Here is a 57,430-nt window from a genome sequence, read left to right on the forward strand (position 1 = left end):
GGTTACCAAAGCCTGCACACTGTGGTGCAGGACGAAACCGGTAAAACACTCGAGGTGCAAATTCGCACTGAGGCCATGCATCAGTTCGCTGAATATGGTGTGGCTGCGCATTGGCGCTACAAAGAATCGGGCAAAGACGGTTACACCGGCGAAAGTCGCGCTGAGGGTCAGTTTGAGGAACGCATTGCCTTGTTGCGCCAACTGCTGGCGTGGCAAAAAGATGTGACCGACACCATGGGCGAGGCCAGCGACTGGGCGCAGGAAATGAAAACCAGCGCCCTGAACGATCGGGTGTACGTGTTCACTCCGCAAGCCAAAGTGGTGGAATTGCCCACTGGCAGCACACCACTCGATTTTGCCTACCATGTACACACCGAGCTGGGTCACCGCTGCCGGGGTGCCAAGGTAAACGGGCAAATGGTGCAATTAAACACCCCGCTGGACAACGGCCAAACTGTGGAAATTGTGAGCGCGCGGGGCGACGCGGCCACCGGGCCTTCCCGCGACTGGCTAAACCCGACCCAAAAATATTTGATCAGCCACCGCGCACGCCAAAAGGTAAAGCAGTGGTTTGCGCAACAAGAACGCAAGGAAACGCTTGAACGCGGCCGTGCTATTGCCGAGCGCGAACTTCAACGCATTGGGCAAACCGCACAAAACCTGGAGTTGTTGGCCCAGAAGCTGGGATACGAGAAACCCGATGACTTGTATGTTGCGCTGGCCCGTGAAGAAATACGACCCCGCGCGATCGAAAATGCATTGCGGGCCGACCTGCAACCCTCGGGCCCCTTGTCCGACGAAGAACAGATTGAAATTCTCAACAAGCGCAAAGCCGGCTCATTGGGCAACTCAACGGGCAAAGAATCGGGCGTGTTGGTGGTGGGTGTCAGCACACTGATGACCAACCTGGCCCGGTGCTGTCGCCCTGCTCCACCCGATCCCATTATCGGTTTTGTAACCCGTGGCAAAGGTGTATCCATTCACCGCCTGGGCTGCTCCAACCTGGCCGAGGTCATGCGTCGCCAACCCGAGCGCCTGATTGAAACCACCTGGGGAGAATCCTCGGGCCTTCATTACCCGGTCGACATTGCAGTGACCGCGAATGACAGGCAAGGTTTGTTGCGCGATATCACTGAAGTGTTTTCAAAAGACAAAATCAACGTGATTGGCGTGCAAACTGAAACACAACGCGGGGTTGCCAAAATGCAATTCACCGCTGAAGTCAACAGCGGTGAACAATTGCGAGGCGCACTGACACACCTGCTCGAAGTCAACGGGGTGTTTGAAGTGCGGCGACGCTAATAATTCAATTTGATTCCGGTGGGCTGACAGGCTCCCTGTGTTCCACAAAACTGGCCGCCAATGTTGTTAACAAATAATTCTGCGAGTTCATGCGGCGCGCTCCCGTGGGCTTCTTGCGGGTGTAATTCCCCTGAGAATCCATGGTCCACGCCAGAATGTTGTCAGCCAGCAAAGCTTTCAATCCTTCGTCAATCACGCGCTTTTTCAGTTTCTTGTCGGTAACCGGTACGGCCAGCTCCACACGTCTGAAGAAATTTCTGTCCATCCAGTCTGCACTGGAAATAAAGACTTCTTCATCGCCATCATTGCTGAAGTAAAACACTCGGCTGTGTTCCAGCAAACGACCCACCACAGAGCGAACGGTGATGTTCTCGCTTAGGTTCGGAACTCCGGGACGCAGTGCACACACCCCCCGAACGATCAAATCAATTTTTACACCGGCTTGCGAGGCCGCATACAACTCATTGATCAAATTCGGCTCGAGCAAGGCATTCATGCGCGCCATAATTCGACATTTTTTACCGGCTTTGGCCAGCTCAGCCTCTTTTCGTACTGCAATCACCACATTGCTGTGCAAATTAAAGGGCGAATTCCATATTTTGTTTAACTTGCGGGCACGGCCCAAACCAGTCAAATGGTTAAACACCTCGTGCACATCGTGCCCCAACGATTCATCGCAGGAAAACAAACCAAAATCGGTGTACAAACGCGCAGTTTTTGGGTGGTAGTTACCGGTACCCAAATGCACATAGCGGCGCAATATCACCTTGCCGGTCTCGGTTTTTTCACGGCGAACCACCATCACCATTTTGGCGTGGGTTTTCTGCCCCACCACCCCGTACACCACATGAGCACCCACGCGCTCAAGCTTGGATGCCCAGTTAATATTGGCTTCTTCATCAAAACGGGCCATCAACTCCAGCACCACCGTCACTTCCTTGCCACTGCGGGCTGCAGCCAACAAGCTGTCCATCAACACCGATTCAGTGCCCGTGCGGTATATGGTCTGCTTGATAGCCACCACATCGGGGTCGGTCGCAGCCTTCTTGATGAATTCCAGCACAGGGCTAAAACTTTGATAAGGGTGATGAAGCAATACATCGCCCTTTTGAATCGCCTTAAAGATATCAGGCTGCTTCACCAGTGCTTCAGGTCGCCCTGGCGCGAAAGGCGCAAACTTTAAATCAGGGCGATCCACCCAGTCTGGCAACTGCATCAAGCGCACCAAATTCACGGGGCCGTTCACGCGATACAGGGCCTGTTCCGATAGCCCGAACTCCTTCAACAGACGTGAAGTCATGTCGGCTGACGTTTGATCGCTTACCTCAAGACGCACAGCATCGCCAAAATGTCGCTGCGACAACTCGCCCTGCAAAGCCACACGCAGATTGGTGATTTCTTCTTCATCCACATAAAGGTCACTGTTGCGGGTTACGCGAAACTGGTACACACCGTGCACTTCCATGCCCGGGAAAAGTTCGGGAATAAAGGCCTGCAAAATCGAGGTCAACATCACAAAACCATGTTCGTAACCCGACAAATTGGACGGCATGCGAACAAGGCGTGGCAAAGCGCGTGGGGCCTGCACAATGGCCACATTCGATGCTCGACCAAACGCATCATGGCCAGTCAATTCAACAGCAAAATTCAAGGATTTGTTCAGCACACGTGGAAACGGGTGTGCGGGGTCGAGTCCAATCGGCGTTAAAACAGGCAACACCTCGTGCCGGAAGTATTGGCGAGCCCAGTGTGCCTGCTCCTCATTCCAGGTCGCCAGTGTCATCAAGGCAATGCTTTCCTCCCGAAGGGCGGGCAACACCGATTCATTGAGCAAACGGTACTGCTGCCCAACAATTTCTTGCGAGGCCACAGAAACCCGGTGCAATGTTTCCAGTGCGCTCAAGCCGTCTTTGTCGGTGAATTCCGGATTTTGCCGGATTTGTTCTTGCAACCCCGACACCCGGATCTCGAAGAACTCGTCCATGTTGCTGGACACGATGCACAGGTATTTCAAACGCTCCAGCAAAGGCACGCTCTCGTCTTCGGCCATGGCCAAAACCCGACGATTGAAGGCCAATACACCCAACTCGCGGTTCAAATACAATTCTTTATTGGGTGCTACGTCCGTGACGGTTGCTACTTTCAAGCAATACTCCAAGTGTCGATGCGTTACCCTTGATGGTATTTCAAAAATGTGACAAACATTTGAAAGTGGTCAAATGGCCACAAACAAAACCAGGGTGCTTCATTTGTGGCATCCTAGCGCCTGACCCGAATCACAGACCACACAATGTCCAAGCCACGCCAGTTGATTGCCGCCGTTGACATGGGTTCCAGCAGCTTTCGAATGATTGTTGCCCGAGTGGAAGAGCTCAACGGGCAATCCCAAATTTACATCATTGATACCCTTCGAGAACCCGTTCGTTTGGGTGCAGGCCTGAACGCTCAGAAGTGCCTGGACGAAGACTCCCAAGAGCGCGCTCTTGGCGCGTTGAGCCGTTTTGGCGAACGTTTGCGCTCGTTCAAGCCGGGCGAGGTACGTGCCGTCGCCACGAACGCAGTGCGGGTGGCGCGCAATGCTGCCGAATTTATTGCCAAGGCTGAAGCCGCGCTGGGATTCCCGATCGATGTAATTTCGGGTGTTGAGGAGGCTCGCCTGGTGTACTGCGGTGTTGCCCACCAATTGCCGATTGGACAAGGCAAGCGCCTGGTGGTCGACATTGGTGGGGGCTCCACTGAATTCATTATTGGCGAAGACTACGAGCCCGAAGCCATGGAAAGTTTGTACATTGGTTGCGTGAGCACCGCCCAGCAATACTTTACCGATGGCAGCATCAGCCCCCGCGCCATGAAAAACGCCATCATGGCGGCACGCAAAGAAGTTGCGGTACTGCGCCGCCAGATGCTGGACATGGGTTGGACTCACGCCATTGGATCTTCAGGCACAGCAAGGGCTTTGGCTGAAATATGCATTTCAAACGGGTTTACCCAACATGGCATGTCTGCTGAAGGCCTGAGGCTGATTCGAGAACATGTCACGGCAGCCGGGCACCTGGACAACATTACCCTTGAGGGGCTGAAGCTTGATCGCTTGCCCATGATGCCTGGCGGCCTTGCAGTGATGAGTGCCGTGTTTGAAGAGCTTGAAATTGAACAAATGGATGTGACCGATGGTGCGTTACGCCAAGGTTTGCTCTATGACATGCTGGGCCGCCAGCACAACGAAGACATGCGCGAAATTACAGTTGCGCAGTTTTTACACCGCTACAAAATTGACAGCAAACATGCGGGCAAGGTCAAAGTACTGGCCGAACTGTTGTTCAAGCAACTCATGAAACAACTGCCCGAATTAAAAGAGCAGCTACCGATGCTGCATTGGGCTGCCATGTTGCACGAGATTGGTTTGTCGATTGGTCACAATGGTCACCACAAGCATGCTGCCTACATTCTCAGTAACGCAGACATGCCCGGGTTTTCAAAACGCGAACAACAATTGTTGTCGACTTGGGTGCTGGCTCACAACGGAAAACTGGGCAAGGTCAGCGACATCGCCAACACCGCCATTCACTGGGCAGCGCCCATGTGCTTGCGCCTTGCAGCCCTGTTTTTGCGCCGCAGGGAGGTAGAGGCCTTGCCCGAACTCAAGGTGAAGCTGCTTGAACAAGGCATTCAAATAAGTGTGCCTAAAAACTGGCTGATCACCCACCCCTTGACCCAATACAGCCTTGAAACAGAGGTTGAACAGTGGCAACGAATCGGGCTTGAACTGGAGTTGCTGACCCGGCGCTGAACCGGGCTTATTCAAACCCGATCAGATAAAACCGAAGTGCCTTGCGTAACGTGGGCTCATCTTGTCGATTGACAACAGCATCATGAAGTCTGCGGTGTTGAAATCGGGATCCCATGCGGGCTCGCCACACACCACCGCGCCAAGGCGCAAATAACCTTTTACCAAGGGTGGCGGCTCAATTTCCACGTCGCAACGCAAGCGCTCAACCGGTAAACGGTTCTTAGGAAATACCTGGCAGCTGGCTTCGGCCAGGTGCGGCTCAAGCTGTTTGAACAGGCTGGCAGCCTGGTGGCCTCCATCGCGCAGGCTGACGCTTGCGCAACCAATCAGGTGCTTGTAGCCACCCAGCTTCATGTATTGCGCAATACCACTCCACAGCAGCATGATGGCCGCGCCATTGCGGTAATCCGGGTGTACGCAAGACCTGCCTACCTCAACGGTGGTTTTGCGCAACCTTTCAATGCGGTTCATGAAGAACTCGGTTTCTGAATACCAGCATTTCAGGCGTGCCGCATTCTCTGGCGCGAGAATGCGGTAAGTACCCACCACTTCGCCAGTTTGGCTGTTTCTTACAAGAAGGTGATCACAGTAGGCATCAAACACATCATGATCAATCCCGTTACTACCCAGATCTGCACCATATTCTTCGGAGAAAATATTAAAACGTAGTTTTTGGGCCTCAAGCACCTCAGCGGCTGTTCTGGCCAGACAAACCTCCAGCGAAGGGGCCTGTGCGCGCGCAGGAGTACTCAGGTACAAGGCATTTCTCAAGGCATCTTGCTTGGTGACATCGTGCTTGATCGCTTCCATCCAAGGGTCCATTTGTCATTTCGATGACACGAAATGTACGGATTGCATGTGACAGTGCGATAAAAGAAATGTGAAGAAAAGGTGACTGAACTGAAAATGTTGCTTGACAAGCTTCAGGAAAAGCCTAAACTGGCTTCAGCAAAAAAAATTTGGCGCTACTTCAGGTCAGTTCAATTCAGGCAAACCGCTTAAGCAATAGTTCTGTTTCTCGAATTTCACCCAGTTTTTTAGCTATTTTGTTCAATTCAGAAATCCAGGATATTGCTATGTCTGATACCGTAACCGGTCAAGTTAAATTTTTCAACGAATCCAAAGGCTTTGGCTTCATTTCCCGTGAAAACGGTCCTGACGTGTTCGTACACTTCAGCGCCATTCAGGGCAACGGCTTCAAAACCTTGGCTGAAGGCCAGAAAGTGTCTTTCACTGTGACTCAAGGTCAGAAAGGCCCACAAGCTGAAAACGTAACAGCGCTGTAATTCTCGCGTCTACGTGAAAAAGCCGCCCTTGGGCGGCTTTTTTTATGCCTGTCGTGTCAAGCCCAGGCCACAGGTTTTCTTTTGCTACCCGCCAGTTCCAGTGGCCTCGCCACGTTGCCATTCCAACCCTCGAGATGACAAGCGCCTTTGGCAGCCCCCATCAAAATGGCGGCTGGTATGGCAACCAAGAGCATTTGCGCAGCAGTGCTGATGATTGAAATTCCCAAGCCAATGGCACCAAAAGGTACATTCAAGGGGAATTTGACCTTGGTCAATGCCTCGGGCCCACCCAAACCCACACCATTGCCCGCCGCCAGAGAAAGAAAAAGAAACGCATCAACTGCGGCCCAGATAGAGCTGGCCACTGCGCGGCCTATGCTGAAACTCGCCGTGCGGGAATTGGGTATTTTCAGTGCCGACTCGGTAATGTATCCCGCCAACTTGGCGATTGGACGAGTTAACTGATAATTCAGAGACATCAGAATGCCGTGATTAAACACCCTCAGCCCCTCGGACATCCGGGCCAAACTGCGCGTCACCGGCCCATATTGATGCGAGTTGTTCAGCATACTTTCCGCGCTGTAACGCAAGCTGGCTGCGGTTGGCCTAACCTGCGCCTGCACGCCCTCTTTCCTGACAAAACCAAGAACATGCACAAGACTTTTAGACACACCCTTGCGCAACGTCTCTGCGCCCTTCTCAACACAGTGGCGAAGATCCATGAAATTTTCGTGTGGATCAGAATGAACGGCAGAATGTTCGATCAAGTTGGTCAAAGCCAAAAAGTGATTTTCACGGGCCAACAGTTCGGCTTTGGCTGACCTGGCATCGAGAAAGTTGCCTGGTGTACTGCCAGTCGGGCTTAACTCCGTAAGATAAGACCCAATCGTTTTTTCAATGGCCTGCTTGATCTGTGCTTCGTTGTGGTAATTGTTGGCGTTCTCAAGCAGCCGATTCAACAACAAAGGCAAACTATTTGCAGCACAGTATTTTTCGCCGATCTTGTATCGCAAGGCTTTCGCCAGCAAGGTGATGGCGCCCGGCTTGTTTTTGACGTCATTTAACAACAAAAAAATACGGTGAAGGTGCTTGTCCTTGTTGAACTGGATCAGGCCCGTCACTGCGCCACTCAAACTGGATTTTGAAGCGACCATGCAGCTGCTTGCACCAAGTGCCAGAGACACCATGGCAGAGACCGCCGAAATTGCACTAAAGCTGCATGCCAGGGCGCGCATGTCAGCAAGCAATGCCTGCGACACATTGTTGAAAGCCCGGCCCAAACTCTCTGTGAATACACCTCGGGAAAACAGTGCTACGGCGCCCGCGACCAAGGGGAGAGCAGCAAGAACACGCAGCTGGCTGGTGAAGGACTTGTCATCCCGATTGGGCGTTATTGCGATCTTGCTGAGTTTCAACAGCAAGCCAGTGGGCGCTGCACCCAACTCAGTGACACCGTTTGCGCAGTGGGCCCAGCGAGAAAGCTTGACCGCACGCTGATCTGGTTTGGACAAACCAAACCGGGGCTCACTTAATTCGGGGTTAAACCTTAAATTGTCTTGTCGGTAAAACCGTGCCTTGAGCAAGGCACTGTCAAAGACATTAACTTGTTTGCCGTCAACAGCATTTTTGTACTGCTCCGCAAACAATGCAGCGGATACCCGCTGGCTGCTTTCGTAAGCCGCCCGGTGATAACGCGCGTCTGCATTGTTACCCTCGATCCAGGCCCGAAGCCTGGATTGCCAGCCTTTGCGAACCAGCTGCCCATGGCTCAGCGATTTGTAATTCGCTTTGCGAATGGTGTGAGCCCGACAGGCAGGCAAAGAAAAATCATCTTTCCTGGGCGAAAACCTTGATTCAACAGGCACAACCGCGCCTGAATGCGTTGAAACCAATGGTGGGGAGCCAGCCATTACTACTTCCTTTTCTTGAACTCAAGACAAGGATCGACAGTATTTTTTTTATTACGGTGCCACGAATCAACATGGCTGGCAAAATCTTGGACTCTTGCTCCCTCAGATGAGGGACAACACGTCGTTTAAATTGCGGCCAGTCGCCATGGGTTCTACATCCAGCCTTTCCAGAGGCAAACCAGCGCGGTTCACCCAGAGTGTGGGCAGACCAAACCAGGAGGCGCCGCATGCATCCCAGCAGTTGCTGGAAACAAACAAGGCCTCAGACGCTTGTAGCCCAAAGTGATTCAAACCCATTTGATACACAGCGCTGTGAATTTTGAAGGTTTGCAGCGAATCGACGGACAGTACGGCATCGAGCAGGTCCTGAAAGTTCGCCCCACGCACTGCCACGTTCAGCATTTCTGTGTTGCCGTTGGACAAAATTGCAGTTTTGATGCCCCGACTTTTCAACGCTTGCAACACCGCTCTGTTCTCGGGATAAGCCGCAAGACTTGAATACACATTGAGCAAACGGCGCTGGCGTTCTTCGCTTAAATCAAGCTTGAGTGCCTCGCAGGCATAACGCAGCGCATCAATGGTGATGTCCCAAAAGGGCTTGTAGCGCCCAGCCATGGCACGCAGGCGCGTGTATTCAATTTGTTTATCGCGCCACAGCACGGATAGCGCTGCGCCCTGCCCGGGAAATATTTGCTCTGCAGTGCTAGAGACTGAATACACATCAAACAAGGTGCCATACGCATCAAAAAGTACCAATTTCGGAGTTGCCATTCATTACACCTTTCATTGCGAATTGATTAATCTCTAGTTTATTGAATTAAACCAGCATACTCTTTCAATTAATTGAAGACATTTTTACCTTTTACGCAAAAGCATGGATCACTTTAAACAAATTACCACCTTTGCAGCAGTGGCCACAAAAGGCAGCCTTTCGGCAGCGGCCAGGGATGAAGGCGTGGCACCGGCTGTGATCAGCAGACGCCTTGATGCACTCGAGGAACGCTTGGGCGTGAAACTTCTGATTCGCACCACCCGCACCTTGAACCTGACCTATGAGGGCTCAGCCTTTCTAGAGGACTGTCAGCGAATATTGAACGACCTGTCCAATGCCGAAGCCAGTGTAAGCCTGGGTGGCATCAAGGCCAGCGGTCACCTTCGCGTATCAGCACCGGGTGGTTTTGGAAGGCAGCACGTGGCGCCGTTGGTGCATGATTTCGTGCGCGAGCATCCAGAAGTCACTGTGTCGCTGGATTTGTCAGACCGGGTTGTGGATTTGTTGAATGAAAGCATGGACTGTGCAGTCCGCATTGGTGTGTTGCCTGACTCCAGCCTGGTCGGTGTGAAACTGGCAGACAACCAACGGCTGGTGGTTGCCACCCCAACCTACCTGCAACGGCACGGTTGTCCGCAGCACCCCAATGATTTGGCCCAACACAATTGCTTGAATCTGGTGAGCTCGGGCGCCCCAAGTGGCTGGCTGTTCACAATCAATGGCGAAGCCACACAAATCAGGGTAAGCGGCAGCCTGGCTTGCAATGACGGCTCATCGATTCTGGATTGGGCACTGGACGATGCCGGGCTGGCTTGGCGCAGCCGCTGGGAGGTGCAACAGCACCTTCGCCACGGCAACCTGGTCACCGTTCTGGACGATTTCATTGCGCCACCCAATGCAATTTACGTTGTATTCCCTCAAAGGAAACACCTCCCCCTGCGCGTTCGCTTGTGGATCGATTTCCTGAAACACCGCTACAGCATTGACTCGTACTGGAACGCCTGAAACTTGAGGGCGATAAACCGTGAAAAGCCCCCTTTAATCTTTGAATTGATGTACAGGCAGGTGTAACAGAATCGCTATGGGGTGATTTGCCCCCAACACACAGCACTCTTTTTCCACTTGCCACAGGCCTTCTTCGGTGACTACACGCAAAATCCGATATCAATGGATTCTGGCCGCAGCCATGCTATGCGTGCTTGGCTTGGCGTTGCTTGCGATGGCGGCGGCTGATCTTCGTCGTATCAATGATTCAGCCGAACAAAACACACGAACACAGCTCCGATTACTTCACGATATCTTGCATGACGAATTCAGTGCCATTGTGCGATCGTTTGATGAAACCACACACCAGTTGTCTGATCAGATTGGACTGAACAACACCAACAATATTCAGACACGACTGGAGTTGCTCAAGAGCGCACTTCCAGCAATGCAAGCCATTGTAGTCAGGGATGCTGCAGGCAATATTTTGGGTCAGACCGGTGAAGACGCTGAGTTGATGAGTAACAAGGCGACGTTTACACCGAATGCAAAACTGCTGCACAACGAACGGCTGGTGTCATTTTCCGAATCATTCACTGCAAACAAGCAACTTGTATTAATCATTAACTATCAGATCAAAACTGCAAGCGGTGAAACGCTGGGGATCATTCAAGGCAGACTTGATGTCCGATACCTTGAACGCAAGGTGACATCGCTTCAACTCGGCGAGCACATGCGCAGTGGGCTGGCCTACAAAGACGGTACCGTACTTCTCATCCAACCCGAATTCACCAAAATCCTGGGCAAACAACTGCCCTATTTCGAATCCTTTCGTGCACAAGCAAATTCTGCAGACGTGACGGGCAATTTGATTGAACACGGGCTGTTCAAGGATCACTACTTCGCTAGCCTGTCGCTTGCAAACTCGGAAGAATTAAATACACCAATTCCCCTTTACCTGATTACCTGGGCGGACGCGGCGCACATGAAAGCCCAGTGGCGAGAGCAAACCATCAGCTTGTTTTTGGGTTACCTGGCTTTTTGCATACTTGCCGTACTCATGATCAAAGCCAGCATGAACCACCAGGCTCAACGAATTCTGGCAAATGAAAAAGTCAAAGCAGACCAACAATTCAATGATGAACGTTTTCAATTGGCCACCGAAAGCGCAGGGATCGGTGTTTGGGAATACAACATTCAGGAAAAGTTTATTCGCTGGGACAGCGCTATGCGCAAAATTTATGGCGTGCAAGACAGCCAGGAATTGGTGTCCTACCGAGAGTGGTTGAATTACGTGGTGCCTGAAGACGTCAACACACTGGGAACAGTCTTGCTTGAGGCGTCCAGGAATCAAGATACGTTTCAATTCAACTTCAATATTCGACGCGCCAGCGATGGCCGGATTCGCCACATTCAGGCCCGTGCAAAAACCCATCGAAACGCCAAAGGCATTCCGTTCAGAATGATTGGAGTGAACGTGGATGTGACCGTGCAACGCCAATTTGAAGATGCATTGCGCGAGGCCGAAGCCCGATTCCGCGCCTCGTTTGAATGGGCGGCAATTGGCATGGCCATGCTGGACTTCAAAGGCCAGTTTTTGCAGGTTAACAAAGCATTGTCAGAAATTCTTGGATACAGCATGGAAGAATTGCTGGGGTTCAATTTTGATGCGATCACACATCCACAGGACACCAGGCAACACACCCATCTGGTGCGTGATGTGCTGAAGGGTCGGCGACACAATTATCAACTGGAGAAACGGTACATCCACAAAGACGGACATGTCGTGTGGGTTCACCTTTCGGTGTCGGCCGTTCGCAATGACAACGGGCGGGTGATTTACTTCATTTCCCAAATTCAAGATATTTCAGAGCGCAAGCGCAATGAAGCCACCTTGATTGAACGTGAACACTTTTTGCGCACCTTGTCGGAGTGCTTGCCAGGACTGGTCTCTTACTGGAGCACAGACTTGCGCTGTCATTTTGCCAACCGCAACCATGAAAAATGGTCAGACATTCCTGCTGACAAAATGCGCGGGCAGCACATGCGCAAAGTGCTTGGTGAAGAATTGTTCTTGCATGACCACCACTATGTATTGGGTGTGCTCAAAGGTGAAAAACAGCGGTTCGAGCGCAGAAAGGCCCTGCCCTCGGGTGGCCATGCCGACATGCTGGTGCATTTGATTCCCGATGTGCTGTACGGGAAGGTCGAAGGTTTCTTCTCGATTTCCACCAACATCACCGACTTCAAGGCTCAACAACGCGAGCTTGAACGAATCAACCATGTATTAACCGACCGTACCCAACAAGCAGAAGCCGCAAGCAAGGCCAAGGGCGCATTCCTGGCCAACATGAGTCACGAAATTCGTACGCCGATGAATGCGATCATTGGTTTGCTGCAATTGCTCGAGGACACAGACCTGCAAGCACGGCAACGCGACTACCTCAGCAAAATCGGTTCCGCTGCCGATGTGTTGCTGAATGTGCTGAACGATATTCTGGACATTTCAAGGGTTGAAGCCAACAAGCTGGAACTAAGCCGCAACCGTTTTCTGCTGGACCAGCTACTTACAAAAACCACCGACCTGTTTGCGTACAGGGCCGAGGAAAAAGCAATTCAACTGTATTGCACCAAAGACGCCAACTGCCCGGTCAGCCTGAAAGGCGATCGACTGCGTTTGGCTCAGATATTGAACAACCTGTTATCCAATGCACTGAAATTCACCGAGAAGGGGCGAATTCATTTGCAGGTACAAAGCGTGGCGGACGGCAAACAGTTGCAGTTCAGCGTAAAGGACAGCGGCATAGGCATGAACGAGGGGCAATGCGCAGCCCTGTTCCAACCCTTCAGTCAGGTCGATGACAGCTCATCGCGCCGCTACGGCGGTGCTGGATTGGGCCTGTCGATCTGTAAAAACCTGGTTGAGCTGATGGGCGGACGTATTTGGGTAGAAAGCAAGCCAGGGCTGGGCACAACCTTTCACTTCACAGTGGACTGTATTGAGCCCGAATTCAAAGTAAGGGCTGAGGACCAACAAGCCTTGAAATTGCAAACTCAGGACGCACCCGCTGACACTGGACCGGCCATTCCGCCGATGTTGAACAAGCTTGTATTGGTCGTCGATGACCACAAACTGAACCGCATGGTGGCCTCGGAAATGCTGAAGAAATGGGGGGCACAAGTGCACCTGGCAGAAAATGGCAAGGAAGCCGTGCAAGCCTGTATCACTGCACGCTACGACATGGTGTTGATGGACTTGCAAATGCCGGAAATGGACGGCTATGAAGCCACCGCCAGAATTCTCGAAGAGTTGGGCAATGCAGCACCACCCATCGTAGCCGTAACCGCATCGGCCAGTGAGCAGGACCGCATGGACATTCTGAACGCCGGCATGTGCGAACACGTTATTAAACCATTCAAGAAAGAGACCCTGATTCGGATACTGCTGGATATTCAAGGGCAGCAATCCACAGAATCGCTTTAGTTTCAAAGCACTCAAAAGGGGAATCCCCCAAAACTAGAGATACTTCACTTTGTAAACATTGGCGATACTTGCTCGACTACAACAAATAAACCACCACTAAGGAAGTGCCATGTTTAATACCATACGTGCCAAACTGGGATTTGGCTTTGCTATCGTGATTGCTCTGGGCCTGTTGACGGGCGCACTTGGGCTTTTGAATGCCAAGAAAATCATGGAAGGAGCCCAGGCCAATGAGCACACCCATGAGGTGCTGCGGGAAGTTAGTTTGATACGGGAAAACATGACCAACATTGAAACCGGCCAACGCGGCTTTCTGGTCACGGGATACCCCACTTACCTTGAGCCCTACACCGAAGGCAAAAAGGAAATTGACACGCACTTTGCGGCGGCGATCAAACTCACCTCAGACAACCCCGCACAAACCGAACGATTTAACAGCCTGCGAGAAATGTATTCGAACTGGTTGAAGTTTTCAATCGAGAAAACCATTGAACTGCGCCAATCACTCAACAATCAGGAAATTGATCAAACCGAGTTCATGAACCGATTCGTCTCCTTGTCGGGCAAGCCCATCATGGACAAAATGCGCGAGCTGATTGGACAGGTTGAACAAGAAGAATTGAATTTGCTGAAAGTTCGTACCCAAGCGGCCGAGACGACTTATCAAACAGCACTGTGGTCGGTGGCTGCCGCCCTGATTGCCAGCTTTTTGGTGGGTGTGTTTGCAACCATCAGTTTGGTCAAGCTGCTTCAAAACAAATTAGGCACTGCAGGCAAGCACATTAATGCTTTGGCCAATGGTGAGCTGAACAGCCCCATTAACCACCAGAACAAGGATGAAGTAGACCAGCTCTTGGCTGCACTGGCTACCGCACAAGGTAACTTGAGAAAGTTAATCGATGGCATTCGCCAATCTGCACTTGAGTTGAGCAGCAACGCGACACAGGTGAAAGAGTCTTCATCAACCATGGCCAATGCGGGTGTAGAACAGGCTGATGCCACCTCATCAATGGCAGCCGCCGTAGAGGAATTGACTGTCAGCATTTCACAAATTTCAGAGAATTCAAATGACGCCACCACCACTGCCAACGCAGCGCGTGAATCGGCCGACAATGGCATGGTGACTTTGGGTGAGGTGGTTGAGGGTATACAGCGGATTGCAGCATCAGTTCAAACCAGTGCGCAAGCAGTACAAACACTGGAAAAACAATCTGCAGATATTTCAGAGATTGTTTCGACCATTACCGAGATTGCAGACCGCACCAATTTGCTGGCCTTGAACGCCGCCATTGAAGCCGCCCGCGCTGGGGAACAAGGCCGAGGTTTTGCTGTGGTCGCCGATGAAGTTCGCAAATTGGCCGAGCAAACCAAAGGATCTACCGACCGAATTTCCAGCATGGTGTTTGAAATTCAGAACATCACGCAAGGTGCAGTCAAATCGATGGACACCTCGGTGCAATTGGTACAGGAAGGGATCGATCAAGCCGAAGTGGTGAACACAACCATACAGAAAATCAAGTCTGACTCTGACCGGGTTTCTGAGGCGATTGCCGCCATTGCGGTGTCCATGAAAGAACAATCGAATGTCAGCATCGAAATCAGCCGCAACGTGGAACGTGTTGCACAGATGACTGAAGAGAATACAGCTGCTGCCCAGCAAAACACTCAAGTGGCAACGCACTTGTCTGGCGTGTCGCTATCAATGATGAATGCAATCAAGGTATTTAAAACAGAATAAGACGCTTCTTGTTCGCAACTTCAGGGGGAAGTCCTTGTCTATGAGGTGAGTGCATTCTATATGTACTTGCTATCATTAGAACAATACCATTAGGACTGCCCCCAACATGCCCCATGACGTTTCCCTGATTGCCACATTGGCATTTGGCTTTGGCCTTGCGCTCATCTTCGGCTTTATCGCAGAAAAACTGAAAACGCCTGCCTTGCTGGGTTACCTGGTTGCCGGGTTCCTGATTGGCCCGGCCACACCCGGCTTTGTGGCAGACCCTGCGCTCACCAACCAGTTGGCTGAAGTGGGCGTGATGCTGCTGATGTTTGGTGTGGGCATGCACTTCTCCCTGAAAGACCTGTTGGCCGTCAAGAATATCGCCGTGCCTGGCGCCATTGTTCAAATGACGGCAGCCACGCTATTGGGCATGGGTGTGGCCCATTACTGGGATTGGCCCATGGGTCAAGGTCTGGTTTTTGGTCTTGCCTTGTCAGTGGCCAGCACGGTGGTGTTGCTGAAGGCATTGGAAGCCCGCGGCATGTTGACCAGTGCAAATGGGCAAATTGCAGTGGGCTGGCTTGTGGTTGAAGACCTGGCCATGGTGCTGATTCTGGTGCTGCTTCCCCCGCTGGCTGGTTTGTTGAAGGGCGGCTCGCTGGATCCAGAGACCAACCTGGTGTTTGAAATCGGATTCACTTTGGTGAAAGTCGCCCTGTTTGTTGGCTTGATGCTGGTGGTGGGCAAGCGGGTCATTCCGTGGATGCTATGGCACATCGCAAAAACAGGTTCTCGCGAATTGTTCACACTGTCAGTCATCGCTCTGGCCATCAGCCTGGCCTTCGTGGCGGCGGGCTTGTTCGATGTATCTTTTGCGCTGGGTGCCTTCTTTGCCGGCATGGTCATGCGCGAATCTGAATTAAGCCACCGCGCAGCCGAGGAATCCCTGCCCTTGCGTGATGCATTCGCCGTGCTGTTTTTCGTGTCGGTGGGCATGCTTTTCCAGGTCGACGTGTTATTTGAATACCCGCTGCGCGTGCTGGCTGTGGTGGCCATTATCGTGCTGGGTAAATCACTGGCTGCGGGTGCCTTGGTGCTGCTGTTTAAATACCCGCTCAAAAGCGCATTGGTGATTGCTGCCAGCCTTGCACAAATTGGCGAATTTTCTTTCATTTTGATTGGGTTGGGTTTGTACCTGGGCCTGGTCGACTTGCAGGTACAAAGCCTGGTGGTCTCGGGTGCAATCTTGTCGATTGCCTTGAACCCGGTCATCTTCTCACTCATCCCGAAATTGAACAGTGGCATGGTCAAACACTTTCAATGGGTTCGTAATTTGAATGCCCGTGGCCACACCATGGAAGAACTGCCACAGCAAACTGATGGCAAGTACCTGGGGGGTCATGTGGTTCTGGTTGGCCACACTGAACTGAGTAAACGAATCGCCAAATCACTGAAAAAGAAAAATGTAGCGCATGTGATCGTCGACACCAGCCGTGAGGTAGTGGCCAAGCTGAGAAAGAATGGCCTTGCAGCGGTTTCTGGCGAATATGCGGATCCTGTCACTTTGGTGCAAGCGCACACGACGAATGCCAACAGCCTTGTGATAGCCACTGGCGATACACCGGGACTGACCCAAATGATTGAGAACGCGAAAATGTTGAACCCCAGCATTCGAATATTTGTACAGGCGTACTCGAAAGATGAAAAAGAATTATTGGGTGCGCTTCAGGATGTTCATGTTTACCGCTGGGAAGACACGCTTTGCGACGCCATTGTTCACGACATGCTCAAGCACAAATAAAAAGCCCGGCAAGTTTCTTACCGGGCTTCAGCACTCGCTGTTGGGCCTTTTGTAAAGGCCCAGCAAGGGGAAAAATACTCTTGAATTGGTTTTTTGAGCTTGTCTCCTCTCCCCCCCTTAGTCGGTCAACCTATCCACCCCTCTTGGGGTGGGAGACTGCCAAGATTGCCGACAAATTCAGTTCAACCAGCAGATCAGTGGAACTGTTCTTCTTCTGTAGAGCCTTTCAAGGCTGTTACTGAAGAAGCACCACCCTGGATCACAGTCGTTACGTCATCGAAGTAACCTGCGCCAACTTCTTGCTGGTGAGATACGAAAGTATAACCTTGTTCGCGCGCTGCGAACTCAGGTTCTTGAACCATATTGACATAATGCTTCATGCCTTCGCCGTTGGCGTATGCATTGGCAAACTTGAATGTGTTGTACCAGTTAACGTGAATACCGGCCAATGTAATGAACTGGTACTTGTAACCCAAGGCTGACAGGTCTTCCTGGAAGGAAGCGATCTGGCTGTCGTTCAGGTTTTTCTTCCAGTTAAATGATGGTGAGCAGTTGTAGCTCAACAGCTTGCCTGGGTTCTTTTCCAGAACGGCTTGGGCAAATTCACGGGCAAAACCGATGTCGGGTGTACCTGTTTCACACCATACCAGGTCAGCGTAAGGTGCGTAGGCGATACCACGGCTGATGGCTTGTTCCAGACCATTCTTCACGCGGTAGAAACCTTCAGGAGTGCGCTCGCCAGTCAAGAATGGCTTGTCGTTTTCATCGAAGTCAGAAGTCAGCAGGTTAGCAGCTTCGGCATCAGTACGGGCCAGAACGATTGAGGGAACACCCATTACGTCGGCGGCCAAACGTGCAGAAATCAGTTTTTGAATGGCTTCAGCAGTTGGAACCAAAACCTTGCCACCCATGTGACCACACTTCTTCACAGCGGCCAATTGGTCTTCGAAGTGAACACCAGCAGCACCTGCAGCGATCATGTTCTTCATCAGTTCGTAGGCGTTCAAAACACCACCGAAACCGGCTTCACCGTCGGCCACGATAGGCAGGAAGTAATCGATTGCGTCGTCGGACTTCATTTTGCCGTCGCAAATGTTCTTCCACTGAATTTCGTCAGCGCGCTGGAATGTGTTGTTGATACGACGAACCATTTTTGGCACTGAGTCGTAAGCGTACAGAGACTGGTCGGGGTACATGGTTTCAGAGCTGTTACCGTCAGCAGCAACTTGCCAGCCTGACAGGTACACGGCTTCCAAACCAGCTTTGGCTTGCTGCATGGCCTGGCCAGCAGTGATCGCGCCGAACGCATTCACGTAGCCTTTCTTGGCTGTACCGTTTACTTTTTCCCACAGCTTTTCAGCACCGCGCTTGGCCAGTGTGTACTCTGGCTGCAGTGAACCGCGCAGACGTACCACGTCTTCAGCTTTGTAGCCGCGCTTTACCAGCTTCCAGCGGGGGTTGGTTTCCCAGTCTTTGTTGAGTTCTTGAACCTGTTGGTCAAAAGATTTCATGGTGATTTCCTTAGAGGCGATAGAGAAAAAAGAAAACGGTTCGCTTGATGGCCTACTTGCGGTGCCCTGCGTGTACAGCTTCGCGGGTATCACTTGGGCAAGTGGTGTCGATCAGGTGATGAGCCGTATCTTACAGATCATTTCGCAGAGCAACAAGAGTTATATCTTATACAAGACTTTTTTTCGTATCGTTTAAAATCAATCACTTAACTCTAATTAATCACGATGTGAAATACTTTTTCTCTAAATGAAAAAGAGGATGCACTCTAAATCATGCGGCGCAACCTTCTAAAAATGGTTCTTGTGAACATTTTGACCTTGCCGAACCACTCAATAAAAACATCAAACGGAAATGACGATGACTCGCTTGCTTGCCGCCCACATGATCGGTCAGAACCAATATGGCTTAATCTCGCCTACCTCGAGCCATGGCGATTCCATTCGGATCGGCACTACAGGGTGCGCGCTGTGCGTAGGCTTGGCTTTGTGGCGCGAATCGGATGGGAAAGCATTGGTGGCCCACATACAACCGGATCATCTCAGCAAAATTGAGGAGTCAGTCGACCGAATCTATCAACTGATCCCGAATCCCGGCAAATTCTTATGCGTCACTGCCGGCGTAGATCAAAGCACAGACAAAATCATTGCCTCATTGCTTAAAACGTATGGTGTGGAACCTGTCGTGAAAAAAGGCTACGATGAAATATCAATAGTTTCTAGCACCGGCGCAATACGGGTAAGTCGAACTTCGCTGATTCAAACCGATGAAACGAGGCCCCCGAATTTTTTCACCAGAGACCTGTCCTGAAACTGTCAGAGCAAAAATCAAACCAAAGCTGCATCTGAGATCAAAACGCCGTCTTCATCCGCATACACCCAATTGCCGGGGCGCACGGTGGTGAAGCTGAGCGCAACATCAATGTTCTCATGGCCAATACCCCGCTTCTGACTTTTCATGGGGTGTGTGGCCAATGCGCGAATGCCCACATCGCACTCATCCAGCTCCAGTGTGTCACGCACGCAGCCGTACACAAGAATACCTGCCCAGTTGTTCTTCTCGGCCAGCATCCCAAGGTTGCCACCGACCAGGGCACAACGCATGCTGCCGCCGCCATCGACCACCAATACTTTGCCTTGCCCGTCTTTCTCCAGGGCGCTGCGCACCAGCGAGTTGTCTTCGAACACTTTCAGGGTATGCGCCTGGCCCATAAAACTGCTTTTCAGGCCCCAGCTTTGAAACATGGGTTCAACAACACGCAATGTGCCCGCGGCAATTTTGTCTTCGTTTGCATCACAAAGGTCGGTGGTGGGGGTCATGGGAAGCTCCAAAATTAAATGCGATTATTGACAGCCAAAATTTAAACATGAAATACGGGCAGTAAACATGGTCGAAAGGTTTCAGTGCTGATTTCTGAACTCTCTGGGAGAGATACCCTGCCACTTGACAAAGGCACTGGTAAAGCTTCGCCGGTCTGAGTATCCAAGGTTTGCAGCAATGGTTTCGATGTCAAGCACCGAGCCTTTCAACATTTCGCAGGCCAGTTCATGACGCACAGCCCCTAGAATTTCAGCATACGACTTGCCCTCGCTTTTAAGCCTGCGCTGCAAGGTTCGTGGGTGAATGTGTAGCTCCTCGCCTATCACCTGTATTGGCTCACTCAGCATACTCAAGCGAGACTTCAACAGTCGCTTGATTTGTATTTCCAGCGTTTGCTCCTGCACATCAGGCAATAATCGGTCCAAAATTACGGCTTGCGCTTTGTGGTGCGCCGAAGGTATTCCGCCAGGCAAAGGCAAATCGAGTGCAGAGGAATGCACCACAAGGCGGTTGTTGGCCTGCTGAAACAGGACTGTGGTTTTAAGCACCTCTTGATAGGCGGATTCTTGGGTCAAAGGTGCATGGCGAAATTCAATTCGCTTGATCAAGTGTGATCCAGGGCTGAGAAGGTGAATGAACTTCAACACGGCCGACATGGCAGCCTCTACAAAACCGGGCAGGTCTTCGTTAACCCCAGTGTGGTCGGATACTTTGACTTCCAGCGCTGCCTCATCACCCAGATTCAGGGTTTTGAAATGCAAATTGGGATGCAGCAACTTGGGCGACCAATCCAGCACGCGCATGGCCTCTTGGGGGGTCGAGGCGCTGGTTACAAAAGTTGCTAATTCAGGCAAACCATCAAAATTGAATGAATCGCCAAACACCAAGGGAAAGTGGTGACTTGGTTTGCGTGCATCCACTGCCCCAAACAAGGAGTGAAAGCACTGCAACGACATTCGCCGCCGTGGATCGCCACTCATGTCGATTTCAAGTTTCAGCTCTTGCATGACACTGTTCAAATCAATGTCGCAGCGCCGCGCTGCGTTGGCAAGGCTTGCAAGCATTTGAAAATTGATGGTTTCCACCCTGTCTCCAGTATGTTAAATAATTCAGTTTGTCGTGAATTCTTCCTTATTTGTCATTTCAAATCATATCGTGTGCCGTGGTGATTCTGTAATCTTTATTCAAACGAAGCAGCAGGAGGCGGCAATGACAACCACATCGTTCAAAGAAGACATCGTAGTTCGCAAAGATCTGGACTTTGGGATTACCGACAACGACATCCCCAGATACTGGATGGACGGAGACGCATTCAAAACCCGCGTGATTGATGGCGTACAAATGAGTTTTCCGGACGGGGAACGTTACTTCATCTCTAGCGTGCGAAACTTCAAAGACAAAATCACCGATCCCGAATTGCTGAAAGCGGTCAAGGACTTTTCTTTTCAGGAAGGCCAGCATGGCAAGGTGCACACCGACTACAACAAACGCTTGAAAGAACAAGGCGTGCCGGTGGACAAAATGCTGCACGTGATCACCAAAATCATGAATCGCCGCCTGCAGGTGCTTTCCCCTGAATACAACCTGGCCATGACAGCTGCGCTTGAACATTTCACAGCGATGATGGCTGAAATGTTCTTTGCCCGCAAAGAAGTGATGGCCGGTGCAGACCCCCGCGTGCGCGCCATGCTGGCATGGCATGCTGTTGAGGAAATGGAACACAAAGCAGTGGCATTTGACGTGATGCAAAAAGTTGCCAAGGTAGGCTACTTCAAACGCAGCCTGGCAATGGCTCACGCCATGTTCAATTTCACGCTGCACACCTTGGTGTTCACCTGGATCATTTTGGGAACCGATGGATTCAAAGGCTGGACCCGGTTCAAAATGTACGCCAAGGGCCTGGTGTGGCTGCTGGGTCCCAAGGGCTTGTACAGCAGTTTGCTGCCCAAGTTGCTGAACTATTTCAAGCCAGGATTTCACCCCTGGCAAGACCCCACTGTGCACAACTACGGCGTGTGGCTGGAAACATTCAACAAGACCGGCAACCCGGTTGAGGCTGGCGAGGCGATGTACGCGGCCGCACACTAAGGCTTCGACCCAAGGCAATCATTCAGGGCAGAACTTTCTCGGCCCTGAATGACACCGACAGGTATTGAAGCTGCCAGGTAAATGCCAAGTGATATCCAATACGCCCAACGTCAATTCAAATTCCTCCTCCCCGGTAAACACTCAAAGTCAGCTCACAGGCAAGGCAATTTCGATTTCAGCAAAAGCCATTGCCAGTCAATTACAGCAAGATCAATCCGCCCAAACACTGCAAGAAGTCGACAGCGGAGGAATGCTCGCCATGCTGTCAAAATTTGGCAACTTCAAAGCCTTGCCAAGACTGCTGACAGCCATTGCATGCCCGGCCCGGGTAAAGCGTCACAACACCTCTGCCTGGATTACCGGAAAAATAAGCAACACGGATTACACCCTGGTACACGTTCCAATTGCAGCAATTCGGTCACAGCACAGCATTGATGGGGAAGCGATTGAAAAAACAGCGCAACGGGCAAGCCGCATTCTGGCTTGGATGAAAACCAACCCAACAGACAAAACAATTCATCTGGATGCCATGAACTTTCTGGCAGGCTCAACAGGCGCTTTGAAAATTGGTTGCGCAAGCGCCGATCGATTGATCACGCTCGACGGCGTTGGACGCCTTGAGGCCGTTCGACAAGCCAAGGTGGAATATTTAAAAGAAACTGGCCGGCCACACCCGCTGGAAAAAATTGAGTGCTACGCAGCCCGACTAAAAGAAGACGAGTACGAGAGCCTGTACAGAACCAGCAGCTACTTTCGCGATGAAGCAGGAAATCAACTCGACAAACCCGAGCACGACTTGGTGCCGTACTCTGGCCTGCCAAGGCTGGTTGCAGGCCAGGCACTTAACCTGGCCCGCCACTCGATTGAATCAAGCCTGCCGAGTTTTTCGGATAACTTCAGCAGGCAGATTCCCGACGATTACTTCAGTGCACCACACGTTCAAACGTAAATGCACCGTCCTTGAAATCCACGGGCACCACATCATTTGGACCGAACCGGCCTTCCAGAATCATCTTCGAAACGGGGTTCTCGATGATCTGCTGAATCGCCCGCTTCAAAGGCCTTGCACCATACAGTGGATCAAAGCCAGCCTTCACTACTTCAGCCAATGCTGCTTCGCTTACCTCTAGGCGCATGTCGCGGCTTGCCAAACGCTGTTGCAAACGATGCAACTGAATGCGTGCAATGTTGGCAATGTGCGCATTGTCCAGGGCATGAAACACCACCAATTCATCAACCCGGTTAATGAATTCCGGGCGGAAATGTTGCTTCACTTCTTCCATCACCGCGGCTTTGATCAACTCGCCGTCTTGCCCGGCCAAACGTTGAATTTCATGCGAACCCAGGTTGGATGTCATCACGATTACCGTATTTTTAAAGTCCACAGTGCGGCCTTGCCCATCGGTCAAACGACCATCGTCGAGCACCTGCAACAGCACGTTAAATACATCGGGGTGGGCCTTTTCCACCTCGTCCAGCAGAATGACGCTGTAAGGTTTGCGGCGCACAGCCTCGGTCAGATAACCGCCTTCGTCGTAACCCACGTACCCTGGAGGCGCCCCCACCAAGCGGCTCACCGTGTGCTTTTCCATGAACTCACTCATGTCAATGCGAACAAGGTGGTCTTCTGAGTCGAACAGGAAGCCCGCCAAGGCTTTGCACAATTCGGTTTTACCCACACCCGTGGGGCCTAAAAACAGGAATGAACCCAAAGGCTTGTTGGGGTCGGAAAGCCCGGCACGCGAGCGGCGAATGGCATCCGATACCAAGGTAACCGCTTCGTCTTGCCCCACCACACGCATGTGCAAGGCCGCTTCCATTTGCAGCAACTTGTCGCGTTCACCCTGCAACATTTTGCTGACCGGAATGCCCGTGGCTCGGCTCACCACTTCAGCAATTTCCTCGGTGCCAACTTGCGTGCGCAACAACCTGTTGGGTTTCTTCTCGCCACCCTCGTTGTCTTTCACATCGTTTAGTTTTTTCTCCAGATCAGGCAATTTGCCGTACTGAAGTTCAGACACCTTTTGCCAGTCGCCCTTGCGCTTCCACTGTTCAATTTCTGCGCGAATGTGATCAATTTCCTCTTTGATGGCTGCGCTGCCCTGCACTGCTGCTTTTTCACTTTTCCAGATTTCATCCAGGTCGGCGTATTCGCGCTCAAGGCGAACAATTTCCTCTTCGATCAAAGCCAAGCGCTTTTTCGAGGCCTCGTCTTGCTCACGCTTCACGGCCTCGCGTTCAATTTTTAATTGAATAATGCGGCGATCAAGCTTGTCCATTTCCTCGGGTTTGGAATCAATTTCCATCTTGATTCTGGCGGCAGCTTCGTCGATCAGATCAATGGCCTTGTCGGGCAAGAAGCGATCTGTGATGTAGCGGTGAGAAAGCTCGGCTGCGGCCACAATGGCGGGGTCGGTAATGTCCACGCCGTGGTGCAACTCATAACGTTCCTGCAAGCCACGAAGAATGGCAATGGTGCTTTCAACGCTGGGCTCGCCCACCAATACCTTTTGGAAACGGCGTTCAAGTGCGGCATCCTTTTCAAGGTATTTTCGGTATTCATCCAGCGTGGTGGCGCCAATACAGTGCAACTCACCGCGGGCCAGTGCGGGCTTTAACATATTGCCAGCGTCAATTGCGCCTTCGGCTTTGCCTGCACCCACCATGGTGTGAATTTCGTCGATAAACACAATGGTTTGGCCTTCATCGGCGGCCACGTCTTTCAACACGGCTTTCAAGCGTTCTTCAAATTCGCCCCGGTATTTTGCACCAGCCAACAACAGCGCCATGTCCAGCACCAACACCCGCTTGTTTTTCAAGGTATCGGGTACTTCGCCATTCACAATGCGCTGGGCCAAGCCTTCCACAATGGCGGTTTTACCCACCCCTGGCTCGCCAATCAGCACCGGGTTGTTTTTCGTGCGGCGTTGCAAAATTTGAATGGCGCGGCGAATTTCATCGTCACGACCAATCACGGGGTCAAGCTTGCCCTTGCGGGCACGCTCGGTTAAATCAATGGTGTATTTTTTCAAAGCCTCGCGCTGGCTTTCGCCATCAGCGCTGTCTACTGCAGCACCGCCACGCACCTGTTCAATGGCAGTGTTCAGCGACTGGGCATTCAAACCCGCTTCCTTCATCACCCTGGCCAAGCCTGTGCTGTCTTGCAAACAAGCCAACAAAAACAACTCGCTGGCAATAAACTGGTCGCCACGCTTCTGCGCTTCTTTGTCAGTCAAATTCAGGGCGGCTTGCAATTTGCTGCCAATCTGGATTTGCCCGGCATTGTTGGCCACTTGGGGCAGGTTGTTCACCTCGGCTTCAACGCCCTTGATCAGCACCTGCGGATTGCCACCTGCCTTGCTGATCACCCCGCGCACCGATCCTTCGCCCTGCTTGAGCATGGCCAACAACACGTGTGCAGGTTCAACAGTGGGGTTGTCTTTTCCCACGGCCAGGCTTTGGGCGTCGGCCAAAGCTTCCTGAAACTTGGTGGTGAGTCGATCTAAACGCATGTGTGCAAACCCTTCTTAACAATTTTGAGTCACAATACCCATGAACCGTATGTGTGGGCGAGCGTGGTGATTTCAAGATAACGCCAACACAAATGACTTGCACTATTTTTCAAGTACGCTGCCATGCAAATCAAACAACTCCAAGTAGCCTATGCGCCTGAACACGACCGTATATTGATGCGGATCAACTCGTCTGAAAATCAGGAGGTTCGGGTGTGGCTGACACGGCGCATGGTGCGCATGCTGATACCCAGCCTGGATGAAATGATGCAAAAGCTGTTGGCCAGCGACAGGCCGCTAAATGATGCGGGCCGCAAAGCACTGCTGGAAATGAGCCGGGAGGTGTCGCTGTATTCAGCCGACTTCAAAAGCCCGTTTCAGGACAAAAACACCACAACCCCCCTGGGTTCCGACCCGCTGCTGATCACTCAAATTGAACTTCGCCCCAGCGGCGAGGCGCACAACACCGACCTGGTGTTGAAGCTGGTGGCCGGCAGTGGCAAGGGGTTTGAAATGCGCATGGCCGAACAGTTGCAACACGGCTTTGCCGACTTGTTGATCAAAACATGTGGGCAAGCCGATTGGGGCCTGCATTTCAAGAGTGTGCCCAGCATTATCGAACGGCCTGAAACGCGCCATTTGAACTAAGCTAGCCAGTCAAAAACATTTCCTGTAGATCATTCAGGAAACGAAAGCCCAATTCGGTGGGTTTGAATACGCCGGGTTGGGTTTCAATCAAACCCTTGTCCAACGCCATTTTCAATGGTTTCTGCAAATCATTTAATGGTCTGCCACAGCGCTCTACAAACCAGCTTTCCGGCACACCATCGCTTAAACGCAAGGCGTTCAGCATGAATTCAAAGGGCAGTTCTTTCACAGCCAAGGTGCGTACTTCAAGGGGCTGCGCTGCGCCCTCCATTTCTTCCATGTAAGCCATCGGGTTGCGGTGACGGGTTTCACGTTCAATTCGGTTGGGGTAGCTGATTTTCGCGTGGGCCCCGGCACCAATGCCCAGGTAATCGCCAAACCCCCAATAGTTCAGGTTGTGCTGGCAACGATGCCCAGGTTTGGCAAAGGCTGAAATTTCGTACTGCTCAAAGCCTGCTGCCTTTGCTGCGTGGTGAACCGCCTCTTCAATGTCGATCAAAGTGTCATCGTCGGGCAACGGTGGCGGTTTGGCAGCAAACAGGGTGTTGGGTTCCATGGTGAGCTGGTACAGGCTCAAGTGGGAACTGTTCAGCGCCACGGCCTGCTCTACATCGGCCAGCGCCTGCTCCACATTCTGGTGGGGCAAGGCGTACATCAAATCAATATTCACTTCATCGAACAAGGCCACAGCACTGCGTACGGCAGCCACCGCCTGTCCGCTGTTGTGCACCCGGCCCAAGGCCTTCAAGTGAGAATCAGAGAAACTTTGCACACCGATTGAAAGCCGGTTCACGCCTGCTTTGCGGAACCCCTCGAACCGGGCTTGCTCGAAAGTACCCGGGTTGGCTTCCATCGTAATTTCGCCGCTTTGCGGCATGCCCAGGCGCGCACGCACCGCACCCAGCAACTCATCAATCAACTCGGGTGCAAACAAGGAAGGCGTGCCGCCCCCAATAAAAATGGAATACAGCTTTCGACCCCAAATTTTGGGCAACTGCTGATCAAGATCCGCCACCAGCGCATTGAGGTAGCGGCGTTGCAAGTCGAGTGGCAAGGATTCTGCAAACCCTTGTTCACCCGCGGCAGGCTGCATGTCAGCGTGAATGGGTATGCCCACTTCGCGCAGCTTGCTTTCCGGGGCCAGGTGGCTGTTGAAATCGCAATATGGACATTTGCGCACACACCAAGGCAGGTGAATATAAAGCGCCAGTGGTGGCATGGCGGCGAAACGAAGTTCGCTGGGCATGAACACGCGGCCAACAAGATTGCTGGCCGAGGTTGCCATGAAAGTTGGCTTGTCGTCGCCCTTGCCCTGTTCCATTTAGGCACCCACCTTCTTTAAACCCAGGCGCTGTTGCAACTCAACAAGCAAGGCCTGTGTGGCCTGCGCACGGTGGCTGAATCTGTTTTTCAATTCTTTGGGCATTTGCGCGGCAGTGCATTGGTGTTCAGGAAGCCAGAAATGCGGGTCGTAACCAAATCCATGTTCACCCTGCGGCACGTCGATCACTTCGCCCCACCACATTTTTTGGGCAATGGTGGGTGTGGGGTCGTCGGCATGGGCCACCCAAACCATGGCGCACACAAAATAAGCGCGCCGGTCTTCAACACCTTTAAGCTGTTCAACCAGGCAAGCATTGTTGTTGGCGTCGCTTTTTTCCTGCCCAAACAAAGTGGCATAGCGGGCCGACAACACACCTGGTGCGCCAGCAATGGCAGGCACGCACAAGCCAGAATCGTCGGCCAGCGCGGGGCGCCCGGTCAGGCGGCTGGCATGCCGTGCCTTGGTTAATGCATTTTCAACAAAGGTGTGAAAGGGCTCGTCCGCATCGGGAACGCCCAGTTCACCTTGGGCAACCCAGTTCACGCCCCAAGGGGCAAACAGGTCCTGAAATTCACGCAGCTTGCCTTTGTTGCCGCTGGCCAGCACCCATTCATTGTTCAATGCCATGACGTTTTTCCTTCCTGCGGGTCAAGCGGCAAGTGCTGCTTTCTGCAAGCGAACCAATTCAGCGATACCTGCCGCTGCGGAATCGAGCATGCCATTCAATTCGTCCCGGCTGAAAGCCTCACCTTCGGCTGTGCCCTGCACTTCCACAAAACCGCCCTTCTCGGTCATCACCACATTCAGGTCTGTTTCGCAAGTGGAGTCTTCGTCGTAATTCAAATCGAGTGCCACCTGGCCATTGACCACGCCCACTGAAACCGCAGCAACAAATTGTTTGATCGGGCTTTCGGCCAAAGCACCACTGGCCACCAACTTGCCAATTGCATCAGCCACCGCCACCATGGCGCCAGTGATGGATGCGGTGCGGGTGCCACCGTCGGCCTGAATCACATCGCAATCAATTTTCAAGGTGCGTTCGCCCAGTTTGTTCAAATCAACCGCAGCACGCAGGGCGCGGCCAATCAAACGCTGAATTTCCTGCGTGCGGCCACTTTGTTTGCCACGGGCCGCTTCACGGTCCATGCGGGAATGGGTTGAACGGGGCAACATGCCGTACTCGGCGGTCAACCAACCCTGGTTTTGACCTTTCAAAAAGCCAGGCACCTTGTCTTCAATACTGCAGGTACACAACACATGCGTATCGCCAAAACGCACCATGACCGAACCCTCTGCATGCTTGGTGTAATTGCGCTCAAGACTGATTTTTCGCAGGGCGTGGGGGCTTCGTCCATCGGGGCGGGCTGTGGTGGTAGTCATTCAAATTCTCCAGTGCATAACCAATTGTCGTGCCCGCATTATGGCGCATCTTCAAGGTCGAGAAATAACTGGGCCTGCCCTTTGCTGCGGCGGTTTTCCTGTGCAGCCTGCTCAAGCGCTGCATCGGCGGGTGTAATCAGGTGACTGGCCTTGATACCGAGCAATCGAATGGTTGAATGTGCCCCTTTCTGTTCAAAAGGAATTTTTTTCAGGCAGGCACGCGCGGCTTGCAGAATTTCATCCGCTGTACTCGTCGTCAAGCCCGTGGTTACATCGCGGGTTAACGATTTGAAATCTGCAAAGCGCACTTTCACACCGATGGTTTTTGCAAGGCGCTGCTTGCGGGCCAGGTCTTGCGCCAGTTTGTCGGCCAAGTGAGTCAATACCTGCGTGAGTTGGTCCCGATGCCTGCGCACATGCATGTCATTCTCAAACGTGGTTTCACGGCTAATGCTTTTCGGCTCGGAATACAGCGTCACTGGCCTGCGATCAATGCCATTGGCACTTTCATGCATCCACAAGCCATAGCTTTCACCAAAACGCTCCCGAAGCAAGTCAAGGGGTTGGGCGGCCAGCTCGGCAATGCTGTTCACGCCCATGGCTTTCAGCTTTTCCTGTGCCTTGGGCCCCACCCCGTTGATTTTGCCAACGGGCAAGGGCCAGATCATTTCCTGAAACTGATCGGGGCGGACCACGCTGAGTCCATTCGGTTTTTGAAGGTCAGAGCATATTTTGGACGTCAGCTTGTTTTCAGACAGCCCAACCGAACAGGTCATGCCGCCAGTGGCATTGGTCACGGCCACCTTCAATTGACGGGCCAGTTCAATGGCCACGTCAAAATCACCCGAAGTTTCCTCGGTTAAATCAATGTAAATTTCATCAATTCCCCGGTCCTCGACGTTCGGAGCCAATTCACGCACAGCGGCCTTGAATTGGCGCGAGAGTGTTTTGTACCAATCAAAATCGGCTGGCAATAAAATGGCGTGGGGCGCCAGCTTGGCGGCTTTCATGGTGGGCATGGCCGAGTGCAACCCCAATGCGCGCGCTTCGTAATTGGCGGTGGTCAACACCCCGCGCCCCTCGTACTGCGCAAGGGTTGGGAATTGCTGACCTGGCAGTGGCTGCATGCCACGGCGACCACCCACAGCCACAGGCAAACCCCGCAAGGCTGGGTTGCGCACCAGTTCAGCATTGGCGTAGAAGGCGTCCATGTCCAAATGGGCAATGATTCGACCCGACAAAAACACCCCCACAGAAAACAAGCACCAGTCCAGAGTTTACAATCCATGCACCACCGACACACACGCACAGGCCGCAAATGAGCAAGGACAGCAAAAACACCGCCGCAGTACACAGCATGACAGGCTTTGCCAACGCGCAAAGCACCACCCGTGCTGGCACCTTGAGCATGGAATTGCGCAGCGTGAATTCCCGTTTTCTGGACCTGAACTTTCGCATGGCCGACGACCTGCGCACGGTTGAACCACTGATTCGCGAAAAGCTGATGAATACCTTGAGCCGGGGCAAAGTGGAGTGCCGCATTTCATGGGGGCGTGCCGAAGGCGAGAAAAGAATTCCCAAAGTAGATCTTGAGCAGGTTAAACAACTGGCCGCCCTTGAAGCCAGCATTCAAAGTGCCTTGCCCAAGGCGAACGGCTTTCGCATTACCGAGGTGTTGAACTGGCCCGGTGTGGTTGAAGACAACAGCCTGAGTGGTGAAGAACTGCAAGAGACCATTTCAGCCTTGTGCGACCAAGCCATTGATGCAATGAAACAAAGCCGCGAGCGCGAAGGCGCTGGCCTTGCCACTGTATTGCTGGAAAAAGTAGACGGCATGGAAACCATTGTGAACAGCCTGCTACCCATGCTGCCCCAGTTTTTGGCCCACTACGAGGGCAAAATTCGGGAACGCATGACCGAGGCCTTCGACAAAATCATCAATGACAAAGCCGGCCACTTAACCGTGGAAGACCTTGAAGAACGCATCAAACACGAAGTGGCGCTGCACAGTGTGCGCATTGATGTGAAAGAGGAAGTAGAACGGCTTCAAACCCACTTCACCGAGGTGCGCCGCATTTTGAAAAAAGGTGGGGTTATTGGCAAACGACTGGACTTTGTAACCCAGGAATTGAACCGTGAAGCCAATACACTGGGCAGCAAAGCCCACGCCATTGCCCAAACCCAGGCCAGTATTGATTTAAAGGTTTTGGTTGAACAGTTCCGCGAGCAAGTTCAGAACATTGAATAAACACTGAATTTGGTACTGAACTGAACCAATCTGAATACTTGGGCACCCAATCGAACTTACCCCTGTTCGAGACCGTGCCCAATGACCACACCCATTTCGCTGCTTAACCAAATCCTGAAACACGTGTTACCCCAAGCCGCCAAAGACCCGCGAATCGCGGGCCTGCTTTTGGTGGCCAAGGGGCAAGCAGGCAGTGCGCAGGCTTTGTTATTTCACCCCACACTGCGCATGCAACGCAGCGAGTTGGCGCAGTTCAGGGTAGGTCAGGAAAAACTGGCAGACATGGACCTCATCAAAAGCGGTCGTTTGGAAATTGGCAATTCCAGCCAGGGTGAGATTCCCAGAATAAAGGTGGGTGATCACTACAAATTTGAGAACACCTTGTCGGCACAAGAGCGAATCGAGGTACTTTCAGCCCCTGCAATCTTGCCCAATGTACCCAAAGAAGGCCCAATGGCGCACCCGATCAGCACCGCAGAACGGTGCGTGCTTCGGGATTACATCGCAACCGATGGCTACTCAAGTCAAATGAATCAGTTCTTGCGGGGTGAGTTCAAGGGTGAGCCTCAATCGCACTCGGACCTGCTGGACCGTAGCCTTGTGCTGGTCAGTTTTCTGAATGCATTGCCTGTGCAGTCCTCTGAAGCGCAACACAATCTGAAACCTGCATCCCCCATGTTTCAGGCCATGCTGGAGGCAGAGAAAACCGGCAAACCTTTTACACCCGACTATTTTCTGAGCATGAGCAAGCGAAATGACTCTGCCGGCCCCCTGATTCCCAGCGTGTTTGGCACAGTCAGTTGCATCGTTCAATCCGAGTTGGCCAAAGACGTATCGGTTTCAAGTGCATTGCTGCCCAATGAACGTGAGTTGATTGCTGCGCCCATTTCAAGCTACAAAGTCAGCAAAGGCTCAGGGTTCGGCGACGAGACATCCACCAAGCCCTGGTTTGTTTTGACCGAGCATGCCAAGCCCGCTGAATAAACGGTCAACATGGCGAGTGCACGGGAAATCCAATAGAATCACGGCTTGTTGATCAATCTGTGAACACCACATGACTGCCTTGGCCCAACCCCAGCACACGCCACAGTATTCTGGAAGCCTGTTTATTGTCAGCGCCCCCTCTGGGGCGGGCAAATCGTCGCTGGTAAAGGCGCTACTGGCTGAAGTTCAGGGCATAGGCCTGTCCATATCCAACACAACCCGCAAGGCACGCCCTGGCGAGGTGGACGGCAAAGACTACCATTTCATTTCCCAACATGAATTTGAAGCGGTTCGCGACCAGGACGGCTTTCTGGAATGGGCACACGTACATGGCAACTATTACGGTACATCGCGCGCCTGGGTTGAAGGGCAAATGGCCATTGACCGCGATGTGCTGCTTGAAATTGACTGGCAAGGTGCCGAACAAGTGGTGCGCAAGGTAGAGAATGTGGTGTCCATCTTTATTCTTCCCCCCAGCATCGAGGAACTCGAAAAACGGCTTCGCGGACGGGGCACAGACACGGAAGAGGTGATTTTGAAGCGAATGGGTGCCGCACAACTCGAGATCGAGCAGGCGAGACGCTTTGATTATGTTATCCTTAACGATGATTTCACACAGGCTCTGTTAGAGCTGAAATCGATCGTCTTCGCATCCCGTTGCCGTTTCAATCAGCAAATGGCGCGCCACGGGGCGCAACTCAAAAGTATTGGACTGTAAGGACACCAGATGGCCCGCATCACCGTTGAAGATTGCTTGAAAAAGATCCCTAACCGTTTCGACATGGCCCTGTGCGCCACTTACCGCGCCCGCATGCTGGCCCAAGGCCACACACCCAAAGTAAAGTCCGACAAAGACAAGCCAACAGTAACCGCCCTGCGTGAAATCGCTGCTGGTGAAATCGGTATCGAAATGTTGAAACGCGTGCCCATTTAATTCGGGCAAGGTTGCATTCAAAAAAGCCCGAGACCGGCACACGGCTCGGGCTTTGTTCGTAAAATTGACTGAAAACTCAGCTGCCCGATAGCTCAGCATCCCCGGACTTCGATTACCTTGAACAAACCTTCTTCAGCACCGCTGGACATCAAATTCGCCAAAATCAAGGCTGTGACCATTGCCTTGCGCCCTGCGCCACTGCAAGAAAGCCTCGATGCCCTGAAAAAACGACTTGGCCCCACCCCCGGCGTGTACTCTGCCGAACCGGCTGTGCTCGACTTTTCCGCCTGGAATGACACCGAACTGACTGAACACGGCATTGAATTAAAAGCCTACGCTGACATGCTCAAGGCTGCCGGCGTGCTGCTGGTTGAGGTGCGAGGCCAAAGCGAAACCCTTGAGGCTCAAGCCGAAGAACTGGGCCTTCGGTTCGAAGTTGGGCAAGCGGATCTTGCCGAGCCAGCGCCTGCTGGGGCCGTAACTGCTGTGGCCGCGCCCGAACCAGAAGCACCTGCCAAAGCAAGCACCGCACAAAAAGCCGATTCCGAACCAGCCACCCACCCGGCTGTGCCCAGTTTCGACAAGGCCCGCCGCACCATGGTGATCGATCAACCCGTGCGCAGTGGCCAAAAAATTTATGCCCAAGGCGCCGATCTGATTGTCATGGGACAGGTGTCTGCTGGCGCTGAAGTCATCGCAGATGGCAATGTGCACGTTTACGGAGTGTTGCGGGGGCGCGCGCTGGCCGGTGCAGCAGGAGACACCCAAGCCCGCATCATTTCCACCAGCTTCGAAGCGGAACTGGTGGCCGTGGCGGGTTACTACTTAACATTCGAGGGCGGTTTTCCTGAAGAAAACCGATCCAAACCTACATTAATTCATCTTGACCATGGCACCGAGCCGGCAGTATTGCGACTCAAAGCCATCAACATCCGCTAGGAGACCATTTGTGAGTCGAGTCATTGTTGTTACATCCGGTAAGGGTGGCGTTGGTAAAACAACTACCAGCGCAAGTTTTGCCGCAGGCCTTGCCTTGCGTGGTTTTAAAACGGTAGTGATCGACTTTGACGTGGGCTTGCGCAACCTTGACCTGATCATGGGTTGTGAACGCCGCGTGGTTTACGACCTGGTCAATGTGATCAACGGCGAAGCCAATTTGCAGCAAACCCTGATTAAAGACAAACATTGCCCAATGTTGTCGATTTTGCCCGCCTCCCAAACCCGGGACAAAGACGCTTTGACCGAAGAAGGCGTGGAAAAAGTAATCAAAGACCTGATCGAAATGGGCTTTGAGTACATTGTGTGCGACAGCCCCGCCGGCATTGAACGCGGCGCAGTGATGGCATTGACATTCGCCGACGAGGCGATTGTTGTGACCAACCCGGAAGTGTCGTCGGTTCGCGATTCCGACCGCATCATTGGCATTTTGCAGGCGAAAAGCAAGCGCGCCAAAGAAGGCGGCGAACCCGTGAAGGAGCACCTGCTCATTACCCGGTATTCCGCCAAGCGTGCAGCCGATGGCGAAATGCTAAGCTATTCGGATGTGGCCGACCTGTTGCGTGTGCCGCTACTGGGTGTTATTCCTGAAAGTGAAACCGTGTTGCAGGCTTCCAACCAGGGTATGCCTGTAATTCACGCCGAGGAAAACGATGCAGCTTTGGCCTACCAAGACTGTATTTCTCGCTTTCTGGGCGAAACCAAACCGCTGCAGTTTGTGGACTACGAAAAGCCCAGCCTGCTGAAACGCTTGTTTGGAGGTTAAGGTGATGTCATTACTGAGCATGCTGTTTGGCGAGAAGAAAAAGTCTGCCAATGTTGCAAAAGAACGACTGTCTTTGATTATCGCGCGCGAACGTGTAGATCAGGACGGCCCCGACTTTTTGCCCCAAATGCGGGACGAATTGATGCAGGTGATCGCCAAATACGTCAAAATTGATCAAGAAGATGTGAAGTTTAACCTTCAAAAACAAGGCAATATGGAGATGTTGGAAGTCAATATCGTCTTGCCGGACCAGAAGTAAGACTGCACAATAGAAGATCGTAGTTAAAGTTGTAAGAGTGGTACAAAATGCGGGGGGCAATGCAAGCCAGAGAACTTCAACCTGAGCCAAACCGACCCGACGTGGTCTCTATCGCACAGCTAATAGGACTTGCCTCGACATATTTACCCGAGGCAGAGATTCGGCGTGTTCGCGAGGCTTACAAGTTTTCTGACGTTGCACACCTGGGGCAATTCCGCGCCACAGGTGAGCCTTACGTAACCCACCCCATTGCTGTGGCTGAACTTTGCGCCAGTTGGCGCCTGGACAGCCAAGCCATTCAAGCCGCCCTGCTTCACGATGTGATGGAGGATTCTGGCACCACCAAGGAAGATTTGATCGAGCGCTTCGGCGGATCAGTGGCCGATTTGGTGGATGGGCTTTCCAAGCTCGACAAAATGGAGTTTTCTTCCAGGGAAGAAGCCCAAGCCGAGAATTTCCGCAAAATGTTGCTGGCCATGGCCCGCGACCTGCGCGTTATTTTGGTGAAGTTGGCCGACCGTTTGCACAATATGCGAACGCTCGACATTATGAGTCCCGCCAAGAAACGCCGCATTGCCTTAGAAACCCTCGAAATTTACGCCCCCATTGCCCACCGACTGGGCTTGAATGAAATCTTCCGCGAACTGCAAGAACTTAGCTTTCAGCATGCCTACCCCATGCGCTATGAGGTGCTGAAAAAAGCGGTGCTGGCAGCGCGTGGTAACCGCCGCGAGGTGGTCAGCAAAATTCTGGAAGCGGTAGAAAAATGCCTGGACGACGCCAGCATTGAGTGCCAAGTGTTTGGTCGAGAAAAAGCGCTGTACGGCATTTACCGCAAAATGATTGAAAAGCGCCTGAGCTTTTCGCAGGTGCTCGATGTGTACGGTTTCCGGGTGGTGGTGAAAGACATGCCCGGCTGTTACATGGCCATGGGCATGTTGCACCAGCTATTCAAGCCCGTACCGGGCAAGTTCAAAGACTACATTGCGATCCCGAAGCTGAACGGCTACCAAAGTTTACACACCACCTTGCTGGGCCCTTATGGCACACCGGTTGAATTCCAGATTCGCACCGAAGAAATGCACCAGGTGGCTGAAAAAGGCGTGGCTTCGCACTGGCTGTACAAAGGCGAAGGCGAGGCGCTGAACACCATTCAAACCCAAACCCACCGCCTGCTGCAAAGCCTGCTCGACATTCAAAACCAAACCGGCGATTCAGCCGAGTTTCTGGAACACATCAAGGTGGACCTGTTCCCCGATGCGGTGTACGTGTTCACCCCCAACGGCAAGATCATGAGTCTGCCCCGGGGAGCCACTGTGGTCGATTTCGCGTATGCAGTGCACACCGATGTGGGCAACCATTGCGTGGCCGCACGGGTTAATCAGGTGATCGAACCGCTGCGCACCATTTTGAAAAGCGGCGATGTGGTTGAAATTATTACAGCCCCACACAGCCGCCCCAACCCGGTTTGGCTGGGTTTTGTGCGTTCAGGCAAGGCCCGATCCGAGATTCGTCACTATTTGAAGTCGATGAATCTTGAAGAAACCGTTCGCCTGGGAAGCCGACTGCTGGAACAGGCTTTGGAAGCGGACCAAATCAAGCTGGAACATTTGAGCAATGAGGTGTGGGACCGTTTGCAAAAAGATTCACAGGTCAGCACCCGCGATGAACTTCTGGCTGATGTTGGCGCAGGTCGCCGTGTGGCCCCTGTTGTTGCCCGCCGAGTGCTGATTGCCATGGGCCGTGCGGATGCGCGGGTGGATGCGCAAGTTGCCAATACCGGTGAGCCGCGAGTGCCGATTATGATTCACGGTGGAGAAGGCATGTCGGTTCAACGCGCACCCTGTTGTTTGCCGATTCCCGGGGATCACATTATTGGATATGTGCGAAAAGGCTCGGGCCTGATCATTCACACCGATGAATGCGAAACAGCCCGCAAACAGATTCGCAAAGAACCCGAGCGCTGGACTGATGTGCAGTGGTCACCGGAAATTACACGCCCATTCGACGTCAATGTTGACTTGCAGGCCGTGAACGAGAAAGGCGCTTTGGCCACCATTGCAGCCACCTTGTCTGATGCAGGTGCCAACATTACCAACCTGACCATGAGCGATGAAACGGCCTACCGCAAGCTGTTGCACTTCACCATTCAGGTGACTGACCGTGTGCACTTGGCGCGCATCTTGATGGCGCTGCGCAGGCTTGAATACGTAGAACGAGTAACCCGCGTGAAAGGCCGTGCTTTTGCCAAGGTGCGCTTGCCGGTTGCGGACACTGCGACACACTGACCTTCTGGTTTGAATAGCCCGATCGGCTTGGGTGCTGATCGCTCGACCGCTTGTTAACTGCCCGATCGGCTTGGGTTCCGATCTCTCGCCTGAAAACCTGTATTTCCCTTGCTGAGCCTTTCGATGCCTGAGAACGACCCTCCTAAAAAGCGGGTCGGGCTCGTTCTCTGTCGCCCATGCCGGGCGACACCGGCCCTGCTCGGCACGCAAGGGCAGGTTTTCTTGAAGGCGAGGCGATCGAAACACCGCCGCCGATTGGGCGTTGAACAGAGGTGAGCTGCGCGGGGAGATGGAGAGACGCTGGCGCCGGTTTAAGCCAACTCGGCAGTGGGATTGCTTGGGGCGCACTTCAAGAAAACCGCCCCGTTTGAATTCAACCGCAACGGTCGGCCATTGGCCGGCACCGAGACTCGGCCCGCCCTTTTGCCGAGCGAGGTGAGTCAGGGGGAATTTCAAAAAGGGATTCAGCGGTTTTCAGTGCGGCACAAGTAACCCACGCCGAGTTAGCAAGAAACCAGCAGGAAACCGTAGCTGTGACCTTTCAAGTTCAGATCAAGAGTCAGTCGATCACATACTGCACTTCGACAATCTCAAGCTCATCCCGACCACCTGGGGTCATCAGGTACACCACATCACCCTCTTTCGCTTTTAACAGCGCACGCGCCACAGGCGAAATCCAGCTGATGTGTCCTTTGGCAGTATCCACTTCATCAACGCCCACAATTTTCACAGTGAGTTCATCACCTTTTGAGTTGATGTAGGTGACCGTGGCACCGAAGAAAATGCTCTCGAGTTCTTGCTGCGTGGCGGGGTCTACCACCTCGGCAATTTCAGTGCGCTTGGTGAGAAAACGAATTCGGCGATCGATTTCACGCAAACGTTTTTTACCGTACAGATAATCGCCATTTTCGGAACGATCGCCATTGGAGGCCGCCCAGGACACCACCGAAACAACCTCGGGTCTTTCGGTTTTCACAAGATGAGTCAGCTCATCGCGCAAACGGCGATAGCCTTTTGGCGTGATGTAATTTTTCAAGCCTTGGGGAAGTGCGGGGCCTGCATCGGGGCCATCGTCCTCAAATTCTGAATCGTTTTCTTTGGTGAAAGCCTTGCTCATGTCTTTTCTCGTGAATTGCCCGACTAGACAGCCTCTGCAGAAGTGTGCAGGATACAGGAAAGCGGCTGTTTCTTTGCCAATAACACCATCATAAAACCTTCAATGACAACAGAACAGGAAGCGCCCAGAATCATTGTTGTCGACGACAGCGACGATGATTTTCTATTGATCAAGCGTCAACTCGTGAAAACCTGGCAAACAGCGATTGTTCGCCATGCGCATAGCGAGGAAACGCTGAAAACAACGCTGAACGACATCGAGCCCGACCTGGTGATTTGTGACTATTCCATGCCCCAGCTGACGCACGAGAAGGCCATTGAAATAGTTCAAAGTCTGCGGCCTGAAACCCCCATGATTCTGCTCTCGGGTTTGGCGAACGACGCACTGGGCGTGCAAGCCATGCACGAAGGTGTGCGCGATTATGTCGAGAAATCCAAACCCGAACGACTGATTCCTGCGGTTCGCAGGGAAATTCACACGCACAGGCTTCGCCGGGAAAAACTATTGCTTGAGCAAGCCCACAGGCGTGCTGTTTATTTTGATGCCGCCACGGGCTTTTTGAACCGCCAGGGTTTGGTGAAAACTTTGTCGGGTTTGAGTACCCATTCAGGCGATGACAATGACCTGTGCATGCTAAGCGTGAATGTGTCCAGAAACCAGGCACGCCGCCCGGAAGTAGACCCGCGAATTCGGCGCAATATGCTTGAAAAAATCGTGGAGCGAGTTCGGGACACCTTTAAGCAGGACATTCTGTGCAGATGGTCTGACAATGTGTTGGTGGTGCTAACCAATAAGCTCGACTGGAGTGCAGACAACACCTTGATCGCCGACACACTGTGCGAGTTTGAAGCCAACCTGAACCGTGTGTTCACGGTCGACAACATTGCTGTTCGCCCGAACATGCGTTTGGGGCTGGCTCGCCCCGGTGTGCATGGTCAGCATGCAGCCGAGTTGGTCACCCATGCGCTATCGGTGGCGCATGTGATTGAGTCTCGCGGACTTGAACTATTGAATGTTCTTGATGCTGAAATTCATGACTTGGCCAAGCGACGCAAAACCATTGAACTGGGTTTGGCCAAAGGCATTGAGAGCAATGAGCTGGTGCTCGACTTTCAGCCGATTGAAGACCTTAAAACCGGCCGCATTTGCGGACTTGAAGCCCTGGTGAGGTGGACCCACCCGGAACTGGGTCGGATCATGCCGAGCGAGTTTATTGGAGTAGCCGAGGACTCAGGCCTGATTGATGCGCTAGGCGATTGGGTGATTGAGTCGAGCAGCAAGAAGGTTCTTGAGTTACACCAGCAAGGCCACATGCTGTGGTGCGCGGTGAATTGCTCGGCTGGTCAGCTTCTTAACCCGGAGTTTCCAGCCAAAGCGCAACAAACCGTTCGCAATGCAGGCCTGGACCCCAAGTGGATTGAGTTTGAGGTCACCGAGTCCGCGGCCATTGATGACATGGCCCGCACGGTCGATGCTTTGAACCAACTGAAAGCGCAGGGTTCGCAAATTGCGATGGATGATTTTGGTACGGGTTACGCGTCGCTGAATTACTTGCGGCAACTGCCAGTGGATGTGTTGAAGATCGACAAAAGTTTTGTCATGGATTTGCTGGAGGACAAAAACAGCCACATGATTGTGAAGGCTGTGATTGATCTTGCACATGCATTGGGCCTGATTGTGCATGCGGAAGGCATTGAAACTGCAGAGCAGCGGGAAAGCCTGATTCAGATGGGTTGCGACAGGCTGCAAGGCTATTGGTTTTCTCGCCCCATGGACATGGACAGCCTGAAAAACTGGCTGTCCACCAGGTCAAATTCGAACGGCTGAACGCCCTCCGATTTTGGAGAGGTAGTCGAGCAGGCGCCTGGCGATCTGGTTCAGGGGAACCACTTCATCGGCTGCACCCAAAGCGATCGCTTCCCGCGGCATACCAAACACCACTGAGCTGGCCTCATCCTGGCAAATATTGTAGGAACCGGCTTTTTTCATGTCGGCCATGGCCTGTGCGCCGTCTTTGCCCATGCCGGTGAGCATGATGCCCACAATGTTGCGGGGCGACACTTCCTGCCCTGACTTGAACAGCACTTCAACCGATGGCCGGTGACGATTCACTGGCTCAGAATCGGACAACTGGCAAATGTAGTTGGCACCACTGCGACCCAACAACAAGTGTCGGTCACCCGGTGCAATGTAGGCATGGCCGGGCAAAACGCGTTCACCATGCACTGCTTCCTTCACGGTGATATTGCACACCTGGTTCAAGCGGTCCGCAAAACTTTTGGTAAAACCGGCTGGCATGTGTTGGGTAATCAAGATCGCGGGGCTGTCTTTGGGCAACTGTTCAAGAATGACCCGAATGGCCTCGGTGCCACCTGTGGACGAACCAATCAACACAAGTTTTTCAGTGGCTGCAAAGCGATTACCCAAGGCGTTGTTGGTGGGCACAGGCTTGGCCACCTCGGCAGGAACCACCATGCCAGTGACTGGATCAGCTTGAGCCGTCGCTGCCTGCGCAGCGGGCTTCGAAGGCAATCGATTCAGGCGAAAACGGGCCGCATAGGCAGCGCGAATTTTGTCGGTAATTTCGTTGGCATAATCGATCATGCCTTGGCTAATGTCCAGTTTGGGTTTAGTCACGAAATCAACAGCTCCAAGTTCAAGGGCGCGAAAGGTTACATCGGTTCCGCGCTCAGTCAAAGTAGACACCATTAACACTGGCGTGGGCCGCAAGCGCATGATTTTTTCCAAAAATTCAATGCCGTCCATTTTGGGCATTTCAATGTCAAGTGTAATCACATCGGGATTGAATTTCTTGATTTGGTCTCGGGCAATAAATGGATCCGGGGCTGTGGCCACGGTTTCCATGTCGCGCTGTGAATTGATGATTTTGCTCATCAGGTTTCGGATCAAGGCCGAATCATCTACCACCAACACTTTGATTTTATTCATCACATGAGCCCTTAGAAAAACACAATGTCGCCATTGACGGGGTCTTTGTTAATCTTTTCGCTGTATCGTTTTTCCTGCTGCAGTGCCGCTGAGTTGGCGCTGGCCACTCGCTCTACACGCACTGCGCTGGTTTGGGTATTGAAACGAATACGGCGGCTGTGTGGCCCACCCAGATCAGACGCAACCACTTTGATTTTGTCTTTCCTCAGGAACTCGATCACGAATTCTGCATTGCGGCGACCCACGTGCCGGGTATTCAATACGCCCGTAATATTGGCACCACCAAATACTTTGGCACTGAGGTGCTCCCGCTTTGCACCCATGGTCAACAGGTCGTTGATCAGGCATTCCATGGCATACAAACCGTAACGCAGCGATTTGGTTTTGTCGGCTAGTGTGCGCGCCTCGGATGGCGAGTCGGGCAACATGAAATGATTCAGACCACCAATTTTTCGATGACTGTCCCACACGCAAGCTGACACGCAGGACCCCAACAGGGTAGCGATTTCAGCGGGTGCCCATGACACGAAATAATCGCCAGGCATGATGATTTTTTTCACCAGGGGCGGTGCAGTTGTTACCGGGGGTGAAATTAACAGCCCTGTGCTCATGCTGTAACCTGACGTGCCTGACCTTCTCCGCCGGTGCTGGTTTTGACTGCTTTGTCGGCATTCACGGTGTACACGGTTTTACCACGCAAGGTGAAATAGTCGCGCGCCATGGCGAAGTTTTCAGAGTGCCCTGCATACAACAGGCCGCTCTGATTCATCAGGGGAGCGAATCGCTTGAGGATTTGCAATTGCACATCTTTCTCAAAATAGATCATGACATTTCGACAGAAAATGGCGTCAAAGCCGGGCCTCAGGGACCACACATTGTCCATCAGGTTCAGCTTGCGAAATGTCAACAATGCTTGCACTTCAGGGCGCACACGAATCAGCCCTTCGCTTTCGCCCTTGCCTTTCAAAAAATACTTTCGCAGAATTTCATCCGGAACTTTGTCGACCTGATCCATGCGGTAAACACCCTTTTTGGCATGCTCAAGCACTTTGGTGTCGATGTCTGTGGCGAGGATTCGCACAGGCGGATTCATGCTGTTGAAAGCTTCCATGGCCGTGATCGCCATGGTGTAGGGCTCCTCACCGGTGGACGCGGCACTGCACCACAGCTCGATTCGGGCATTGCGCGAGAGCGATTGCAATTGCTTTTTCAGAATCTCGAAGTGATGAGCCTCGCGATAAAACGAGGTCAGGTTGGTTGTCAGCGAATTGGTGAAGTGCTCCCATTCCGGATTGCCTGAATTGGATTCAAGCGCATCCAGATACGTGGAGAATCGGTTGTGATTGCAAGCACGCAAGCGTCGGGCCAGGCGGCTGTACACCATGCTTTGTTTGCTGGGTGCCAATGAGATGCCCGCAATCTTCAGAATGAGTGCGCGTACACGGGCAAAATCCTTGTCGTTGAATTCAAACTCACGATCGGCATTGTCGTCGCTCAACAAACTGCGGTTCACGGCAACTGCGGCTTGTCTGGCACCTGCAACCATGTCGCTGGTGTGTGTGGATTTGGAGAATTCAAACTTTACGGGTGGTCGGTTCATCAGGGCCTTTGTCGCGGGGTTAACACAATTTGGGAGGTGCCCCGACGTGAATGAGTTCTGTACCCTGATATGTTCCGATAAGATAATCAAAATAATGCAAGGATTAAAACCTCGAAAGGGCGTTATCTCTCGCTTTGATCCTGCACACAACAATAAAAACCAACAACAAGCGAACAGACAATGAGTGAATCGAAAGGACTACCCCCTTCATTGTTGGACATCAGCAACTTTTCAGATGGTGGACTGAAAGTTCTGGTGGTGGAAGACAATGATTCGGATTTCGAGCTGATGTGCTACCGCCTGAAACAGGGCGGCTTGAAGTACACAGCAACGCGAGTAGACCGCATAGAAGACCTGAGAAAGTGCCTGGAACACGAGGAATGGCAGGTGGTGATTTCTGACCACAATTTGCCAGGCTTTGGTTCCGAGGAAGCCTTACGCGTGGTGCGCGACTCAGGGCTGGAAATTCCTTTCATTATTGTGTCGGGCAGTATCGGTGAACACGTGGCTGTGGAGGCCATGCGTGCCGGTGCCGACGATTACCTGATGAAAGACAAAATGGCCCGCTTGGTGCCCGCCATTGAGCGTTCGCTAAGGGCTGCGAATGAACGGCGCAGCCTTGCTGCAGCTGAAATGGCCCAGCGTGAATCTGAACGGCGGTTTGCTGCCATTGCAGAGAATATTCCTGGCATTATTTTTCAAATGCAGTCGGGGCCTTCGATGCCCCGCCCCACGGTTCCTTTTGTCAGCGAGGGTGTGGTTCGCTTGTTTGGCGTGCCTCCCCGCCTGTTTCTTGAGAACCCGCATTACTTTTTCGAACAGTTTGAACCCGCCGATGCAGCGGCCCTATTTGAGCAATTGATGGACCCTCCGAAACCCGGTGTGGCCGTGAGTTGGGAAGGTCGGATCAAGAATTACGGCAAACGGGAATCACGCTGGGTTTACATGAATGCAGTGGCCAAACAACGCGGAAACGTGTTCATTTGGGACGGCGTGTTGCTCGATATTTCGGATCGAAAACAGGCTGAAGAACGCCTGCTGAACGCACAAAGCGAATTGCGACTCGTCACCACCGAATTCGAGAAACGACGCGAGCAGGAGCGTGGTGCAATTGCCCGTGAAATTCACGATGACATGGGTGGATCCCTGACCAAATTGAAAGCCGATGTGGCGTGGCTTAACAAGAATTCACCTGGTGACCCCGCTGCGCAGGAAAAGCTCGCTGACATGCTGGAGTTGATTGAGCACTTGCTGGCTAGCAGCCAGCGGATTGCCAAGGATTTGCGACCAGGTATTCTGGACTATGGCCTGATCCCTGCCCTTGAGTGGCAAATGAACGATTTCCAGAAGCGCACGCAGATCGAAGGCCTGTTTCAGTGCAACGTGGATGAACTGGACCTGGACAGCGAGCAAAGCACAGCCCTGTTCAGGATTTTGCAGGAAGCACTCACCAATATCGTGAAACACGCGCAGGCCACAAAGGTTGACGTGGAATTGTTTGTTACAGAAAGTGAATTAACACTGGAGATCCGTGACAATGGTCGCGGAATCGAGAATACTGATAAATTAAAAGAAACATCGTTCGGCTTGCGTGGCATGCAAGAACGGGTTGCAGCCTTCGAGGGTTGGGTCGATGTCAGTGGGTCCCTGGGGGCCGGGACAACGGTCATGGTTTCCATACCAAGAAGCATTCAGACAGGTGAGGCGGGAAATGATTAAGGTGCTGCTGGCAGATGACCATGCATTGCTTCGGGGAAGCCTGAAGCAATTGCTGGATGACACAGGATTTGTGCAGGTGGTGGCGCAAGCGGGTGAGTATTCAGAAATCATGAAGGCCATGAACGGGCATGCCGTTGACCTGGCCATTCTGGATATTTCCATGCCGGGGAAAAATGGCGTGGACATTGTAAAAATTCTGAAAGACAAATACCCCGCCCTGAAAATCCTGATGTTGTCGATGCACCCGGAGGACCAGTACGCCGTGCGCTGCCTGAAAGCGGGCGCATCGGGATACCTGACCAAAAACACAGCACCAGAAAAACTGGTGGATGCCATTCAGGTGATTGCCGCTGGCCGCAAGTACATTACCCCTGAACTGGCTGAATCGCTGGCCAGCCACTTGACTGAAGATTCAGACAAACCTTTGCATGCGACCCTCAGCGATCGTGAGTTCCAGACCATTCGGATGATTGCTGCGGGCAAGAAGCTGAGTGAAATTGCGGATGAGTTGTCGCTTAGCCCCAAGACCGTGAGCGTTTATCGGGCACGGATTCTTGAGAAAATGCGCATGAAAACCAATGGTGAACTGACGCGCTATGCGTTGGAGAACGGACTGATTTAAGCTTGCTCGGCCGCTGGTTTGTTTAGCCCGATCGGCTTGGGTTCCGATCTCTCGCCTGAAAACCTGTAACTCCCTTGCTGAGCCTTACGATGCCTGAGAACGACCCTCCTAAAAAGCGGGTCGGGCTCGTTCTCTGTCGCCCATCCCGGGCGACACCGGCCCTGATCGGCACGCAAGGGCAGGTTTTCTTGAAGGCGAGGCGATCGAAACACCGCCGCCGATTGGGCGTTGAACAGCGGTGAGCTGCGCGGGGAGGTGGAGAGACGCTGGCGCCGGTGACGCTGAGCGGAACTTGCAAGTGGTCGCACTCGGGAGGTTTTAGCCAACTCGGCAGTGGGATTGCTTGGGGCGCACTTCAAGAAAACCGCCCCGTTTGAATTCAACCGCAACGGTCGGCCATTGGCCGGCACCGAGACTCGGCCCGCCCTTTTGCCGAGCGAGGTGAGTCAGGGGGAATTTCAAAAAGGGATTCAGCGGTTTTCAGTGCGGCACAAGTAACCCACGCCGAGTTGGCAAGAAACCACTGCGGCGACCTTTCAAGTTCAACCAATAAAGTTGAACAAGGTCAGCTGCGAGGTACTCGCAAAGCTTTGCTGCGCAGCCTGAAGCTGCAATTGGCCCTGAGACAGCTCACTGATGGCCTTGGCATAATCAAGCCCCACCGCCTCACCGGCAACGCGTTCAAGCTCCAACTGGGCAGCCTGGTTAATCTGTTGCAGGGTTTCAACCTCACGCAGGCGAACACCCACTTTGGTGCGGGAAATTTGTACCTGATCAAAAATGTCGTCGAGCTGCGCACCCTTGTCATTGAACGCTTTCAAGTAAGTATCTTGAGGCGTTGCACCCTCCTGACCATTGGGGTAAGAAGGATTGCGCAACAAAGCCACCGCATCGCGAAGAATTGCAAAGGCATCTTCATTCGTATTCGGGTCTACAAAGGCGTCCTGGCCTGTAATGCTCAGGTTTACAAAACGGCCGCTGGCCACTTGAATTTCTCGGCCAATCACTGCTTCACCAGCAGCTGCCGTGGTGGTTTCCAAAAACGTGCCGGTTACGCCGCCAGTCGGTGCCTGGAAAGGCTCACGGTCCTGAAACGTACCTGAAAACATGTAGTAACCGTTGGCGTCTGTGCGGTTGGCAATACCGCGCAACTCTTCCATGCGGCCTTCAATGTCTTGCGCAATAATTTCCCGATCGGCACGGCTTAATGTTGCATTTCCTGCCTGCAAAAATGCTTCCTTGATGGACACCATGATGTCGGAAGCTGATTGCAAGGCCACATCCATTTGACCCAACTGGTTGTTCACGTAGGTGATGTTGCTTTGATAGCTGTCGATGGTTTTCACACCCGCCTTGGCACCCAAAGCCACTGACATGGCCAAAGGGTCATCCGAGGGTTTCAGCACCCGCTGCCCTGTTGCCAGTTGCCCCTGTAATTTCACCAGTTCAGTTTGTTGCTTGCTCATGCGTTCAGTGCTGAGCTTGAAGTACTGGTTGGTGCTGATTCTGCCGATTGCCATAATTTTTCCTTGAAACCCGATCAGAACATGCTGAGGATTTGATCAAACAATTCTTTGGACAGTGAAATAACTCGCCCGGAAGCCTGGTAAGCCTGTTGAAACTTGATCAGGTTGGCCGCTTCTTCATCCATGTTGACGCCCTGCAAGGCATCGCGTGAATCGGCCACCTGGTTCAACACGGTCTCGCGTGACTCCGCAGCCAGATTGAATTCACGGGTTTTATTGCCCACGCGGCTGACCAATTGGTTGAACCCGTCCGAAATGGAAACGCCCGCTGAGTTATTGGACTGAGACAGGGTGCGTGCAGTCTGCAACGCAGCGACCTTCAAAATATTTTCGTTGTTACCGATGCTTGGGTTGACGGCGGAAGACGCTGCCACCTCAGAAGGCCGATTGAGCGCAGTGCGCATGTTCAAGGCGGCTTCACGCACAGGCATCAGCACAAAACGATCGCCTTCCTGCGGCGTGGCATTGCTCAACTGGAAGCTGAGCAATGGTGCACCTGCGGGGTCGCGAATTTCATAGTAATCACCGCCTGGGTCAGTCACCAATGCGGCAGGAACAAACGGACCATTTGAGCCCATCTCGCGATAACGGGGCTGGCTGCCCACAATTTGAACTTCGTATTCGGCGGGCCCAAGCTTGGACAAATCAAGACCACGCATGGTGATTTGCGTCGGGTTGGCTGTGCTGTTGTTGATATTGGGCACAACGCGGGAAATGTCAGTTACAAAATTACCGCTGTTGCCGAAACTGAACAGGGCGCTGCCTGGGTTGTTGTCCAGGTCTACACCGGTGGTTTGGACGTCATTGACTGCTTGACCAATCCGCGCGGCCAGCAAGCTGATTGTGTTCTGGTATTCGGTCAGTTCATTTTCACGAAAGCTCAGGAAACCTGACAACGCACCGTTGCCTAAACTTTTGGAATCAAAGGCAAGAAGTCGATCCTGACCGTTGACTTTGGTTGTCATTCCAACCAGCAAATTTTGTGGGTCTTGAGGATCAACCTGTGTTTGAACCTTGAATTGGGTCGTACCTACAACCAAAGACTGGCCATTGGCCAGAAACAGATTGGTTGAGCCGTCGGCCACATCCACGCGCGTCACTTGTACCTGCTCGGACAGCCGCAAGATCAATTGGTCCCGGCGATCCATCAAATCATTGGGTGGGCCACCATTGGAGGTTTGGTTCAAGGCGGTCACGATTTGATTGTTCAACGCCGCAATTTGCGAGGTGGCGTTGTTCAGCTGCTCCACAGTGTCACGAACTTTCAGGTTGGTGGCACTGCGCAATTCGTCCATCACCGTATTCAAACCGTTGAATCGCGAAGTCAGGGTTCCAGCCGAGGACAAGTAGTTCTGACGCGCGGCCAGATCGGCCGGATTGGTCGATAGGGTTTGCGCGGCACCAAAGAAAATACTCAGGGCACTGGACAAGCCCGACGCATCGTCGGCGATCATGGCGTCGACACGGGCAATTTGCTGCGCCTTGGCATTGTAAAAAGCCGCATCGGATGTGGCTTTCTGTTCCTGTGCATTGATGAAATCGGAATACACCCGCTGCACGGAGGCAATGTCAACGCCCTGGCCAATATAGCCAATGTCGCTGCCCGTGGAGGGGCGCGACTGTTGAATCACCTGCTGGCGATTAAAACCAACGGTGTTGCTGTTCGCAATGTTGTGCGAGGTGGTGGATAGCCCTGCCCGGGCCGCATTCAGGCCGCTGAGCGCAATTCCGTAAACCGAGTTAGACATGATTCAGGATCCTTTGGTGTCTTGAACGACTTAACGGTCAGTTTTCGGGAAAGTTGAGGGGAAGTCTTTCTTGATCTGCCCTGGCGGGAAAATGGTTTGCTCGCCACCCACGCCTGCACCGGCTTTTAACTGCCGTGCAATTTCGCCAGCAAGGCCCAAACCCTTGCCCGACAGTTTCTGAACCAGTTCCTGGTCGTACATGCCCTGATAGGTTTTGGTGCTGGAATCGGTGAACAAACCGCCCTCGGGTGTGGCATCGCGCATGCTTTTCAAGGCCATCTGCAGAAAAATGGATTCGAACTGCACGGCCACCTTGTCAACTGCTGCATTGAACTCCTCGCTGCCCCGTTCGGAGCGCGCACCGCGTTTCAAGCCTTCCAGGCTACGGGAATCCATCGACAGCATTTGCTGGGTATCAACCGGCTTGTTCGACAATGGCGTCATTTAGATCACCTCAAGTTCAGCTTTCAGGCTGCCAGCGGTTTGCATGGCCTGCAAAATCGAGATCAGGTCGCTGGGCGTAGCGCCCAAGGCATTCAAGGCTTTGACCACATCGGACAACTGGGCGGCCCCCTTGATCTCAATCAACTCGCCACCGGCTTCGGAAATTTGAATATCGGCCACCTCAGTAACCACCGTTTCGCCCTGACCAAATGGCGCGGGTTGCGAGATAACCGGGGTAGAAGTAATTTTGACGGTGAGGTTGCCATGTGCCACGGCGCAGCTTTCCAGCATCACGGCCTGATTCATGACCACCGAACCCGTGCGTGCATTCACAATGACCTTGGCACTGCCCATGGCTTTGTTGATGCTCAGTTCCTGAACACGCGACAAAAACGCCACGCGGTCGTTGGGATTGGAGGGTGCACGAACCTTGATGGTGCGGCCGTCGAGCGCTTGGGCCACGTTCGGGCCCATGTTGTTGTTAATTGCCTCGGCCACGCGAATGGCGTTGGAAAAATCGGTTGTCGTCAATTCCAGCTGCAGGGTTTCTCCCAGCAGGAAGGGCGAAGCCACTTCACGTTCAACCAAGGCACCAGCCGGAATACGGCCTGCTGACAAGTGGTTGATCACTGTTTTGGAACCACCTGCAGAAGCACCTGCACCACCCACAATCAATTGGCCTTGGGCCAGTGCGTATACCTGACCGTCTGCACCTTTCAATGGGGTCATCAACAACATGCCGCCACGCAGACTTTTGGCATTGCCGATGGAGGACACAGTGACATCGATGGCCTGGCCGGGTTGCGCAAAAGCAGGCAGATTGGCGGTGACCATGACCGAAGCGACGTTCTTCAATTGCAAATTGGCACCCGGTGGCAAGGTGATGCCAGACTGCTGCAGCATGGAGACAATGCTTTGGCTGGTAAATGGTGTTTGTGTGGTTTGGTCGCCGGTGCCATCCAGGCCGATCACAATGCCGTAGCCATACACCGGGTTGGAGCGCACGCCAGACACGGTGACCAGGTCGCGAATTCGGGTTTGTGCGTCAGCTTGTGTGCCAAACGCCATGACCGCAGCGGCGGTCAAGGCAAGCACAACGCCTTTGATAATTCGGTCTTTCAATTCCGGCAAGGAAATGCGTTTCATGGTGAGGTCCAGTTCAGAAAGGCAACACGGTCAGGAAAAAGCGGCTCAACCAGCCCATGGCTGTGGCAGAGTCCAAGGCACCTTTCCCGCGGTATTCAATGCGTGCGTCGGCGACCTTGGTGCTGGGCACCACATTGCCGGGCAAAATGGTAATGGGATTCACAACGCCGCTGAATTTCAGGTATTCCACTTCACGATTGGTACCAATCTGTTTTTCGCCTACCACTTGCAAGTTGCCGTTGGGCAGCACGCTGGCCACGGTCACTGTGATGGAACCAGTCAGTGTGTTGGCGGCGCGGCTGGAGCCTTCGCCAGAAAAGTCTTTGTCGCTGCTGGCACTGCCGTTGATTGCACGCAAGTCACGGCTACCAAAGAAGCCTTGAATCAAGGGAATATCAATGCTGGCAGAGTCGCTGCGGGAAGCGCTCATGGAGTTGGTTTGCGCGGCGTTGATCTGTTCAATAATTTGAATGGTCAGTGTGTCACCCAAAAACCGGGCGCGCTGGTCTTCAAACAAGGGGCGATAGGTGGCCGGGCTGTACAGGCTACCCGTGGGGGCAGCCATGGCCAGTTGGTCCGGCTGCTGCACCAGTTGCGGCACGGTTGTTTTCTCGGGCATGTCAACTTTCGGTGCGAAAGTTGAACAAGCCCCTAAAGTTATCGAGAACACTGCCGTTAAACCGATTAGAACCAAACTTTTCATGCCATACACTCCATCAGAACACGTTCAGTGTGACTGAGGTTTTAAAAATCAAAGCTGAGATAAGCGCTGTAACATCTGGTCAGATGTGGAGATTGCCTTGGAATTGATTTCGTAAGCGCGCTGAGCCTGAATCAAACCCACCAGTTCTTCCACCACATTCACGTTCGATGTTTCCACGAAACCCTGGGAGATGAAACCCACGCCGTTGGTACCCGCCACAGCTTGTGTGGGCGCGCCAGAAGCGGCTGTTTCTGAATACAGGTTTTGGCCCATGCTGAACAAACCGGCCGGGTTCACAAAACTGGCCAACTGAATTTGACCCAGTTCCTGAGGTTGTACTTGGCCCTGCACCACGGCAGACACCACACCATCCTGAGAAATGGAAATTTCCTGCACGCCTTGGGGAATGGTGACTGGCCCAAGAACAGGATAGCCGTTGGATGTGACCAGGGTGCCGTTGGCGTCAATCTGAATGCTGCCGTCGCGGGTGTAGCTGGTGGTGCCATCGGGCATTTGCACTTGAAAGAAACCTTGACCATTGATGGCGACATCAAGCGTGTTGCCGGTTTGCTGCAAGTTGCCCTGCGCAAAATTACGCACCGTTGAAACCGGCTTTACACCAGTACCAATTTGCAGGCCAGAAGGCACTTGAGTTTGCTCGGTGGTTTGTGCACCGGGCTGGCGCAGTGTTTGATACAACAAATCTTCGAACACAGCGCGCGAGCGTTTAAAGCCGTTGGTGGCTGTGTTGGCCAGGTTGTTGGAAATAACATCAAGCTGGGTTTGCTGGGCATCCAGACCTGTTTTTGCAATCCACAAAGAACGCATCATGGTGGGTTTCTCCTTAGTTCATGCCAAACAGGCTGTTGGCGGCCTGGCCGTTTTCTTTGGCCGTGCTGATCATTTTCATTTGGGTTTCATACTGGCGGGCTGCGGTGATCATTTGCACCATCATGTCCACTGCATTCACGTTGCTGCTTTCAATGAAGCCGCCTGCAACACGCACATTCAAATCGGCTTCCGCGGGGTCACCGTTGGCGGCGCGGAACAGGCCGTCGTCGCCCCGATTGATTTCACCTTCGGGGATATTCACCAGTTTCAGGCGGCCCAGTTGAACCACATTGGTGTCGCCGCCCAGCGGAATCGCAGACACCGAACCATCGCCTTCAAACGACAAGCGATGATCTGGCGGCACATTGATCGGGCCATTGCTGCCGATGACTGAATAACCTTCCTGGGTCACCAGGTTGCCTTGGCCATCCAGTTGAAAGGAACCGTTGCGGGTGTAGGCTTCGTTGCCTTTAGCGTCGTTGACTGCAAACCAGCCCTCGCCTTGAATGGCCACGTCCATTTCCCGACCCGTGGACTGGATTTGTCCTGGCGTGGTATCGAAGCCAATGCTGGTTTCCACCGCAAAGCTTCGGGAACCACTGCCCTCGCCGGTGACCGGCGCACTTTGAAACGCCATGAGTTGTTGCCGAAACCCGGGCGTGTTCACGTTGGCCAGGTTGTTGGCAATGTTCTCTTGGCGAGACATTGTGCCTTTGGCGGCTTGGGCGGCCAGGAAAATCAGTTTGTCCATGTGTGCAATCCCGCTTCAGTTCACATTAACGAAGGTTGGTAATGGTCTGGAAAATCGAGTCTTGTGTTTTGATGGTCTGTGAGTTGGCCTGATAAACCCGCTGTGCGGAAATCATCGCAACCAGTTCAGCTGTCAAATCAATGTTCGACTCTTCCAAAGCGCCCGACTGAATAATGCCGAAGGCAGTGTCTTCACTCAGCGACACCAGTTCGGGGCCAGACGAGTTGGTGGCCAACCAGCCGTTTGAACCCACTGGCTGCAAACCTTCCGGATTCGGGAACCGATACAAACCGATTTGCGCATGGTTTACCAACTGGCCGTTTGCATAGCTGATGGTCAGCATGCCGTTGGCGCCCACATCAAAGCCCGCAAATGGAGAAGACTCAAAACCGTCTTGACCCAGGTTTTGCACCACAAATGAGCTGCCGTACTGCGTGGTGTTGCTCATATTGAAAGTGAACTGGTTGGGTGCAGTGCCAGTGGAAGAAAACGGCACGCCGCTCGCGGTCACGAAACGCGACATGTCCACAGTCAGGTTGCCGGTGTTGGGTGTAGTCAGCAAACCATCGACGCCATATTGCAGGTTGGCTGAAGTGGATTGCGCTGGCGCAGCAGTTACTGCCACGGGTGACGCACCAATGTCCACTTGAGTGCCATCGACTGTGGCAAATACTGACCAATCGTTTGACGCTTCCTTGCGCATGTACACGGCCATGATGTGTGCACCGCCCAACTCGTCATACACCGTCATCGATGTTGAGTTGTTGAAAGTGTTCAGGTTTGCAGGGTCAAACACCAAAGCGGGATCGATGGCTGGAGCACGTGCATCCAGGTTTAATTCAAGACGACCTGAACGTGTTGCAGCGGGAGGAATGCTGCCGCGTGGAACCAGAATGTCCTGAGCCACATCGGATGGGCGGCCAGTGGCGGCATCAACCGGGAAACCCTGCAACTTGTCGCCGCGGGAGTTCACAATGAGGCCCGCATTGTTCAGCGTGAATTGGCCGTTGCGAGTGTAAATGTTGTCGCCATTGCCAGCCTGTACCTTGAAAAAACCAGTACCGCTGATGGCCAGATCCAAAGGATTGCCGGTGACGTTGATGTTGCCCTGTTTGAAGTTTTGCGTAACCGCAGCAAGGCTGGTACCCAGACCAATGCCATTGGTGGAACGCGCGCCGTTGAAAGCACGGGCGAATACATCAGAGAACTCTGCCTCGGATCCTTTAAAACCCACCACGCTGGCGTTGGATACGTTGTTTGCAATGACTTCCAAACCGCGCTGTGCTGCGTTCAGACCACTCAAACCCTGCTGGAAACTACCACCTGCTGAAAAAGCCATGCTTGACTCCTTGAAAAATCTTTAAATTAGAAAACCTGCTTGATGTCTGCGAAGCTGACTTCGCCGCCATTGCTGGTTAAAAGTTTGGTGCCTTCCGCGCCGGCATTGCGCACGCCCTGAACCACAGACAGGGTCAGAGGTGTCACGCTGGCGTCCTTGCCTGCTGCTTTTGCTTCAATCTCGAACTTGTAATTCCCGACTGGCAGGGTGCTTCCATCGTTGCTTTTGCCGTCCCACTCAAACTGGTGCGTGCCTTTGGACTGTGGGCCCAGGTCAATGGTGCGAACCACATTGGCACCTGCATCCAGCACATTCACACGCAGAATGTCGACGCTTTGATTCAACTCCATGGAGCCCACGGCTTTGCCATCGACCAAGGTCAGGTCGCTGCCCTCGGTGAGCACCGCGCGGCCCAGCATGCTGGTGGCCTGGATGGTTTGGTTTGCATTCAGCGAAGCGGACACACCTTCCATGGTGGTGTTCAGTTTGTTGATGCCGGTGACCGTGTTCAATTGCGCCATTTGGCTGGTGACCTGCGCGTTGTCCATCGGGGCCAGTGGGTCCTGGTTTTTCAACTGGGCCACCAACAAGGACATGAAACGTTCCTGAATCGCTTCAGGGCTGTTCTCATCGACTCTCTTTTTGGCTGCTGTGGCGCCGCTGTTGTTACCCAGTGCGGAAGTTACATCAATCGTCATTTTTCATTGCTCCTTACTGGTTGCCCATGTTCAAGGTTTTCAACATCAACTGTTTGGCGGTGTTCATGACTTCAGCATTGGTCTGGTAGCTGCGGGAAGCAGCCAGCATGTCCACCATTTCTTCCACTGCATTCACATTCGGCATGTACACGTAGCCATCCTGATCTGCCATCGGGTGTTTGGGATCGAACATCTTCTTCGCTTCGGTTTTGTCCTCAACGATGTCTTTGACCTGTACGTTGTCGGCCAGGGCTGCCTTGCCCGGCGCTGCCTTTTGAAGCACGGCTTCAAATACAACCTTGCGGGCCTGATAGGCCGTTTCCGGACTGGAAGCTGCCGTGTCTACGTTGGCCAGGTTACTGGCCACCGTGTTCAGGCGTGTGGTCTGTGCCTGCATGGCACCACCGGCTAACTTGAAAGAATTAAATAGCGACATGTTGTTCCCTTAAGCCTTATTGGTTGCCCGAGCCCATGGCCTGCTTCAAGGAAGAAATTCTTCCATTGATGGTGCGCAGGGCGGCTTCGTACTTCACGGTGTTTTCTGCAAATGCAGCGCGCTCGCGGTCAATGTCGACCGAGTTGCCGTCAATGGCGGCATTGTTGCCACGGCGAAACTGCAACATCTCGGAAGTGGTCATGCCCGCGTTGCCTTTGCCAGTAATGTGGCCCTGGTGGGTCACAGCCAATGCGCCAGCGCCATTGCCCAAACCTGGATTCGCCGGTGCACCCATGGAACCCTTGTCGCCAGTGGCTGCCTTCAGCGCGCTTTTAAAGTCGAAATCGACTGCTTTGTAATTGGGGGTGTCTACGTTGGAAATGTTGGACGTCAATACCTCTTGCCGACGCGCTCTGAGTTTCAGGGCCTCGGCAGAGAACTGCATTGCATCAGTAAGTTTGTCCAACATCGTTGAATCCTTCATACACGGACGGATGAATGGATTATTGAATTGATGCTGTCAAATCAAAGTGAAGATAAAGGGGGGAAAGGGTGCTCTTTTTCTGCTTAGGGTGCAGCAAGCTCCCGCCTAGGATGTTGTCATCGAGGCAGAAATTATTTCTTACAGTGACTTTTACGGCAGCAACGCCCAGAACTTGAATGAAATTTCACACTTTTTTTAAAACCACATTTCAAGCACTGCTGGCCCTTGCGCTACTGCAGGCCGGCTTGGCGCAGGCGGACAGCTCGCGCTGGGTGACAGAGACCCGCTTAAGTGAATTGGTGGACCCCGCATTGCTGCCACCCGGCGCAAGTGTCGATGTGAAGTTTGTGAAAGCCGATGAACGCATTGGCAGCCTGCAATGCCCTGCTGCACTGTTTGCCAATTCGGCAGGCAACAAAATGTGGGGACGCACCTATGTGCGCGTGCAATGTGTAGGTTCAGACACAGCACCGTTTTTTTTGGGTGTGGATGTGAAAGTGTGGGCACCCGTGCTGGTGGTTAAAGGCACAGTGCAGTCTGGTCAGGTACTTGGCATCAATGATGTTGAGTTCAGAACCATGGATTTAAGTCAGCTTAGCCATGGCTGGGTCAGTGACCTTGCACATTTAAACAACAAAACTGCTGCGCGACAATTGTGGCCCGGCACCTTGCTCAAGTACGACCATTTGCGTGGTCAGGCCTTGGTGAAAAACGGCGACACGGTCAAAGTGATGATGAAAGGCCCGGGCTTTGCCATAGGCGGTACTGCCGTGGCCATGGGCGAAGCCGAGCTGGGCGAGGTGGTAAAAATCAAAACCGCGCAGGGCAAAATACTTCACGGTGTGGCGCGTGATGCGCTTTTGGTCGAGGTTAGTTTGTAAGGGTGATCCTCAAAAAGTAGGAATTCTTTCGAGAATTCGTTAAAGTTAGGTGGAATCGAGCCGTTAAGAAAACATACGAAACCCACTTAGGCTCTGCCCAACGCGGAGGACATCATGAGTATTAATAGAATAAACCCGGGAAGCAACCCGATTGACAAACTGACCAAGCCACAAGGTGGCAGCAAGTCAGCATCGGTTGGTTCCACTGAAAAAGCCAGTTCGGAAGGCGCGGTAGCAAAGCTGTCCGGGCAATCCAGTGAACTAAGTGCCGCTGGTGCTCCGTTCAATGCTGAAAAAGTGGCCGAGATCAAAGAGGCCATCAGCAATGGTGAATTTAAGGTCAACGCCGAGGCTGTTGCAGCCAAGGTGATTGAAAGTGCTCGCGAGTTGCTTGGTCAAAAGTAATTTTTGCCCTGGTGCCTCGGAGCTCAAACTGAGGATAGAACATTATGTCGCACGCTGACGCAGCAAAAAACTTGTACCGAAACCTGGCCTATGAATGTGACATGGCCATGGCGCTGGTTGATATCTTGCTTGAAGAGCAGGCGTGCCTGGTAAAACTGCAAACCACTGAACTGAACAGCCTGGCCCTTCGCAAAGAAGCCATGATGCTGGAGCTGGAAAAACGTTATTTGGCCAATGTACAAATGGCCAAGGCGGAAGGCTTTCAACCCAATATGGATGGCATTGCCTTGTGGACCGATGTGCTTGCTGCACACGAACCCCGCCTGTTGGGCACTTACTCCACCCTTCGCACTACGCTGAGCCATGCACAACGTTTGAACAACACAAACGGTGAGCTGGTTACAGAACAGTTGGCAGGCTTGCAGGAAAGAATTTCAATTTTGACTGCCGCCGCTGTGGCCGAACAAATGCCAACAGCCAGCGACACATATGGCCCCAAGGGCGGTATGAGCCAATCAGCCTTAACGGGTGGCGCTATGCCCCGCGCGGTAATTCGTTAATCGTTAGCCAATAAGACACCAGTGCAGAAATTCGGGTCAGGTACTGATCAAATTGCACTGGTTTGACTGCAAAGCTGTTCACTCCCAACTCATAAGACCGCTTCACATCGCTGATTTCTCGCGAGGAAGAAAGCACCACGATTGGCATGGTTTTAAAGACATC

54 protein-coding genes (2 of these 54 only partly in view) are annotated in these 57,430 nt (G+C 52.8%); 26 read left to right on the forward strand and 28 right to left on the reverse strand.

Annotation, left to right across the window (positions count from 1 at the left end; genetic code table 11):
- Positions 1-1,302 carry the 3' portion of a bifunctional (p)ppGpp synthetase/guanosine-3',5'-bis(diphosphate) 3'-pyrophosphohydrolase gene (locus tag FRIGORI9N_RS12485; RefSeq protein ID WP_159571571.1) on the forward strand. Its footprint begins 993 nt before the window's first position, so only the last 1,302 of its 2,295 coding nucleotides appear in the window; its start codon lies beyond the left edge, outside the window; its stop codon occupies positions 1,300-1,302.
- Between the two features lie 4 nt (positions 1,303-1,306).
- Here FRIGORI9N_RS12485 and ppk1 read toward each other — a convergent pair whose 3' ends face one another.
- Entirely contained in the window at positions 1,307-3,448 is a 2,142-nt protein-coding gene (gene ppk1 / locus FRIGORI9N_RS12490) for a polyphosphate kinase 1 (protein ID WP_159571574.1), read from the reverse strand.
- A 144-nt stretch (positions 3,449-3,592) separates the two neighbouring features.
- Here ppk1 and ppx point away from each other — a divergent pair, with 144 nt between their 5' ends.
- Positions 3,593-5,092 carry an exopolyphosphatase gene (gene ppx, locus FRIGORI9N_RS12495; RefSeq protein WP_159571577.1) on the forward strand — a complete coding sequence of 500 codons (1,500 nt, stop codon included), beginning with the start codon at positions 3,593-3,595 and terminating at the stop codon, positions 5,090-5,092.
- A 21-nt stretch (positions 5,093-5,113) separates the two neighbouring features.
- Here the strand turns inward: ppx and FRIGORI9N_RS12500 are convergent, their stop codons facing one another.
- Positions 5,114-5,914, reverse strand: coding sequence for a GNAT family N-acetyltransferase (locus tag FRIGORI9N_RS12500; protein WP_201301489.1), 801 nt, complete (start codon positions 5,912-5,914; stop codon positions 5,114-5,116).
- A 254-nt stretch (positions 5,915-6,168) separates the two neighbouring features.
- Here FRIGORI9N_RS12500 and FRIGORI9N_RS12505 point away from each other — a divergent pair, with 254 nt between their 5' ends.
- Entirely contained in the window at positions 6,169-6,378 is a 210-nt protein-coding gene (locus FRIGORI9N_RS12505; protein ID WP_008251850.1) for a cold-shock protein, read from the forward strand.
- A gap of 56 nt (positions 6,379-6,434) precedes the next feature.
- Here the strand turns inward: FRIGORI9N_RS12505 and FRIGORI9N_RS12510 are convergent, their stop codons facing one another.
- A complete protein-coding gene (locus tag FRIGORI9N_RS12510; RefSeq protein ID WP_159571580.1) occupies positions 6,435-8,288 on the reverse strand; it encodes a hypothetical protein in 1,854 nt (617 codons plus the stop codon).
- Between the two features lie 102 nt (positions 8,289-8,390).
- Positions 8,391-9,059, reverse strand: coding sequence for a haloacid dehalogenase type II (locus tag FRIGORI9N_RS12515; protein WP_159571583.1), 669 nt, complete (start codon positions 9,057-9,059; stop codon positions 8,391-8,393).
- 103 nt (positions 9,060-9,162) lie between these two features.
- On the opposite strand from FRIGORI9N_RS12515, the gene FRIGORI9N_RS12520 reads away from it, so the two are divergent.
- From FRIGORI9N_RS12520 to FRIGORI9N_RS12535, 4 genes are all read left to right on the forward strand, one after another.
- A complete protein-coding gene (locus tag FRIGORI9N_RS12520; protein ID WP_159571586.1) occupies positions 9,163-10,065 on the forward strand; it encodes a LysR family transcriptional regulator in 903 nt (300 codons plus the stop codon).
- A 136-nt stretch (positions 10,066-10,201) separates the two neighbouring features.
- Complete coding sequence (locus FRIGORI9N_RS12525) at positions 10,202-13,528, forward strand: PAS domain S-box protein (RefSeq protein WP_159571589.1); 3,327 nt, start codon at positions 10,202-10,204, stop codon at positions 13,526-13,528.
- 109 nt (positions 13,529-13,637) lie between these two features.
- On the forward strand, positions 13,638-15,266 hold the full coding sequence (locus tag FRIGORI9N_RS12530) for a methyl-accepting chemotaxis protein (RefSeq protein WP_159571592.1): 1,629 nt from the start codon (positions 13,638-13,640) through the stop codon (positions 15,264-15,266).
- 106 nt (positions 15,267-15,372) lie between these two features.
- The gene (locus FRIGORI9N_RS12535) at positions 15,373-17,052 is read left to right on the forward strand and encodes a cation:proton antiporter (protein WP_159571595.1); all 1,680 of its coding nucleotides are present in this window, start codon (positions 15,373-15,375) and stop codon (positions 17,050-17,052) included.
- A 194-nt stretch (positions 17,053-17,246) separates the two neighbouring features.
- On the opposite strand, the gene aceA is transcribed toward FRIGORI9N_RS12535, so the two are convergent.
- The gene (gene aceA, locus FRIGORI9N_RS12540; protein ID WP_201301490.1) at positions 17,247-18,563 is read right to left on the reverse strand and encodes an isocitrate lyase; all 1,317 of its coding nucleotides are present in this window, start codon (positions 18,561-18,563) and stop codon (positions 17,247-17,249) included.
- Between aceA and FRIGORI9N_RS12545 the strand changes: the two genes are divergently transcribed.
- Complete coding sequence (locus FRIGORI9N_RS12545) at positions 18,562-18,759, forward strand: hypothetical protein (protein ID WP_201301491.1); 198 nt, start codon at positions 18,562-18,564, stop codon at positions 18,757-18,759. The genes aceA and FRIGORI9N_RS12545 overlap by 2 nt on opposite strands.
- Positions 18,760-18,921: 162 nt before the next feature.
- The gene (locus FRIGORI9N_RS12550; protein WP_159571599.1) at positions 18,922-19,371 is read left to right on the forward strand and encodes a hypothetical protein; all 450 of its coding nucleotides are present in this window, start codon (positions 18,922-18,924) and stop codon (positions 19,369-19,371) included.
- 17 nt (positions 19,372-19,388) lie between these two features.
- Here FRIGORI9N_RS12550 and rraA read toward each other — a convergent pair whose 3' ends face one another.
- The gene (rraA, locus tag FRIGORI9N_RS12555) at positions 19,389-19,880 is read right to left on the reverse strand and encodes a ribonuclease E activity regulator RraA (protein ID WP_159571602.1); all 492 of its coding nucleotides are present in this window, start codon (positions 19,878-19,880) and stop codon (positions 19,389-19,391) included.
- Positions 19,881-19,961: 81 nt separating this feature from the next.
- Positions 19,962-20,966: an AraC family transcriptional regulator gene (locus tag FRIGORI9N_RS12560; protein WP_159571605.1), complete on the reverse strand. Its 1,005-nt coding sequence runs from the start codon at positions 20,964-20,966 to the stop codon at positions 19,962-19,964.
- Between the two features lie 124 nt (positions 20,967-21,090).
- On the opposite strand from FRIGORI9N_RS12560, the gene FRIGORI9N_RS12565 reads away from it, so the two are divergent.
- On the forward strand, positions 21,091-21,969 hold the full coding sequence (locus FRIGORI9N_RS12565; RefSeq protein ID WP_159571608.1) for a metal-dependent hydrolase: 879 nt from the start codon (positions 21,091-21,093) through the stop codon (positions 21,967-21,969).
- Between the two features lie 259 nt (positions 21,970-22,228).
- Complete coding sequence (locus tag FRIGORI9N_RS12570; RefSeq protein WP_159571611.1) at positions 22,229-22,918, forward strand: hypothetical protein; 690 nt, start codon at positions 22,229-22,231, stop codon at positions 22,916-22,918.
- On the opposite strand, the gene clpB is transcribed toward FRIGORI9N_RS12570, so the two are convergent.
- Positions 22,893-25,481: an ATP-dependent chaperone ClpB gene (gene clpB, locus FRIGORI9N_RS12575; RefSeq protein WP_159571614.1), complete on the reverse strand. Its 2,589-nt coding sequence runs from the start codon at positions 25,479-25,481 to the stop codon at positions 22,893-22,895. The two genes, FRIGORI9N_RS12570 and clpB, sit on opposite strands and share 26 nt — an antisense overlap.
- Positions 25,482-25,604: 123 nt before the next feature.
- Between clpB and FRIGORI9N_RS12580 the strand changes: the two genes are divergently transcribed.
- Entirely contained in the window at positions 25,605-26,129 is a 525-nt protein-coding gene (locus FRIGORI9N_RS12580; RefSeq protein WP_159571617.1) for a hypothetical protein, read from the forward strand.
- A gap of 1 nt (position 26,130) precedes the next feature.
- On the opposite strand, the gene hemW is transcribed toward FRIGORI9N_RS12580, so the two are convergent.
- Genes hemW through dinB form a run of 4 tightly spaced genes read right to left on the reverse strand, consistent with a single transcriptional unit; the run spans position 26,131 to position 30,080 of the window.
- On the reverse strand, positions 26,131-27,450 hold the full coding sequence (gene hemW, locus FRIGORI9N_RS12585) for a radical SAM family heme chaperone HemW (RefSeq protein ID WP_159571620.1): 1,320 nt from the start codon (positions 27,448-27,450) through the stop codon (positions 26,131-26,133).
- A complete protein-coding gene (gene rdgB / locus FRIGORI9N_RS12590; protein ID WP_159571623.1) occupies positions 27,451-28,080 on the reverse strand; it encodes an RdgB/HAM1 family non-canonical purine NTP pyrophosphatase in 630 nt (209 codons plus the stop codon). It lies immediately after the preceding gene.
- A gap of 21 nt (positions 28,081-28,101) precedes the next feature.
- Positions 28,102-28,833 (reverse strand): ribonuclease PH, encoded by a 732-nt coding sequence (gene rph / locus FRIGORI9N_RS12595; protein WP_159571626.1) that lies wholly within the window; start codon positions 28,831-28,833, stop codon positions 28,102-28,104.
- Positions 28,834-28,871: 38 nt separating this feature from the next.
- On the reverse strand, positions 28,872-30,080 hold the full coding sequence (gene dinB, locus FRIGORI9N_RS12600) for a DNA polymerase IV (RefSeq protein ID WP_236550891.1): 1,209 nt from the start codon (positions 30,078-30,080) through the stop codon (positions 28,872-28,874).
- Between the two features lie 71 nt (positions 30,081-30,151).
- Here dinB and FRIGORI9N_RS12605 point away from each other — a divergent pair, with 71 nt between their 5' ends.
- From FRIGORI9N_RS12605 to FRIGORI9N_RS12640, 8 genes are all read left to right on the forward strand, one after another.
- Positions 30,152-31,081, forward strand: coding sequence for a YicC/YloC family endoribonuclease (locus tag FRIGORI9N_RS12605; protein ID WP_159571632.1), 930 nt, complete (start codon positions 30,152-30,154; stop codon positions 31,079-31,081).
- 81 nt (positions 31,082-31,162) lie between these two features.
- Positions 31,163-32,065: a hypothetical protein gene (locus FRIGORI9N_RS12610; protein ID WP_159571635.1), complete on the forward strand. Its 903-nt coding sequence runs from the start codon at positions 31,163-31,165 to the stop codon at positions 32,063-32,065.
- A 70-nt stretch (positions 32,066-32,135) separates the two neighbouring features.
- A complete protein-coding gene (gene gmk, locus FRIGORI9N_RS12615; RefSeq protein ID WP_159571638.1) occupies positions 32,136-32,783 on the forward strand; it encodes a guanylate kinase in 648 nt (215 codons plus the stop codon).
- Between the two features lie 9 nt (positions 32,784-32,792).
- Positions 32,793-32,999 carry a DNA-directed RNA polymerase subunit omega gene (gene rpoZ / locus FRIGORI9N_RS12620; protein WP_008251793.1) on the forward strand — a complete coding sequence of 69 codons (207 nt, stop codon included), beginning with the start codon at positions 32,793-32,795 and terminating at the stop codon, positions 32,997-32,999.
- Positions 33,000-33,116: 117 nt separating this feature from the next.
- The gene (minC, locus tag FRIGORI9N_RS12625; RefSeq protein ID WP_159571641.1) at positions 33,117-33,938 is read left to right on the forward strand and encodes a septum site-determining protein MinC; all 822 of its coding nucleotides are present in this window, start codon (positions 33,117-33,119) and stop codon (positions 33,936-33,938) included.
- A gap of 10 nt (positions 33,939-33,948) precedes the next feature.
- Positions 33,949-34,761 carry a septum site-determining protein MinD gene (minD, locus tag FRIGORI9N_RS12630; protein WP_159571643.1) on the forward strand — a complete coding sequence of 271 codons (813 nt, stop codon included), beginning with the start codon at positions 33,949-33,951 and terminating at the stop codon, positions 34,759-34,761.
- Positions 34,762-34,765: 4 nt separating this feature from the next.
- The gene (minE, locus tag FRIGORI9N_RS12635; RefSeq protein ID WP_159571646.1) at positions 34,766-35,020 is read left to right on the forward strand and encodes a cell division topological specificity factor MinE; all 255 of its coding nucleotides are present in this window, start codon (positions 34,766-34,768) and stop codon (positions 35,018-35,020) included.
- Between the two features lie 59 nt (positions 35,021-35,079).
- Positions 35,080-37,308: a bifunctional (p)ppGpp synthetase/guanosine-3',5'-bis(diphosphate) 3'-pyrophosphohydrolase gene (locus FRIGORI9N_RS12640; RefSeq protein WP_159571649.1), complete on the forward strand. Its 2,229-nt coding sequence runs from the start codon at positions 35,080-35,082 to the stop codon at positions 37,306-37,308.
- 559 nt (positions 37,309-37,867) lie between these two features.
- On the opposite strand, the gene greB is transcribed toward FRIGORI9N_RS12640, so the two are convergent.
- The gene (gene greB, locus FRIGORI9N_RS12645; RefSeq protein ID WP_159571652.1) at positions 37,868-38,425 is read right to left on the reverse strand and encodes a transcription elongation factor GreB; all 558 of its coding nucleotides are present in this window, start codon (positions 38,423-38,425) and stop codon (positions 37,868-37,870) included.
- Between the two features lie 102 nt (positions 38,426-38,527).
- Here greB and FRIGORI9N_RS12650 point away from each other — a divergent pair, with 102 nt between their 5' ends.
- Complete coding sequence (locus FRIGORI9N_RS12650) at positions 38,528-40,252, forward strand: EAL domain-containing protein (RefSeq protein ID WP_159571655.1); 1,725 nt, start codon at positions 38,528-38,530, stop codon at positions 40,250-40,252.
- Here FRIGORI9N_RS12650 and FRIGORI9N_RS12655 read toward each other — a convergent pair.
- The 3 genes from FRIGORI9N_RS12655 to FRIGORI9N_RS12665 are packed head-to-tail and all read right to left on the reverse strand — an operon-like array spanning position 40,235 to position 42,974.
- Entirely contained in the window at positions 40,235-41,374 is a 1,140-nt protein-coding gene (locus tag FRIGORI9N_RS12655) for a chemotaxis response regulator protein-glutamate methylesterase (protein WP_159571658.1), read from the reverse strand. The genes FRIGORI9N_RS12650 and FRIGORI9N_RS12655 overlap by 18 nt on opposite strands.
- 11 nt (positions 41,375-41,385) lie before the next feature.
- Positions 41,386-41,985: a chemoreceptor glutamine deamidase CheD gene (locus tag FRIGORI9N_RS12660; protein ID WP_159571661.1), complete on the reverse strand. Its 600-nt coding sequence runs from the start codon at positions 41,983-41,985 to the stop codon at positions 41,386-41,388.
- Positions 41,982-42,974, reverse strand: coding sequence for a CheR family methyltransferase (locus tag FRIGORI9N_RS12665; protein ID WP_236550885.1), 993 nt, complete (start codon positions 42,972-42,974; stop codon positions 41,982-41,984). Before FRIGORI9N_RS12665 ends, FRIGORI9N_RS12660 begins: the two co-directional genes overlap by 4 nt.
- 180 nt (positions 42,975-43,154) lie before the next feature.
- Here FRIGORI9N_RS12665 and FRIGORI9N_RS12670 point away from each other — a divergent pair, with 180 nt between their 5' ends.
- Positions 43,155-44,693 carry an ATP-binding protein gene (locus tag FRIGORI9N_RS12670; protein WP_159571664.1) on the forward strand — a complete coding sequence of 513 codons (1,539 nt, stop codon included), beginning with the start codon at positions 43,155-43,157 and terminating at the stop codon, positions 44,691-44,693.
- On the forward strand, positions 44,686-45,315 hold the full coding sequence (locus FRIGORI9N_RS12675; protein WP_159571666.1) for a response regulator transcription factor: 630 nt from the start codon (positions 44,686-44,688) through the stop codon (positions 45,313-45,315). Before FRIGORI9N_RS12670 ends, FRIGORI9N_RS12675 begins: the two co-directional genes overlap by 8 nt.
- A gap of 542 nt (positions 45,316-45,857) precedes the next feature.
- Here FRIGORI9N_RS12675 and flgL read toward each other — a convergent pair.
- The 11 genes from flgL to flgB are packed head-to-tail and all read right to left on the reverse strand — an operon-like array spanning position 45,858 to position 55,406.
- Positions 45,858-46,835: a flagellar hook-associated protein FlgL gene (flgL, locus tag FRIGORI9N_RS12680; RefSeq protein ID WP_159571668.1), complete on the reverse strand. Its 978-nt coding sequence runs from the start codon at positions 46,833-46,835 to the stop codon at positions 45,858-45,860.
- 20 nt (positions 46,836-46,855) lie between these two features.
- Positions 46,856-48,589, reverse strand: a complete 1,734-nt coding sequence (gene flgK / locus FRIGORI9N_RS12685; protein ID WP_159571670.1) for a flagellar hook-associated protein FlgK — start codon at positions 48,587-48,589, stop codon at positions 46,856-46,858.
- A 30-nt stretch (positions 48,590-48,619) separates the two neighbouring features.
- On the reverse strand, positions 48,620-49,033 hold the full coding sequence (locus FRIGORI9N_RS12690; protein ID WP_159571672.1) for a rod-binding protein: 414 nt from the start codon (positions 49,031-49,033) through the stop codon (positions 48,620-48,622).
- A complete protein-coding gene (locus FRIGORI9N_RS12695) occupies positions 49,034-50,179 on the reverse strand; it encodes a flagellar basal body P-ring protein FlgI (protein ID WP_138519304.1) in 1,146 nt (381 codons plus the stop codon).
- Between the two features lie 13 nt (positions 50,180-50,192).
- The gene (locus FRIGORI9N_RS12700; RefSeq protein ID WP_236550886.1) at positions 50,193-50,882 is read right to left on the reverse strand and encodes a flagellar basal body L-ring protein FlgH; all 690 of its coding nucleotides are present in this window, start codon (positions 50,880-50,882) and stop codon (positions 50,193-50,195) included.
- Between the two features lie 48 nt (positions 50,883-50,930).
- Positions 50,931-51,713, reverse strand: a complete 783-nt coding sequence (gene flgG, locus FRIGORI9N_RS12705) for a flagellar basal-body rod protein FlgG (protein WP_138519303.1) — start codon at positions 51,711-51,713, stop codon at positions 50,931-50,933.
- A gap of 13 nt (positions 51,714-51,726) precedes the next feature.
- A complete protein-coding gene (flgF, locus tag FRIGORI9N_RS12710) occupies positions 51,727-52,464 on the reverse strand; it encodes a flagellar basal-body rod protein FlgF (RefSeq protein WP_138519302.1) in 738 nt (245 codons plus the stop codon).
- Between the two features lie 25 nt (positions 52,465-52,489).
- Positions 52,490-53,803 carry a flagellar hook protein FlgE gene (gene flgE / locus FRIGORI9N_RS12715; protein WP_159571674.1) on the reverse strand — a complete coding sequence of 438 codons (1,314 nt, stop codon included), beginning with the start codon at positions 53,801-53,803 and terminating at the stop codon, positions 52,490-52,492.
- A 26-nt stretch (positions 53,804-53,829) separates the two neighbouring features.
- Complete coding sequence (locus tag FRIGORI9N_RS12720) at positions 53,830-54,501, reverse strand: flagellar hook assembly protein FlgD (RefSeq protein ID WP_159571676.1); 672 nt, start codon at positions 54,499-54,501, stop codon at positions 53,830-53,832.
- Positions 54,502-54,514: 13 nt separating this feature from the next.
- Positions 54,515-54,937 carry a flagellar basal body rod protein FlgC gene (flgC, locus tag FRIGORI9N_RS12725; RefSeq protein WP_159571680.1) on the reverse strand — a complete coding sequence of 141 codons (423 nt, stop codon included), beginning with the start codon at positions 54,935-54,937 and terminating at the stop codon, positions 54,515-54,517.
- Positions 54,938-54,953: 16 nt separating this feature from the next.
- The gene (gene flgB, locus FRIGORI9N_RS12730) at positions 54,954-55,406 is read right to left on the reverse strand and encodes a flagellar basal body rod protein FlgB (RefSeq protein WP_159571683.1); all 453 of its coding nucleotides are present in this window, start codon (positions 55,404-55,406) and stop codon (positions 54,954-54,956) included.
- Between the two features lie 191 nt (positions 55,407-55,597).
- On the opposite strand from flgB, the gene flgA reads away from it, so the two are divergent.
- The 3 genes from flgA (at position 55,598) to flgN (ending at position 57,267) form a co-directional block, all read left to right on the forward strand.
- Positions 55,598-56,302 (forward strand): flagellar basal body P-ring formation chaperone FlgA, encoded by a 705-nt coding sequence (gene flgA, locus FRIGORI9N_RS12735; RefSeq protein ID WP_159571686.1) that lies wholly within the window; start codon positions 55,598-55,600, stop codon positions 56,300-56,302.
- A gap of 114 nt (positions 56,303-56,416) precedes the next feature.
- Positions 56,417-56,707: a flagellar biosynthesis anti-sigma factor FlgM gene (gene flgM / locus FRIGORI9N_RS12740; protein ID WP_159571689.1), complete on the forward strand. Its 291-nt coding sequence runs from the start codon at positions 56,417-56,419 to the stop codon at positions 56,705-56,707.
- Between the two features lie 44 nt (positions 56,708-56,751).
- Positions 56,752-57,267, forward strand: coding sequence for a flagellar protein FlgN (gene flgN, locus FRIGORI9N_RS12745; RefSeq protein WP_159571692.1), 516 nt, complete (start codon positions 56,752-56,754; stop codon positions 57,265-57,267).
- Here the strand turns inward: flgN and FRIGORI9N_RS12750 are convergent.
- A protein-coding gene (locus FRIGORI9N_RS12750) for a response regulator (protein ID WP_008251752.1) crosses the window boundary here: on the reverse strand, positions 57,242-57,430 show its 3' end. It continues 252 nt past the right edge of the window; 189 of the gene's 441 nt are visible here — the last part of the coding sequence; its start codon lies beyond the right edge, outside the window — the gene reads right to left on this strand; the stop codon is at positions 57,242-57,244. The genes flgN and FRIGORI9N_RS12750 overlap by 26 nt on opposite strands.

The organism is Limnobacter sp. 130, from assembly GCF_902506325.1.
In the GTDB taxonomy this organism is placed as follows: domain Bacteria; phylum Pseudomonadota; class Gammaproteobacteria; order Burkholderiales; family Burkholderiaceae_B; genus Limnobacter.

Excerpts from the sequence above, each read along its gene's own strand:
- FRIGORI9N_RS12545 (WP_201301491.1), top strand. The coding sequence starts at position 18,562 with ATGGTGATTTCCTTAGAGGCGATAGAGAAAAAAGAAAACGGTTCGCTT.
- FRIGORI9N_RS12510 (WP_159571580.1), bottom strand. The coding sequence starts at position 8,288 with ATGGCTGGCTCCCCACCATTGGTTTCAACGCATTCAGGCGCGGTTGTG.
- flgG (WP_138519303.1), bottom strand. The coding sequence starts at position 51,713 with ATGATGCGTTCTTTGTGGATTGCAAAAACAGGTCTGGATGCCCAGCAA.
- rdgB (WP_159571623.1), bottom strand. The coding sequence starts at position 28,080 with ATGGCATTGAACAATGAATGGGTGCTGGCCAGCGGCAACAAAGGCAAG.
- ppx (WP_159571577.1), top strand. The coding sequence starts at position 3,593 with ATGTCCAAGCCACGCCAGTTGATTGCCGCCGTTGACATGGGTTCCAGC.
- FRIGORI9N_RS12640 (WP_159571649.1), top strand. The coding sequence starts at position 35,080 with ATGCAAGCCAGAGAACTTCAACCTGAGCCAAACCGACCCGACGTGGTC.
- FRIGORI9N_RS12570 (WP_159571611.1), top strand. The coding sequence starts at position 22,229 with ATGCTGTCAAAATTTGGCAACTTCAAAGCCTTGCCAAGACTGCTGACA.
- hemW (WP_159571620.1), bottom strand. The coding sequence starts at position 27,450 with ATGGAACAGGGCAAGGGCGACGACAAGCCAACTTTCATGGCAACCTCG.
- FRIGORI9N_RS12505 (WP_008251850.1), top strand. The coding sequence starts at position 6,169 with ATGTCTGATACCGTAACCGGTCAAGTTAAATTTTTCAACGAATCCAAA.
- FRIGORI9N_RS12670 (WP_159571664.1), top strand. The coding sequence starts at position 43,155 with ATGAGTGAATCGAAAGGACTACCCCCTTCATTGTTGGACATCAGCAAC.
- aceA (WP_201301490.1), bottom strand. The coding sequence starts at position 18,563 with ATGAAATCTTTTGACCAACAGGTTCAAGAACTCAACAAAGACTGGGAA.
- minE (WP_159571646.1), top strand. The coding sequence starts at position 34,766 with ATGTCATTACTGAGCATGCTGTTTGGCGAGAAGAAAAAGTCTGCCAAT.
- flgB (WP_159571683.1), bottom strand. The coding sequence starts at position 55,406 with ATGTTGGACAAACTTACTGATGCAATGCAGTTCTCTGCCGAGGCCCTG.
- FRIGORI9N_RS12520 (WP_159571586.1), top strand. The coding sequence starts at position 9,163 with ATGGATCACTTTAAACAAATTACCACCTTTGCAGCAGTGGCCACAAAA.
- FRIGORI9N_RS12660 (WP_159571661.1), bottom strand. The coding sequence starts at position 41,985 with ATGAGCACAGGGCTGTTAATTTCACCCCCGGTAACAACTGCACCGCCC.
- rraA (WP_159571602.1), bottom strand. The coding sequence starts at position 19,880 with ATGACCCCCACCACCGACCTTTGTGATGCAAACGAAGACAAAATTGCC.
- FRIGORI9N_RS12700 (WP_236550886.1), bottom strand. The coding sequence starts at position 50,882 with ATGAAAAGTTTGGTTCTAATCGGTTTAACGGCAGTGTTCTCGATAACT.
- FRIGORI9N_RS12605 (WP_159571632.1), top strand. The coding sequence starts at position 30,152 with ATGAGCAAGGACAGCAAAAACACCGCCGCAGTACACAGCATGACAGGC.
- flgF (WP_138519302.1), bottom strand. The coding sequence starts at position 52,464 with ATGGACAAACTGATTTTCCTGGCCGCCCAAGCCGCCAAAGGCACAATG.
- FRIGORI9N_RS12695 (WP_138519304.1), bottom strand. The coding sequence starts at position 50,179 with ATGAAACGCATTTCCTTGCCGGAATTGAAAGACCGAATTATCAAAGGC.
- flgK (WP_159571670.1), bottom strand. The coding sequence starts at position 48,589 with ATGTCTAACTCGGTTTACGGAATTGCGCTCAGCGGCCTGAATGCGGCC.
- FRIGORI9N_RS12500 (WP_201301489.1), bottom strand. The coding sequence starts at position 5,914 with ATGGACCCTTGGATGGAAGCGATCAAGCACGATGTCACCAAGCAAGAT.
- flgN (WP_159571692.1), top strand. The coding sequence starts at position 56,752 with ATGTCGCACGCTGACGCAGCAAAAAACTTGTACCGAAACCTGGCCTAT.
- FRIGORI9N_RS12655 (WP_159571658.1), bottom strand. The coding sequence starts at position 41,374 with ATGAATAAAATCAAAGTGTTGGTGGTAGATGATTCGGCCTTGATCCGA.
- FRIGORI9N_RS12580 (WP_159571617.1), top strand. The coding sequence starts at position 25,605 with ATGCAAATCAAACAACTCCAAGTAGCCTATGCGCCTGAACACGACCGT.
- flgM (WP_159571689.1), top strand. The coding sequence starts at position 56,417 with ATGAGTATTAATAGAATAAACCCGGGAAGCAACCCGATTGACAAACTG.
- FRIGORI9N_RS12530 (WP_159571592.1), top strand. The coding sequence starts at position 13,638 with ATGTTTAATACCATACGTGCCAAACTGGGATTTGGCTTTGCTATCGTG.
- flgL (WP_159571668.1), bottom strand. The coding sequence starts at position 46,835 with ATGGCAATCGGCAGAATCAGCACCAACCAGTACTTCAAGCTCAGCACT.
- FRIGORI9N_RS12550 (WP_159571599.1), top strand. The coding sequence starts at position 18,922 with ATGACTCGCTTGCTTGCCGCCCACATGATCGGTCAGAACCAATATGGC.
- FRIGORI9N_RS12535 (WP_159571595.1), top strand. The coding sequence starts at position 15,373 with ATGCCCCATGACGTTTCCCTGATTGCCACATTGGCATTTGGCTTTGGC.
- greB (WP_159571652.1), bottom strand. The coding sequence starts at position 38,425 with ATGAGCAAGGCTTTCACCAAAGAAAACGATTCAGAATTTGAGGACGAT.
- clpB (WP_159571614.1), bottom strand. The coding sequence starts at position 25,481 with ATGCGTTTAGATCGACTCACCACCAAGTTTCAGGAAGCTTTGGCCGAC.
- FRIGORI9N_RS12720 (WP_159571676.1), bottom strand. The coding sequence starts at position 54,501 with ATGACGATTGATGTAACTTCCGCACTGGGTAACAACAGCGGCGCCACA.
- FRIGORI9N_RS12610 (WP_159571635.1), top strand. The coding sequence starts at position 31,163 with ATGACCACACCCATTTCGCTGCTTAACCAAATCCTGAAACACGTGTTA.
- FRIGORI9N_RS12665 (WP_236550885.1), bottom strand. The coding sequence starts at position 42,974 with ATGAACCGACCACCCGTAAAGTTTGAATTCTCCAAATCCACACACACC.
- FRIGORI9N_RS12675 (WP_159571666.1), top strand. The coding sequence starts at position 44,686 with ATGATTAAGGTGCTGCTGGCAGATGACCATGCATTGCTTCGGGGAAGC.
- FRIGORI9N_RS12690 (WP_159571672.1), bottom strand. The coding sequence starts at position 49,033 with ATGACGCCATTGTCGAACAAGCCGGTTGATACCCAGCAAATGCTGTCG.
- flgE (WP_159571674.1), bottom strand. The coding sequence starts at position 53,803 with ATGGCTTTTTCAGCAGGTGGTAGTTTCCAGCAGGGTTTGAGTGGTCTG.
- rph (WP_159571626.1), bottom strand. The coding sequence starts at position 28,833 with ATGACTACCACCACAGCCCGCCCCGATGGACGAAGCCCCCACGCCCTG.
- flgC (WP_159571680.1), bottom strand. The coding sequence starts at position 54,937 with ATGTCGCTATTTAATTCTTTCAAGTTAGCCGGTGGTGCCATGCAGGCA.
- FRIGORI9N_RS12565 (WP_159571608.1), top strand. The coding sequence starts at position 21,091 with ATGACAACCACATCGTTCAAAGAAGACATCGTAGTTCGCAAAGATCTG.
- flgA (WP_159571686.1), top strand. The coding sequence starts at position 55,598 with ATGAAATTTCACACTTTTTTTAAAACCACATTTCAAGCACTGCTGGCC.
- rpoZ (WP_008251793.1), top strand. The coding sequence starts at position 32,793 with ATGGCCCGCATCACCGTTGAAGATTGCTTGAAAAAGATCCCTAACCGT.
- FRIGORI9N_RS12515 (WP_159571583.1), bottom strand. The coding sequence starts at position 9,059 with ATGGCAACTCCGAAATTGGTACTTTTTGATGCGTATGGCACCTTGTTT.
- FRIGORI9N_RS12650 (WP_159571655.1), top strand. The coding sequence starts at position 38,528 with ATGACAACAGAACAGGAAGCGCCCAGAATCATTGTTGTCGACGACAGC.
- gmk (WP_159571638.1), top strand. The coding sequence starts at position 32,136 with ATGACTGCCTTGGCCCAACCCCAGCACACGCCACAGTATTCTGGAAGC.